This is a genomic window from Sphingomonas sp. CCH21-G11 (genome assembly GCF_001555965.1).
Lineage (GTDB): Bacteria > Pseudomonadota > Alphaproteobacteria > Sphingomonadales > Sphingomonadaceae > Sphingomonas.
On record NZ_LSHX01000052.1, the window covers coordinates 57,672 to 113,832 of the forward strand.

Annotated in this window: 54 protein-coding genes and 4 pseudogenes (2 of these 58 only partly in view); 11 read left to right on the plus strand and 47 right to left on the minus strand. The window is 61.4% G+C overall.

Translation table 11 applies throughout. The annotated features are described in order from the left end of the window. The 6 genes from pglX to AX676_RS13930 form a co-directional block, all read right to left on the minus strand. Positions 1–2,413, minus strand: partial view of a BREX-1 system adenine-specific DNA-methyltransferase PglX gene (gene pglX, locus AX676_RS13905; RefSeq protein WP_066478879.1) — the 5' portion only. 1,118 nt of this gene lie to the left of the window's left edge; 2,413 of the gene's 3,531 nt are visible here — the first part of the coding sequence; its start codon is at positions 2,411–2,413; the stop codon falls past the left edge of the window. Continuing rightward, positions 2,413–5,952, minus strand: coding sequence for a BREX system P-loop protein BrxC (gene brxC, locus AX676_RS13910; protein ID WP_066478880.1), 3,540 nt, complete (start codon positions 5,950–5,952; stop codon positions 2,413–2,415). The genes pglX and brxC overlap by 1 nt, the downstream gene beginning before the upstream one ends. 3 nt (positions 5,953–5,955) lie before the next feature. Beyond that, positions 5,956–6,561, minus strand: coding sequence for a DUF1788 domain-containing protein (locus AX676_RS13915; RefSeq protein ID WP_066478889.1), 606 nt, complete (start codon positions 6,559–6,561; stop codon positions 5,956–5,958). Then, on the minus strand, positions 6,561–7,163 hold the full coding sequence (locus AX676_RS13920; RefSeq protein ID WP_066478891.1) for a DUF1819 family protein: 603 nt from the start codon (positions 7,161–7,163) through the stop codon (positions 6,561–6,563). The genes AX676_RS13915 and AX676_RS13920 overlap by 1 nt, the downstream gene beginning before the upstream one ends. Further along, on the minus strand, positions 7,160–8,062 hold the full coding sequence (locus AX676_RS13925) for a WYL domain-containing protein (RefSeq protein WP_009450526.1): 903 nt from the start codon (positions 8,060–8,062) through the stop codon (positions 7,160–7,162). The genes AX676_RS13920 and AX676_RS13925 overlap by 4 nt, the downstream gene beginning before the upstream one ends. Before the next feature lie 266 nt (positions 8,063–8,328). Further along, the gene (locus tag AX676_RS13930; protein WP_066478893.1) at positions 8,329–9,300 is read right to left on the minus strand and encodes a LysR family transcriptional regulator; all 972 of its coding nucleotides are present in this window, start codon (positions 9,298–9,300) and stop codon (positions 8,329–8,331) included. A gap of 207 nt (positions 9,301–9,507) precedes the next feature. On the opposite strand from AX676_RS13930, the pseudogene AX676_RS17450 reads away from it, so the two are divergent. Further along, positions 9,508–10,002, plus strand: a pseudogene (locus AX676_RS17450) (TetR/AcrR family transcriptional regulator); the annotation flags it as partial. Between the two features lie 93 nt (positions 10,003–10,095). Here AX676_RS17450 and traG read toward each other — a convergent pair. From traG to AX676_RS13995, 14 genes and pseudogenes are all read right to left on the minus strand, one after another. Then, positions 10,096–11,496, minus strand: a pseudogene (gene traG / locus AX676_RS13935) (IncP-type conjugal transfer protein TraG); the annotation flags it as partial. A gap of 175 nt (positions 11,497–11,671) precedes the next feature. Then, on the minus strand, positions 11,672–13,744 hold the full coding sequence (locus AX676_RS18515) for a relaxase/mobilization nuclease domain-containing protein (protein WP_066478896.1): 2,073 nt from the start codon (positions 13,742–13,744) through the stop codon (positions 11,672–11,674). A gap of 313 nt (positions 13,745–14,057) precedes the next feature. Next, on the minus strand, positions 14,058–14,768 hold the full coding sequence (locus tag AX676_RS13945; RefSeq protein ID WP_066478899.1) for a lytic transglycosylase domain-containing protein: 711 nt from the start codon (positions 14,766–14,768) through the stop codon (positions 14,058–14,060). Positions 14,769–14,772: 4 nt separating this feature from the next. Further along, on the minus strand, positions 14,773–15,108 hold the full coding sequence (locus tag AX676_RS13950) for a DUF736 domain-containing protein (RefSeq protein ID WP_066478904.1): 336 nt from the start codon (positions 15,106–15,108) through the stop codon (positions 14,773–14,775). Between the two features lie 35 nt (positions 15,109–15,143). Next, a complete protein-coding gene (locus tag AX676_RS13955) occupies positions 15,144–15,689 on the minus strand; it encodes a S26 family signal peptidase (protein ID WP_066478908.1) in 546 nt (181 codons plus the stop codon). Beyond that, positions 15,686–16,204: a DUF2840 domain-containing protein gene (locus tag AX676_RS13960; protein ID WP_066478910.1), complete on the minus strand. Its 519-nt coding sequence runs from the start codon at positions 16,202–16,204 to the stop codon at positions 15,686–15,688. The genes AX676_RS13955 and AX676_RS13960 overlap by 4 nt, the downstream gene beginning before the upstream one ends. After that, positions 16,201–16,455, minus strand: a complete 255-nt coding sequence (locus AX676_RS13965) for a hypothetical protein (protein WP_066478912.1) — start codon at positions 16,453–16,455, stop codon at positions 16,201–16,203. Before AX676_RS13965 ends, AX676_RS13960 begins: the two co-directional genes overlap by 4 nt. Beyond that, positions 16,452–17,105: a ParA family partition ATPase gene (gene parA / locus AX676_RS13970; RefSeq protein ID WP_066478914.1), complete on the minus strand. Its 654-nt coding sequence runs from the start codon at positions 17,103–17,105 to the stop codon at positions 16,452–16,454. The genes AX676_RS13965 and parA overlap by 4 nt, the downstream gene beginning before the upstream one ends. Next, the gene (locus AX676_RS13975) at positions 17,102–18,151 is read right to left on the minus strand and encodes a replication initiator protein A (RefSeq protein WP_066478916.1); all 1,050 of its coding nucleotides are present in this window, start codon (positions 18,149–18,151) and stop codon (positions 17,102–17,104) included. The genes parA and AX676_RS13975 overlap by 4 nt, the downstream gene beginning before the upstream one ends. Positions 18,152–18,266: 115 nt before the next feature. Beyond that, positions 18,267–18,548: a helix-turn-helix transcriptional regulator gene (locus AX676_RS13980; RefSeq protein WP_010336149.1), complete on the minus strand. Its 282-nt coding sequence runs from the start codon at positions 18,546–18,548 to the stop codon at positions 18,267–18,269. A gap of 136 nt (positions 18,549–18,684) precedes the next feature. After that, positions 18,685–19,188, minus strand: coding sequence for a DUF2285 domain-containing protein (locus tag AX676_RS13985; protein ID WP_066479066.1), 504 nt, complete (start codon positions 19,186–19,188; stop codon positions 18,685–18,687). After that, a complete protein-coding gene (locus tag AX676_RS18570; RefSeq protein WP_293334005.1) occupies positions 19,118–19,450 on the minus strand; it encodes a transcriptional regulator domain-containing protein in 333 nt (110 codons plus the stop codon). Before AX676_RS18570 ends, AX676_RS13985 begins: the two co-directional genes overlap by 71 nt. A 127-nt stretch (positions 19,451–19,577) precedes the next feature. Then, on the minus strand, positions 19,578–19,853 hold the full coding sequence (locus AX676_RS13990) for a DNA -binding domain-containing protein (RefSeq protein ID WP_066479069.1): 276 nt from the start codon (positions 19,851–19,853) through the stop codon (positions 19,578–19,580). Positions 19,854–19,913: 60 nt separating this feature from the next. Then, positions 19,914–20,180 carry a helix-turn-helix domain-containing protein gene (locus AX676_RS13995; RefSeq protein WP_010336146.1) on the minus strand — a complete coding sequence of 89 codons (267 nt, stop codon included), beginning with the start codon at positions 20,178–20,180 and terminating at the stop codon, positions 19,914–19,916. A 319-nt stretch (positions 20,181–20,499) separates the two neighbouring features. Here AX676_RS13995 and AX676_RS14000 point away from each other — a divergent pair, with 319 nt between their 5' ends. Together AX676_RS14000 and AX676_RS14005 are read left to right on the plus strand one after the other, a co-directional pair. Then, positions 20,500–20,820, plus strand: a complete 321-nt coding sequence (locus AX676_RS14000) for a helix-turn-helix domain-containing protein (protein WP_010336145.1) — start codon at positions 20,500–20,502, stop codon at positions 20,818–20,820. Then, complete coding sequence (locus AX676_RS14005; RefSeq protein ID WP_066478917.1) at positions 20,798–22,039, plus strand: type II toxin-antitoxin system HipA family toxin; 1,242 nt, start codon at positions 20,798–20,800, stop codon at positions 22,037–22,039. The genes AX676_RS14000 and AX676_RS14005 overlap by 23 nt, the downstream gene beginning before the upstream one ends. A 94-nt stretch (positions 22,040–22,133) precedes the next feature. Here the strand turns inward: AX676_RS14005 and AX676_RS14010 are convergent, their stop codons facing one another. Beyond that, a complete protein-coding gene (locus AX676_RS14010; RefSeq protein ID WP_066478918.1) occupies positions 22,134–22,460 on the minus strand; it encodes a DUF736 domain-containing protein in 327 nt (108 codons plus the stop codon). A 755-nt stretch (positions 22,461–23,215) separates the two neighbouring features. After that, positions 23,216–23,521, minus strand: coding sequence for an ArsR/SmtB family transcription factor (locus tag AX676_RS17465; RefSeq protein WP_082731411.1), 306 nt, complete (start codon positions 23,519–23,521; stop codon positions 23,216–23,218). Here AX676_RS17465 and AX676_RS17910 point away from each other — a divergent pair. Beyond that, the gene (locus tag AX676_RS17910; protein ID WP_197417202.1) at positions 23,506–23,667 is read left to right on the plus strand and encodes a hypothetical protein; all 162 of its coding nucleotides are present in this window, start codon (positions 23,506–23,508) and stop codon (positions 23,665–23,667) included. The genes AX676_RS17465 and AX676_RS17910 overlap by 16 nt on opposite strands. Positions 23,668–23,966: 299 nt before the next feature. Here AX676_RS17910 and AX676_RS14015 read toward each other — a convergent pair whose 3' ends face one another. Both AX676_RS14015 and AX676_RS14020 read right to left on the minus strand, forming a co-directional pair. Next, a complete protein-coding gene (locus tag AX676_RS14015; protein WP_066478920.1) occupies positions 23,967–25,349 on the minus strand; it encodes an aldehyde dehydrogenase family protein in 1,383 nt (460 codons plus the stop codon). Between the two features lie 22 nt (positions 25,350–25,371). Beyond that, positions 25,372–27,027, minus strand: coding sequence for an acetolactate synthase large subunit (locus AX676_RS14020; protein WP_066478921.1), 1,656 nt, complete (start codon positions 27,025–27,027; stop codon positions 25,372–25,374). A gap of 381 nt (positions 27,028–27,408) precedes the next feature. Between AX676_RS14020 and AX676_RS14025 the strand changes: the two genes are divergently transcribed. Next, positions 27,409–28,020, plus strand: coding sequence for a cation diffusion facilitator family transporter (locus tag AX676_RS14025; protein WP_197417207.1), 612 nt, complete (start codon positions 27,409–27,411; stop codon positions 28,018–28,020). 94 nt (positions 28,021–28,114) lie between these two features. Here the strand turns inward: AX676_RS14025 and AX676_RS14030 are convergent, their stop codons facing one another. From AX676_RS14030 to AX676_RS14085, 12 genes and pseudogenes are all read right to left on the minus strand, one after another. Next, the gene (locus tag AX676_RS14030) at positions 28,115–28,555 is read right to left on the minus strand and encodes a hypothetical protein (RefSeq protein WP_066478923.1); all 441 of its coding nucleotides are present in this window, start codon (positions 28,553–28,555) and stop codon (positions 28,115–28,117) included. Positions 28,556–28,706: 151 nt separating this feature from the next. Next, positions 28,707–29,633 (minus strand): DUF2493 domain-containing protein, encoded by a 927-nt coding sequence (locus tag AX676_RS14035; RefSeq protein WP_066478925.1) that lies wholly within the window; start codon positions 29,631–29,633, stop codon positions 28,707–28,709. Between the two features lie 306 nt (positions 29,634–29,939). Next, complete coding sequence (locus tag AX676_RS14040; protein ID WP_066478928.1) at positions 29,940–30,977, minus strand: DUF7146 domain-containing protein; 1,038 nt, start codon at positions 30,975–30,977, stop codon at positions 29,940–29,942. Further along, the gene (locus tag AX676_RS14045; protein WP_066478930.1) at positions 30,977–35,299 is read right to left on the minus strand and encodes a strawberry notch-like NTP hydrolase domain-containing protein; all 4,323 of its coding nucleotides are present in this window, start codon (positions 35,297–35,299) and stop codon (positions 30,977–30,979) included. The genes AX676_RS14040 and AX676_RS14045 overlap by 1 nt, the downstream gene beginning before the upstream one ends. A 148-nt stretch (positions 35,300–35,447) precedes the next feature. Beyond that, the gene (locus tag AX676_RS14050; RefSeq protein WP_066478931.1) at positions 35,448–36,092 is read right to left on the minus strand and encodes an antitoxin of toxin-antitoxin stability system; all 645 of its coding nucleotides are present in this window, start codon (positions 36,090–36,092) and stop codon (positions 35,448–35,450) included. Next, on the minus strand, positions 36,085–36,501 hold the full coding sequence (locus tag AX676_RS17470; RefSeq protein WP_082731420.1) for a hypothetical protein: 417 nt from the start codon (positions 36,499–36,501) through the stop codon (positions 36,085–36,087). The genes AX676_RS14050 and AX676_RS17470 overlap by 8 nt, the downstream gene beginning before the upstream one ends. 65 nt (positions 36,502–36,566) lie before the next feature. Continuing rightward, a complete protein-coding gene (locus tag AX676_RS14060) occupies positions 36,567–37,115 on the minus strand; it encodes a hypothetical protein (protein ID WP_066478932.1) in 549 nt (182 codons plus the stop codon). A 198-nt stretch (positions 37,116–37,313) separates the two neighbouring features. Beyond that, positions 37,314–37,478 (minus strand): hypothetical protein, encoded by a 165-nt coding sequence (locus AX676_RS14065; RefSeq protein ID WP_015740132.1) that lies wholly within the window; start codon positions 37,476–37,478, stop codon positions 37,314–37,316. Positions 37,479–37,900: 422 nt separating this feature from the next. Then, positions 37,901–38,206, minus strand: coding sequence for a hypothetical protein (locus AX676_RS14070; RefSeq protein ID WP_066478936.1), 306 nt, complete (start codon positions 38,204–38,206; stop codon positions 37,901–37,903). A gap of 97 nt (positions 38,207–38,303) precedes the next feature. Continuing rightward, the gene (locus AX676_RS14075) at positions 38,304–40,442 is read right to left on the minus strand and encodes a Spo0J and enkurin domain-containing protein (RefSeq protein ID WP_066478939.1); all 2,139 of its coding nucleotides are present in this window, start codon (positions 40,440–40,442) and stop codon (positions 38,304–38,306) included. 124 nt (positions 40,443–40,566) lie between these two features. Further along, positions 40,567–40,961 (minus strand): annotated as a pseudogene (locus tag AX676_RS14080) (DUF2958 domain-containing protein). Further along, complete coding sequence (locus tag AX676_RS14085; protein ID WP_231726187.1) at positions 40,858–41,919, minus strand: ArdC family protein; 1,062 nt, start codon at positions 41,917–41,919, stop codon at positions 40,858–40,860. Before AX676_RS14085 ends, AX676_RS14080 begins: the two are co-directional and overlap by 104 nt. A 221-nt stretch (positions 41,920–42,140) precedes the next feature. Between AX676_RS14085 and AX676_RS14090 the strand changes: the two genes are divergently transcribed. From AX676_RS14090 to AX676_RS14100, 3 genes are read left to right on the plus strand one after another with little or no spacing between them, the layout of a single operon-like run. After that, on the plus strand, positions 42,141–42,734 hold the full coding sequence (locus AX676_RS14090) for a DUF6088 family protein (RefSeq protein ID WP_066478941.1): 594 nt from the start codon (positions 42,141–42,143) through the stop codon (positions 42,732–42,734). A gap of 40 nt (positions 42,735–42,774) precedes the next feature. Next, positions 42,775–43,743 (plus strand): nucleotidyl transferase AbiEii/AbiGii toxin family protein, encoded by a 969-nt coding sequence (locus AX676_RS14095; protein ID WP_231726185.1) that lies wholly within the window; start codon positions 42,775–42,777, stop codon positions 43,741–43,743. A gap of 23 nt (positions 43,744–43,766) precedes the next feature. Continuing rightward, entirely contained in the window at positions 43,767–44,777 is a 1,011-nt protein-coding gene (locus tag AX676_RS14100) for an SIR2 family protein (RefSeq protein WP_231726184.1), read from the plus strand. Here AX676_RS14100 and AX676_RS14105 read toward each other — a convergent pair. Continuing rightward, positions 44,758–45,138 (minus strand): annotated as a pseudogene (locus tag AX676_RS14105) (transposase); the annotation flags it as partial. The gene AX676_RS14100 and the pseudogene AX676_RS14105 overlap by 20 nt on opposite strands. A gap of 39 nt (positions 45,139–45,177) precedes the next feature. Here AX676_RS14105 and AX676_RS17475 point away from each other — a divergent pair. After that, a complete protein-coding gene (locus AX676_RS17475) occupies positions 45,178–45,417 on the plus strand; it encodes an SOS response-associated peptidase family protein (protein WP_082731412.1) in 240 nt (79 codons plus the stop codon). A gap of 117 nt (positions 45,418–45,534) precedes the next feature. Here AX676_RS17475 and AX676_RS14110 read toward each other — a convergent pair whose 3' ends face one another. The 8 genes from AX676_RS14110 to AX676_RS14145 form a co-directional block, all read right to left on the minus strand. Then, positions 45,535–46,428 (minus strand): SphA family protein, encoded by an 894-nt coding sequence (locus AX676_RS14110; RefSeq protein WP_066478950.1) that lies wholly within the window; start codon positions 46,426–46,428, stop codon positions 45,535–45,537. 85 nt (positions 46,429–46,513) lie between these two features. Further along, entirely contained in the window at positions 46,514–47,332 is an 819-nt protein-coding gene (pcaD, locus tag AX676_RS14115; RefSeq protein ID WP_066478953.1) for a 3-oxoadipate enol-lactonase, read from the minus strand. Continuing rightward, the gene (pcaF, locus tag AX676_RS14120; protein ID WP_066478955.1) at positions 47,332–48,534 is read right to left on the minus strand and encodes a 3-oxoadipyl-CoA thiolase; all 1,203 of its coding nucleotides are present in this window, start codon (positions 48,532–48,534) and stop codon (positions 47,332–47,334) included. The genes pcaD and pcaF overlap by 1 nt, the downstream gene beginning before the upstream one ends. After that, complete coding sequence (locus tag AX676_RS14125) at positions 48,531–49,178, minus strand: 3-oxoacid CoA-transferase subunit B (RefSeq protein ID WP_066478956.1); 648 nt, start codon at positions 49,176–49,178, stop codon at positions 48,531–48,533. Before AX676_RS14125 ends, pcaF begins: the two co-directional genes overlap by 4 nt. Next, positions 49,178–49,888: a CoA transferase subunit A gene (locus tag AX676_RS14130; protein WP_066478958.1), complete on the minus strand. Its 711-nt coding sequence runs from the start codon at positions 49,886–49,888 to the stop codon at positions 49,178–49,180. Before AX676_RS14130 ends, AX676_RS14125 begins: the two co-directional genes overlap by 1 nt. A 6-nt stretch (positions 49,889–49,894) precedes the next feature. Next, entirely contained in the window at positions 49,895–50,824 is a 930-nt protein-coding gene (gene catA / locus AX676_RS14135) for a catechol 1,2-dioxygenase (RefSeq protein ID WP_066478959.1), read from the minus strand. A 38-nt stretch (positions 50,825–50,862) separates the two neighbouring features. Further along, complete coding sequence (gene catC / locus AX676_RS14140; protein WP_066478961.1) at positions 50,863–51,153, minus strand: muconolactone Delta-isomerase; 291 nt, start codon at positions 51,151–51,153, stop codon at positions 50,863–50,865. A gap of 2 nt (positions 51,154–51,155) precedes the next feature. Then, positions 51,156–52,313, minus strand: a complete 1,158-nt coding sequence (locus tag AX676_RS14145; RefSeq protein ID WP_066478966.1) for a muconate/chloromuconate family cycloisomerase — start codon at positions 52,311–52,313, stop codon at positions 51,156–51,158. Between the two features lie 98 nt (positions 52,314–52,411). Here AX676_RS14145 and AX676_RS14150 point away from each other — a divergent pair, with 98 nt between their 5' ends. Together AX676_RS14150 and AX676_RS14155 are read left to right on the plus strand one after the other, a co-directional pair. Next, positions 52,412–53,296, plus strand: coding sequence for a LysR family transcriptional regulator (locus tag AX676_RS14150; protein ID WP_066479072.1), 885 nt, complete (start codon positions 52,412–52,414; stop codon positions 53,294–53,296). Between the two features lie 226 nt (positions 53,297–53,522). After that, positions 53,523–54,287 (plus strand): IS6-like element IS6100 family transposase, encoded by a 765-nt coding sequence (locus AX676_RS14155; RefSeq protein WP_001389365.1) that lies wholly within the window; start codon positions 53,523–53,525, stop codon positions 54,285–54,287. Between the two features lie 178 nt (positions 54,288–54,465). Here AX676_RS14155 and AX676_RS17480 read toward each other — a convergent pair whose 3' ends face one another. Together AX676_RS17480 and AX676_RS17485 are read right to left on the minus strand one after the other, a co-directional pair. Further along, a complete protein-coding gene (locus tag AX676_RS17480) occupies positions 54,466–55,404 on the minus strand; it encodes a LysR family transcriptional regulator (protein ID WP_082731413.1) in 939 nt (312 codons plus the stop codon). 27 nt (positions 55,405–55,431) lie between these two features. Beyond that, positions 55,432–56,161, minus strand: partial view of a ferredoxin--NADP reductase gene (locus tag AX676_RS17485; RefSeq protein ID WP_082731414.1) — the 3' portion only. Its footprint extends 269 nt past the window's final position; only the last 730 of its 999 coding nucleotides appear in the window; its start codon lies off the right edge, out of view; it ends in the stop codon at positions 55,432–55,434.

Genomic DNA, 56,161 nt, shown 5'->3' on the forward strand with positions numbered 1-56,161 from the left:
CGCCGGGCTGATAATTCAACGTTGGTGAAATCAGAGGGAAAACCTCCGTCATCACACACGAATTAATAAAGGCCATCACAGCGTTAAACGAATACCCATCCTTTGTAAAAAGTGAGGAACCCGCATTATCGAATAGCGAAAATGAACTCCCACGCGCAGACGTTTTTCCGCTCGTTAAAGCATTCCAGGTGACGCCACTCTTAAATATGAAATCTAGATTATAGTTATGCGACCGGACTTTTCCGGTGCTTTCATCCTTGAAATTCTGAATTCGCTGACCATCGCCCTCCCAGTCAACGAAGAAATCACAATTCCCAGCCCACTTTCTGAACTCCCCACCTTTTTGATATGGGAACCAGCGAGCGCCGCTTTGAGCCGCCTCATCACGGTTAGCAGCCACTCGGTATGATTTCTCGAAAGACACTTCCGACCACAGGCGCAAAAACTGATTATTGTCTGCTGTTGCCATTCCCAATCGGGTAAAAGCTGCCTCTCCAAGGAGCCCCTTAACAAAAAGTCCCCTCAAGTTATTGCTAGCCGAATATGCAATGGGGCTGCCCGGTATTTTCTCGAAATCCTCTGCCGAGGCACGATAGAGCCTGCCACAGTTCGGATTCTGAATGGCTTCTTTAAGCTGCGCCTCTTTTTCAGCCTCGGAACTTCCATCTACAAGACGGATGAACGTGCCTTCGTGATTCAAGCTATGGGCATTCTCGATCACGAACGCAGTGGTGGAAACCACCGCCCCGCCGATGCTGTCAAAAGCCCGTTCTCCCAAATGCGCCATGGACAGGATCATGGCATCCGACAGCAACTTCACACGTAGCTTTTCATAGGATGACAGGAACATCCACGACTGCATGTTTATCATCGCCATCAGGCCGTGCTTGGCGCAAAGCCCAAGCGCTCGCTCCATGAACACAGCGAAAAGATCGGATTTGCTGTCTGGATAGCTAGCCTTGACGAAGTCGCCCAGTTTTCCGTTCATACCTTTGCCGCCCATATAAGGTGGGTTGGCGACGGCGACGTGATACTTGGACGACAGCGCCTCGGCCATTCGCAGCACGGCCACAACGCGCTTCTGCACCTCCGTCAACAGCAAGTCAGAGCCAAAATCCCGCACCTCCACCACCCGCAGCGTCTCGGCCGGATCACGCAGTTTCGGCACAATCAGCGAGCCAAAGTTCTTCGCCTGCTCGAACTGCCCCAGCGTCTCGCGCAGCTCATCAGTGAACAGATCCTTGCCCACCACAGCGGCAACATCCTGCATCTCGGCAGGCGTGAAGCGCACATCCTGCAGCACGACGATGTCGGGCTTCGCCTCCATCCGCAGGAACCGCCGCCGCCCCAGCCTTGCCGCCGCCTTCATCGACAGCGCGAAGGCCGCCAGCGCCCCGGCGCGGTCGTCAATCTCGATGCCGGTCAGGTTATGCTTCAGGATCAGGCCGGGGATCTCGGCCGCGTCATGGCCTTCCTCGGCATAGATTTCATAGAGCAGGTCAAACGCATAGGTCAGCATATGGCCCGAGCCACAGGCCGGATCGCAGATGCGGATATCCTCGGGCCGGGTAATCCGCAGAAAATTCGTCTCCGGCTCTTCCGGCGCGATGTAATAGTCCATCTTCGCCGCCAGCTTCGATTGCGGACGGTTCAGTAGCCACAGCCGCCCAAGCGAGTTTTCCACCAGGTAGCGGACAATCCAGTGCGGGGTGAACAGCTGTGTTGCGGCGGGGATATTCTCCGCAGTGATCTTCTGGTTCTTTTTCAGGCCGGCAAAAACCTGATCCTTCTTCTCGCTGATATAGAACTGGTACAGCCAGCCGATGATCTCAACATCCTGACAGGCATCTTCGGTCATCACCTCGCGCAGGCGGGCAAGGATACTGTCCGGCGACAGAAGATCGTCGGGTATCAGTAGTTCGGTATAATCCTCGGCCCGGTCGAGCATATCGGCGCGCTCGAACATATAGGGCATCGCGCCGTGCCATTCGTTGCAGGCATGGATCAGCAGCAGTCGATAGGCCTCCGCCTGCCCATCATGGGCGGGGCGGGTGCCGTTCAGATATTCGGCGATCTCTGGCCGGGCGCGATCCGGCAGGTTACCAGCCATCGCCTCGGCCAGAATCTCGGGCCGGGTAGCGCCGTCTGCGGGCGACACCACGCGCGGGTTGGTCAGGCCCGTGACATCCATGAAGCGCAACGCGGTGAAGCGGTTGAACCATGTATAGGCCGCATGCTCGATCACCTGGGCGCGGTTGCTGTTGGCGGCGACCTCCAGCTTCGCAATCGCTTTGGGATGCTCGCGGCGAGCCGCTGCGCCTTCGGCCAGCACCATGTCCAGCCGGGCAGTGACCTGATCGATCAGCAGGTTGCGCGCGCTTTGCGCAAATTTCTTCAGGGCGTTGGTATCCATCAGACAATCACTTTCTTGCCCGCGCCGATCTCGGCCAGCAGAGTCTTTTTCATCTCGTCGAGGTAGCGGGTCACATCGTCCGCATCTTCGAGATAGGTTTTCGCGAAGGGGACGATGATCGACTGCGCCTTGATGTATTGGGGCTTGGCCGGTGCCGGTGGCACATATGGTTTAGCCGGAGCTTCAGCCACGCCACCGGAAGGTTCGGGCTGGGGCGCGGGCGTCGGTGTTGGTGCAGGTGTCAGCTCCGCAATGCGCGTCAGCGTGTCAGCCAGAAGATTGGAACGCACCTCGGTCACCAGATTGCGCAAGGCCGGGATCAGGCTCTGTGCGGCAAGGCCCGATTTCCGCGCAGCAAGCTCTTCGCGGATGCGCGCCTGCTGTTCGGGCGGCAGTGCGCCAAACTCCGAAGTCTGGGCGACTTTTCCGGCAACCTCGTCAATCGCTGTGATGACAGCGGTGCGCTCAGCCAGAACAGTTTGCTCGATACGCTCCTTCAGGGCGTAGAAATCCGTCTTCAGTTCCTGAATTGCGGTGCCCTTGTAGCACTGCGGATCCTCAAGAACCTGACGCAGTTTGTCGGCGGCAGCACCTTCGGAATAGCCAAGGTTCTGATCCTGCTTGGTCAGGAAAGAACGCACCTCATCGTAGATGCCTTTTTGTGGTCCGCGCATGAAGCTGCGGACTTTGTCGAAGACATCCTCTTTTGCATCAAGAAGCTGGTCTTCCTGCCCGATCGGGCCGGTGATGAACCAGGTCGCCGACTGGTCGCGCATCCCATCCAGCATGGTGCGCAGGGGATCGAGGGCGGCGGCAAAGGGATAGGCTGCAATGGCGCGACTCTCCTGCTCGACATCGCCGAGCAGCTTGCGCAGTTGCGTCTGCCACTCCGCACCCAAACTGCGCGCGTCATTGCCAGAGGCTGGAAGATCGAACAGCTCCTGAAACAGTTCGCGCGATTTGCGGATCTGGGCAGCAGTGAACTCGATCTGCGGGGAAAGCAGAATGTTGCCAAGGGCATGGCTGTTGCGCAGCCCCTGCACCAGCGCATCCCCTTCCAGCAAAGCACTGTCGGCCCGAGCCTCAAGCTTGCCGCGCGCGACAAGGCTCGCGGTCAGGCAGAGAACCGCGATGGCGGGCCAGCCATAAGGTTTTGCTCCGAACTTCTCGACCAAAGCTTTGACCGAGACCCGCGTCCCAAGGCGCATCTGAGCCTGAGCATGATTCAGCACGTCCTGCTCGGCTTCGGTCAGACCGCTGCCTTCGCCGCCAAAAAGCCCGCCATCAACGCGTCCGGCTCGTCCAAGATCTGCTTCGGTGTAAGTGGCGCCGCGCAGGACAGGCAGGCTGGTATAGACCTTGTCCACCAAGACCTGGAAACCTTTGACCAGCCGATCCTGCGGATCTTCGCCACCGATCTCCAGCTCGGCACCGCGCACGAAGAGCCGAGCATCCGCGATAAGGCCGCGTAGCCGCTGCACCAGTTCCTTTTCGCGCCGTGTATTCTGGTCACGCTTTTCCGCAATGATACGATCACGACCGGGTTGGGCATCCCCGCTGGTGACCTGACGCGCAAATTTTACGGTCTGGAGCCAGAGGACGAGATCGCGCGTAAAACGCACATCACGCCCGAGTAGGACAATCATCTCATCGCTTGCCATGCTGTTCGAACGAACCACATCCGGTGCGTCGGAATCGTCGCTGAACGGCGAGATGATATTGACGGAAAGCTCATGTTCCCGGTTCAGGCTGTGGCCGTCAAGCTTGCGGGTGAAAGCGTAATCGACACCCGTGCCGGCATGCTTGATCTTGCCGTGACGGAGGATCGCGCCGAACGCCAGTTCATCTAGCTGCCGTTCTATCTCGGCGGGATCGACGACGATTGCCTTGATCTCGGCCTCGACGTCCTTTTCCTCATTGGTGAGGAATTCATAGACCTCGCCGTTGCGCTGGATCAGCGTCTGACGCTCCAGAAGCGACGAGGCCTCCTCGATATTGCGGCGCTGCTCGGTCTGGTTCGCCTCGAACCGGGACAACAGGAGGATCGATATGTTGCGGGCAGTCGGTTTGAATTCCTTGACGTATTTGACAAGGAACAACACCTTCAGCACCCGCACGGCAAAATCATCGCCAAGGTTCTTTTCAGCCAGTTGGATTGACTGCTGAACCGATGATTTCAGGGCGGTGCGAATCCCCTCAAACATCAGGTCAAAGGTCGCCAGCCCCCCAACCGGCGTGTCGGCCAGCTTTTTGGCCACCTCCTGAAACACCCCCAGCATAGAGCGTTCGCCGACCGAGCTGTGCTTGCCCTCAAACGCGTTATGTTGCGAGAGGCCCATGATCGCGCGCTGGAACAGGTCATACTGGTAGTTCGGGAACGGGTAGCTCGCGACGAACTGGTCTTTTCCGGAGAAGTTCCTGAACTTGAAGGAATTATCTCCAAAATCGAACAGAGTGCGCAGGTTGTTTTCCTCAGCATCATAAAGATTGCCAAGGGTGATCTGACCAGCCTCGGTCTTGGCCAGCAGACGGCGCTGGATGACTTCGGCCACATCCTGAGAGTTCAGCGGCATCCGGTTGGCAAAGCGCGCCTGGATTTTCGAGAAGTCATTCTCCTGCTGCGCCGTCAGATCCCCGATGACCGAACCCATGTCCTGCTGGGCGGTGACAACAATCCAGGCCTGCCCCTTGCATTTCGTGTTCAGGCTTTCGGCAATGGTCTGCAGGTTCGTCATGAGCTTGACGTTGTCGGCGATATACTGCCCCACCTCATCGACGAAGAAATTCAGCCGGAACTTCGGCCCCTGCGCATCGATCCACGACTTCACCATATTGGCGAAATCCTCGATCGAAACCTTCGTATCCTTACGATACTGGCCAAGAATATCCTTGACCTCATCGCCCGTGACCTCGTCAAAGGCGGCGGCAATGTGCTTGCCTTCCATCAGAGCCTGTTCGCGCCCGCGCTCCCAAGGCTTTCCGGAAGACTGCGCAAAGGCCGCCTTGAAGGCATCGAGCTTGCCTCGACTGTCCAGATCACGCTCGAACTGCGCGATATGCGGGAGCTTGCCATAGTAGCCGCACATCTCGTCAAAGACCTTCTGGAAGACGGCGAGAAGCGCATCGACATCCGCCTTCGAGATCACATCCGCCTTCTGGTCGATATTGAACAAGACCGACCGGGATGGAATCGACACTGCCTTGCGCAAAGCCCCCGCCAGCATCGGGTTTCCCGCAAGCTTCCGCTCAAAGATTTCGACGGCACGCTGCCCTTCGACCTCGTCATTCTCCAGCAGAAGGGCGAGCATCTTCAGCAGGTGAGACTTACCTGACCCGAAGAAGCCAGAAATCCACACGCCGTTCGCGGTATCATAATTGTTGTAGGCGTCGAGGAATTGCTCCAGCCGAGCGCCGATCTCATTGGTGATGACATATTCATCGAGCTCGGTCAGGAGGCTGGCCTTGTCGTCAGCCTTGATCACCCCATCGATCGAACGGTCGACCGGCTTGGCAAAGATATCACGCAGAAAAGTAGCCATCGGTCAGACCTCGTAATTCATGATATTGAACGCGCGGTAGTATTTGTCGTCATGGAGTAAGCCGAACAATTCCAGCGATGCTCCTGTCGCCAGCGCGTGCGTGTATTTTCCCGGAAAGAACATGACCGTCGGGCGATCTTTCGCGGTGCTTTGCAGGTTGTTGAGTACGTTGTGCGACCGCAGGTAGGGGTAAACCTCGCCTACGCCTGACAGGAAGATCACGTCGTGCGGGACTTCTTCGATGTGCCGCGCAATCTTTGGAATGAGGTGTGCCTGCGGGTCCAGAACCCCCTGCAACAGTTCCTTGAGCTCCGCCTTTTCCGTTTCGGCTTCAACCTCAAGGATCTGCTCGAAGATACCCCGGTCTTCGAGGATCCTGATCGAAAGGTCATAGAGATCAATATCAAGTACGCGCACACCGGCGTGGCTCAGCCGGGCGATCAGATCCTCGCGATCCTCGCCCAGGCTCAGTCCGTCTTCGGCATCAAAAGCGCAGATAAAAAAGGGAACCTCGTTTCCCAGCCCTTGCTTTTGCAAGAACCGATCGCTGGAAACTACCCTGAATAGGTGCTCGGCGCGGGCGCGCCGATCAGTTTTCGTGCCCACCATTACCCCCCATTTCCGGGAAAGACCTGCAAGTCCGCCGGATTACTCTCCTCAATCAGCCGCTTCATGCGCCCCGATAACCAAATCGGCTGAATTCTACCCTCGACGCTTATCAAACCAACTTCACGTAGTATACGAAACAAGACCTGACGCAATTTTGCGCAGGTTGAAGCTGAAAGAGCGGCGAGGCCGGGATCGCTTTCAGCCTTCTCCGCGAGAAAGCGGTCAAAAACCTCATGGCCCAGGTGGAGCCGCCATGATTGGTAGCGTTCGCTGATCACCTCGACTGCGAATTCGTGGACAAAACGATAGGTCCGGCAGACCGCCAGCCACATCATCGCCTGCTGCTCGGCGCGGTCAGCCTCTACCGACAGGTAATGACGTTCGGCATCAGAGAGATGGCCTATCCGGTCGTACACTTCACGAAGCGCGCGGGTTTGCGAGGCCAGTTTGGGTAAGGATGACGCGCCCTGGGCCAGCAAACGCTCACGAGCAGATGCCCAGTTCTCACCGGGTTGATAAGCTTGAGCAATCACGATGCTCTCATTGAGCATCAGCCCGCCCACGCCAAAGGACATCCGATATTTCGCTGCGGCCACCATCATTTAGGTACCGCCCCGCTTGCTGTGTCAGCCTCATCGAACTCATGCTGCGCACGCTCAAGGGCGGCGGCAACCTCGTCTTCGTCAGCCGCAACGATATGCTGGGTCCGGGGATCACGCAGCCTAGCCCCATCAAGGAGTCCTAGCCGCTTGAGCACATAGAACAGCATGGCGTAGCGAACTGTCAGCACAGCGCGCCCGTCCGCCATGTTGTAATCCTTTGCGACCACCGCCTGCTGACCGACCGACAGATCAGGATGCGGCACAAGGGTGATATCGAAGGTTTCCTGCCACAGCCGGTCCTGTGCCGCAGCAGCACCTGGCTCGCCGAACTCGCCGAATCCAAGGACACGCGAAAGCAGGAAATCCTTGAAGCGCTCCGTCTCATGGCACCAGGCCCGCACATGCCAGCGCAGACCATCAAAGCCGAAGGCATGCGGGGTAATCCGCCGCCATGCCGGATCGGGCCGATCGCGGTTCATGGATTGGTAGTGAAGGTCCAGCGACCTTTCCTCCCGCACTGCCGCCAGAACTGAACGCAGAACTTCGGTATCGACCTTACGGCGCAAAGTCAGAGCGATATCCATGTCAGGCGGGGCAGCGAGCCAGTTCGCCCCCGCGTCGGCGAAACCTTCCGCCATCGATCGGAGCCGCATGAGATAGGCGTCCGGGTCCGGGTCTAGAAACACCGGCTGAAATTCCGGGCCGGCTACGTAGCGGCGAGCGCTTTTGTCATAGACCGCATTCTGCGGCGCACGCTCCTGATAATGGGTCAAGTCCTTTGACGCCTGCGGAACGGAGACGCCAAACGTATCGATCAGGTCAGAGCGATTGACACCCCCCTCCCAGAACAGGCGGAATTCGATGAACTCCAACCGCCTCTCGACACCCCATTTCAGCATTGCTCGTCCCGCCGCACTTGAAAGGATAAAAAGTATATGGGACACCTTGCGATGTCCGTATATTTTCTATTCTAACAAACCTCAAACTGTCAAGCCCGAGGAAGGCCGGATGCGCACCGTGTCACCGTGCACAAACACGGCGGGGCAAAAGCGCTATCGAAGTCGGTCAGCCTGGACGTGGGCAGGGCCACGACATCTTCGATACCGACACGGTCGATGTCGATTGCAGCCAATGCTACGGCGTGATCGTACAGTACCGTCAAACCCTATTTTCGCCGGGCCAGCCCTGTCAGCGATCGTGCCAGGCTCAACAACCGCCGAGACGCCGGATTGTCGTTTTGCGCGGACCAGACCATGCTGAACGGCAGCACCTCGTCCGCAAGTTCCCGGTAGGTGATCCCTGGAAACTGGGCGACGGTCGTTGCTTCGCTCGTCAGAGTGAGGCCGCGACCGAGAGCGACCAGCGATAGGATATTGTCGCGGCCGACCTGCTGAGACTGAATATCGAGGTGGCGGCCGAGACCGGCAAGGTGAGCAACCAAATAGTCGTGGATCTCCTGACCCGGCGCAACGTCACTCACAATGAACCGCTCGGAGACCAAATCGCCCCAGCCAAGTTCCGGCTTGCCCGTCAAAGGGTGGTTATCGGGCAGCACCACGAAAACCTTCTCGCACCATAAATGCTCCGCCTCACAGCCATCCCATGCCGCGGTTCCCGTGATGAATGCGACGTCCAGACAAAGTTTCCGGACAGCCGCGATGTGCTCGGGCGGATTGCCGTCAATAAGGTCGACCTGCACGTTCGGGTGGCGCGTGCCGAAGGCACGCAACAGATCGAACAGAAATCCTGACGCAAGGGACGAAAATATCCCGACCTTGATCAGCCCTTGCTCCGCCCGGCCAACCGCCGCCACCTTGGTCACCCCAATGTCGATCTGACGAAGAGCATGGCGAGCGTTGCGCAGGAATTCCCGCCCGGCAACGGTCAACCGCACCCCGCCAGCATGTCGCAGAAAAAGCGACGCCCCGAGTTCATCTTCGAGATCACGGATTCGTCGGCTGATGGAGGATTCCTGCACAGAAAGCGCAGCAGCAGCCTTACGAAAACTCCCATAGTCGACGGCGGCAACAAAATATCGCAACTGGTTCAGCCGGACCGCAGATGTACCGGGTTTCCCCTCAACGACCTTTGTGAGGCTATCATCAGGCGAGGTCTGATTGTTCCCGATCACAGCCATGGTGCATCATCCGAAACAGCGTTCGGTTTCTGACGGGCATCCCGCCATCATCAACGCGAAAATCGATCTGTGTGCGTTCATCGGCTCTCCGCACGTCCTCAAACTAAACGACGTTCAGTTACCGAATGCTGCTTCTTGACTTCCGGCCCGTCAACGAAAAAAATAAATGTCGTTTAGTTTTCACGACAAGTTGCAACAGGCATCGGAATGGCCCGTCCCCGGAAAGAGCAAGAACTTGATATTGCTCGTCGTGCGATCGACGAAACGATCCGGCTGCTGTCAGAACGTGGCGACCTCGACGTCCCGCTGACTGCGGTCGCGCATGCCATCGGATGCACAGCGCCAGCGCTTTACGGCCATTTCCGCAACAAGAGCGCCTTGCTGCGCGCCGTTCGGGACGAAGGTTTCAACCAGCTCTACAGAGAAAAGCTGGCCGTCTTCCAGCAGATGCGTGGCAATCCATTCGGCTATTTGCGTGACGGCAGCTATGCCTATGTCCGCTTTGCGTTGGAAAACCCCACGCTGTACCGGCTGATGTTCACACCGCCGCCACGGCTCGGAGTCAGCGATGATCCATGGTCGGGCGAAGCTGGAAGACAGATACTAAATCTATTGCTGACGGGACTTCGCTGCTCTCAGGACCAAGGCTTTTTGCCCGGCATGGATCTGAGCCGTTACAGCTTTATGTTCTGGTCAACGGTACATGGTGCGGTAAGCCTCACCCTTCAGAACCGGGAAATGGATCAGCCCGCCAAATGGGACGCGACACGAGAGGCCGTCGATACGTTGATGGAAATCATCGCCGCGACGCGCAATGGCACGCACATGGCAGTTGTCGAGAATGGCGTTGTTCTGCCCATAGGCGCGCTCGATCTGGTTCAGGGATTGGGCGATCAGGAACGCTTTCAGGCCGTAGCCGGCCATGAAGGCCAGCGCGGATTCAAAGAAATCAAGCCGCCCGAGCGCGGGGAACTCGTCCAGCATCAACAGGAGACGGTGGCGTTTTTCGGTGGTTTCCAGTTCCTCGGTCAGCCGCCGCCCGACCTGATTGAGGATGAGGCGGATCAGCGGTTTTGTGCGATTGATGTCCGAGGGCGGTACGACGAGGTAGAGGCTGACGGGTTCTTTTGCTCCGACCAGATCAGCAATGCGCCAGTCGCAGCGGGCCGTCACGCGGGCCACGACCGGATCTCGGTAGAGGCCGAGAAAGGACATCGCCGTGGACAGCACGCCGGAGCGTTCGTTCTCGGATTTGTTCAGCAGCTCGCGTGCCGACGAAGCGATGACGGGATGCACACCGGCTTCGCCCAGATGCGGCGTGTCCATCATGGCGCGCAAGGTTGCCTCGACCGGACGGCGGGGATCGGACAGAAAACTCGCGACGCCGGCGAGCGTCTTTTCCTTCTCGGCGTAAAGGACATGCAGGATCGCGCCGACCAGCAGCGAATGGCTGGTCTTTTCCCAGTGGTTGCGCTTGTCGAGACTGCCCTCGGGATCGACCAGAATATCCGCGATGTTCTGGACATCGCGGACTTCCCATTCCCCCTGACGGACTTCCAGCAGCGGGTTGTAAGCTGCGGAATGCACATTGGTCGGATCGAACAGCAGGACGCGGCCGTGATGGGACCGGAAGCCGGCCGTCAGATTCCAGTTCTCACCCTTGATGTCGTGCACGATGCAACTTCCCGGCCAGGTCAGCAGCGTCGGCACAACGAGACCGACGCCTTTGCCTGATCGAGTGGGCGCGAAACAAAGGACATGCTCGGGGCCGTCGTGCCGGAGATAGTCCTTGCTGTGCCTGCCAAGGACCACGCCATCGGGACCGAGCAGTCCGGCAGCATGGATTTCCTTGTCCTCGGCCCATCGCGCCGAACCGTAGGTGGCGACGTTGCGCGCCTCGCGCGACCGAATGATCGACATGAAAAAAGCGGCGGCGATAGCGAACAACGCCCCGGACGTGGCGATGAACGCGCCCTCGGTGAAAATACCGGGCGCATAGGCGTCATAGGAAAACCACCACCAGAAGAAGGCCGGAGGATAATAGACCGGCCATCCCGCAACATCGAACCATGGATTGCCGAGCTGGGGCTGAAAGCCAAGGCGAAAGGCCACCCATTGTGTCGAAGTCCAGATCATCACCAGGACAATGATGAATACGACAATGATCTGGCCCCAGAGTATTCGGCCACCACGCATACAGGCTCCAATCGGCAAGGGAGATGGAGCCGATCAGAGAATAGACGTTTTCAAAAGCGACAACAGGAAAAGCAGGGGTGCCGTGTTGCCGGATACTATCGGCGGCACATCGGACAGGCCCTTTCAGATGCCGATGTCGACAGAACAATTTGCGAGGTGCCAGATCGGCAAAGGCTCAAATCCCGAGCCCTCGTGTTCGCCCCATTTGCCACGATACCGATCCACCCTGCACGATGCCCGCAACCTCGCGGCCGAGCTGGCGGTCGATCACTGGCCGCCATGGGACAAGAGTGAACTCGTGGTTCTTTTCGACAATGGCAAACTTGCCGCTCGATAGATGTGCGGTCCCGGTGAACTTGCCGCTGATATTTTCGCCATCGGCAGCCGCCCGGAACGGCAAGCCTTTGCTGCTGGCCATTTCCGCACCGACGCGGGCCACTTCCCTTTCTCGCAGATTGGCGAGCAGGTTGCGCCGATAGAGGATGCGTCCATTCTGCTGCCGCGTGGCATCGCCCTGTGCGATATGGTGTTCACGCCGCTGGTCCATAGCCTCGCGCACCTGCTGGCCGAACCCTGCCGGGGTAAGGTCAGAGGCGTCCGGTGTGACCAATCGCCGGTCCAACCAGGTCGCACCATCGGCGCCGATCTGCTTTTCCAGGTCGAAGGTCGAGACGACACGGATGCTGGCTTGCCGGTTGCGACCGGCATCATAGGCGGTGGCGCGGCTCTCGAAGTCTTCGGGGATGCGCCACTGGTCGGCGTCGATCCGCTCGGCAATCCTGGCCCGGCGTAGCGACTCCAATCGCCGGACATGGGCATCGACATAGCCCTCATAGTCGCCACCCGGCACACGTCCCTCGAACTTCGCCTGTTCGAGGTGGCGGCTAGGTCGGTAGATACCATTTTCCGAGATCGCAGCGATGGTGCGATCAGAGGGACGTTGTGCTGTATCGGCGGGACCGACTTCCACGATGCTGCCGATCCGGGCATCTTCGACGCGGGCCGGATCAATGCCGGGAAGATGGTGCGTGCGCCCGTCGATCCCGTCGACCACGAGGGTCAGCTTTTCACCCATCTCATCGGTCAGATATTTGTCGACGATGCGGCCGGTGATGGGTGCCGCGGGTGCGGCATCGTGAAGCTGGAAGGTCATCGGATCACGTTCCTGCCCATCGGCCTTCAGCGCCTCTTGCATGTTACGGATGATGTCACCGCGCTCACCGAGTTCACGCAGCGCTGGTTCCATCTTCGCGCCAAGCTCCCAGACGCCGGGTGCATATTCCGTTGCCAGCCTCATCTTCTCCAGTTTGGCGAGACGGCGCAGGCGAAGCGTGCGGTTGAACTGGCGGCGCGTGTTGTCGGGATCATGGCGCAGATCGAGGATCCGTTCATCGGCCTCTTCGGTCATTGCCCGGTCGATCCGGGTGAAGCGGTCCTGGTCGATTTCGGCAGTCAACTTGCGGCTCTGCTCGATCTCGGTGGCGGGTCCAAGTTCCAGCGTGGTCAGTTCGCTCGCCCGCTCACGAATACCATTGGCGAGATAGTCGCCATTGATGACCAGGTTCTCGCCCAGATCGTCCTTGCCCCGAACAATGACATGGACATGGGGATGGCCGGTATTGTGGTGATTGACAGCCACCCAATCGAGTTTCGTGCCAAGGTCGGCCTCGATGCGGCTCATCAGATCGCGGGTGTGTTCGGTGAGGTCGGAAAGATCGGCGGCATCTTCGGGCGAAACGATGAAGCGGAACTGGTGGCGATCATCCTTGCCGCGATCAAGGAAGGCATCTCCATCGGCGCGATCGTCGGTCGCCGAATAGAGCTGGCCGCGCTCGCCACCACGCGATGTCCCGTCTCGCTGGATGTAGCGCAGATGGGCAGCCCCTTTGCCATTCTTCCCCGCGCTCTGGACGTACCGGGTTTTGACGACGACGCGGCGCACGCCGGTCGCACTGTGCCGCCACCCGCCCGACAGGGTTTGGGCGCGGACAAAGGCCGCGCCACGGCCACGCTTGACGCCCGGACCTTTGCCAGCGCGCGATGCCTTCCCGCTCTTTCCGGCCGAACCAGATGAAGGCGACGAGGAAGTCCGTGATGCGAATGATGATGATCTGCCGGGGCTGTTGCTATGCTGACGCGCCAGCTTCTTTGCCTGCGTCAGAAAGCTCTTCGCCTTGCCCGCCTTCGGCACGTCCGACCTGATGCGGCCAGGCTTCGGGAGAAAGCGGTTCTCGTCGTCGCCACTCATCGTCGCATCCGAAGCCGTGACGGCGGAAAATCGGCCGATATTCGGTTAGAGTGCCGGTCAAAACCCTGCAACGCCAAGGCTTTGCGCCATATCGCGGTACGCGAGGCCCAAAAGCATGGTGCCGTGCGCCGCGTCCCAAAACAGTGTGCAGACAAGGGCTTGCCCAGAAACCGCCCCGACAGGGTGCCGGTTTCCTTTATCTTGCCCTCCGCCTTTCTTTCCCTTTTTGCCCTTCCTGCCGGGAATGCAGCCAGGCGACCCCTTGCCTGACTGCACACCGGAAGCGGACCGAAAGCGGGTGGAGACGCCATGTTCATGGCGCATCTCCATTGCTCACACGGGCCACGAATATGCCGCCGTCCTGCGGCTCCTGATCGACGGAAACGCGCAGAGGAAGGGTTGCGCGGGCGCCGTTCGACGGCTGATTGGCCGCCGCCGAATCGCCGCTGGATTGCGCAACGAAGAGCGGAGCTTCGCGCCAATCCGGCGGTGGCGGCGGCACGATCGTCGGCACATCAGGCGCAGTCGCACGCCCGAGAACCGGCGCGAGCGTGGCGACATAGGCGCGCGTTTCTGCGGGCAAAACGCGGCCCGTCGCCAGATGCTCGTCATAGCGACCGGGACCGGCATTGTAGGCGGCAAGCATGGCCGCAACATTGCCGTAGCGGTTCCACATCTCGCGCAGATACGCCGTGCCTGCGAGGATATTATCGCGCGGATCGTAAGGGTCGCGCCCGAGACCATGGCGGCGGCGCAGGCCCGCCCAGGTATCGGGCATGACCTGCATCAGTCCCATCGCGCCCGCCGATGAGATGGCGCGCACATCGCCCGCACTCTCCACACGCAGCACGGCCCGAATCCAGTGCTCTGGAATGCCGAAGCGCTGTGACGCCTCGGCAATGAAAGCAGCATGGGGATGCACGGTGACAGGCGCGGGTTGCGGCGTGATCTGCGCGATGGCCGGCATCGAGCCGCTGCCAGCCAACAGCAGGGCCGTGAAGAGAAGGAGGGCGCAGGATCGCATGATCTCAGTCCCGATCTTCGCGGGGCTTTGGACGGCTCCAGTGTAGCGACCATGACGAGCCTGCATCGTCATCGCGGAACAGGTTGGCGCGGATCGGCTGCGGCAAGGCGGGATCGTCAAGCAGTACCGAGAGATATTCGCCAGCCTTTTCGCCGGTACGTTTCCATGCAGCACCGACCTCCGGCCCGTCATGTTCAATGAAATGGACGCGATAGTCTGGCGCATTCTCCGCATCGGAATGTTCGGCGGGCACGATGACGAGATCGCGCTTCATGGTGAGCGTGACGAGCTGACCCGCGAAGCCGGATGCGTCACGCGCGAATTGACCGATCTGTGGCATGGTATGTCTCCTGTGTTGGTGGATTTGGCGTGAGTTCAATGCGTGACCGCCCGCCATTCGTAGCGGCCATCGCCTTCCTCATCGGTCCAGAGTGGAAGCGCCCGGCCGATGACGGAACTGGCGGGAACAGGTCCGAAGTAACGGCCGTCGAGGCTGTCCCGGATGTCCCAATTCATGAGGAAGAGTTCACCGTCGCCGATGATGCGGCAGCCCTGCCAGACCGGCAGATCGCGTCCCATGCGGTCGCGCTCCAGCGCGTCCCCCATCTCGACATTATCGACGGCAATGGTCGCACCGTGGCGGCAGACGCGCTGTCCCGGCAGGCCGAGGACACGCTTCAGCAGCGGCACGCCGCGCCCGATATAGCCGCGCTCAACCATGAACCGCTCCAGCGGTTCAGGCGGCATGATGGCGACGAGTTCGGGAATTTCGAGCGCATCGGCGGGAGCAACCGTGTAGAGGCCGATGGGCGCGCTGGCGGTCGCATTCCAGATCAGCCGGGTTGGCAGATCGGCGACAGCCGTGGCGACGAGCGTGCCAACGGCTATCATTGTCACGGCGAGGATATGACGGCGGCTCATGGTGCAATCCTCCGGCGGCTGACCCATGCGGCATGGCGCTCCGGGGTGTAGGGATTGGGTTCCTGGCCGGCACTCAAACGGTTGTGGACGTGCCGCCAATGATCCGGCGCAACATCCGCCGGATCGACGCCAAGCGCGTCCACGGCATCAATCAGGGCCAGCACCCGCTGGACTTGTCGCCAGCCGTCGATACGCAGCAGGATCTCGCCGCCAGGACGAACGAAGGGCACGGTCTGGTACGGTTCGCCACGCCCGACAGCGCGCAGGATGTCGAGCCGCGAAACGATGGTGCCGTAATCGTTGGAGGCCCAACGGACGAAGGCGAAGATGCTTTCGGGCGCAAAACCGATCAGACTGCGGCGGCGGTCGATAACCTGCTCAAAGCTCTTGCGGCCAAAGCGTATCCAGCGCTCGACCTTCTTCTTCTGGAAGGTCAGTTCGACCAATGTGGTGAACGGTGCAGGCCCGTCCGCCTGCGGATGTTCATGCGCAGCGCGCACGGTTTTGCCGGTCATGGCTGATCTCCTTCGATGGGTGGAAACTCGCGGACCAGCAGCTCGCGCAGCATCACGGCGACGGTGACGCCACGCCGGAAAGCGGCAACCTTGATGCGTCCGCGCAGTTCGGGCGCGATGTCGATGGTCAGGCGGGCGGTGAACGCCTCCGTAGCCGTCTTGCCGGTTGCCGGCGCATCGGCGGCTCTGACCCAGCTATCGGGATTGCCCGGACGCGATGCGAAGCCGGATTTGACGGGCGGACGTGTCATGGCGCGATCTTCCTGATACCGAGGCCATCGATCTCGGCCACCAGCGCTGTGACCTCCTGTGCGGCCCGTTGGCCGTCATCGGTCTCGGAGACCAGCCGTCCAGTCTGTGCGGCGTCTGCGAAGGCGACACGCTGGCCGACCGTTGTGGCCAGCAAGGGCGGATCATGGTCAGCCAGAGTCTCGGCCGTTTCGCGGGCGATGATGGTGCGCGCACCGCATCGGTTCAGCAGAAAACGGGCGGACAGCTCCGGGCGATAGATGCGTGCTTCGTTCAGAAGCGCCAGCATTTCGGCTGATGCCCAGCCGTCAAAGGGGGATGGCTGCACCGGGATCAGCACCAGATCGGCTGCAAGCAGCGCAGAGCGCATCAGACCAGCGACACGGGGTGGACCATCAATGACGACATGATCGGCGTCACGCGCCAGCTCCGGCGCATCTCTGTGCATGGTATCGCGGGCAAGGCCGATGACGGTGAACAGCCTTGGCAGCCCTTCATGGCTGCGCCGCTGCGACCAATCGAGTGCGGAGCCTTGCGGATCGGCATCGATCAGGATGACCCGCTTGCCTTGCGCAGCCCAGGCTCCGGCGAGATGCAGCGCCAGCGTCGTCTTGCCCACGCCGCCTTTCTGATTGAGGAGCGCAACAATCATCGCCGTCCTCCCGGTTTGCCGAGAGGAAGTTCAGGCGTGCTTGTTGACGCGGGCGATCCCTGCTTTGGGGGTGTCAGCTTGCCTTTATGGGCACCCGATCTGAGGGCCGCACCAGCCTTCGCGATGAGCTTTTCCACATCGCGCCGCCGCTCTTCAAAGTTAGATTCTGTGTTAGACTCTAAGTTAAGGGCGCAATTTTCGCTTTTGTTACCGAAGGATAGGAGGTGTTTGGGTTCCCGATAGCACGAGCCTCCGGTTCCTGATGGCACGATAGTCCGGGTTCCCGATAGCACGAGGCTATCCACAGGTTTTCCACAGGCCGGGACAGGCTCGAAAGCGAGCAGCATCCGGCCGCCGGTTTCGACCTCGGCGAACAGGGTGTAGCCGGGCAGCGGTTGGCGGCGGATAATGTCGCGCAGCTCGAAGGCGAAGCGCTTGAACGGCGAGAGACTGCCCGATTTCTGGTGCAGGTGACGGAAGTCGAACCGCCAACCGTTTCTTTGCCGCCCACCATGCTTACGCACCAGGCGATAGAGCCAGCGATCCAGCCCGCCGGTCAGATTGAAATAGGCCCGGTCGATGGTGAGGATCAGGGCGTCATCCAGAACCGCACTGTAGAACCAGTCGGGCACGATCATCTCGATGCCGTCCGGGCGGCCGTTGGCATCGGTCCGCTCATGCCATTCGTTGATCCACGAAAAACGATGGCGTCGTCCGTTGGCGCGCTGGCGGATCGAGGTTGCAACCGTGGTCGATTGCAGCCGGTCCAGCGCCGCCTTCAGGCGCTGATAGTCCCTCAGGGAGGTTCCGCGCCCTGTGAATGTCAGGATTTCATAAGGCGTTGCCGCCATCAGGCGCGACGTGCGCAGACCGGCGTCCCGCGCTTCCACGATCTGGCTGGCCGCCCAGATCAGTATATCGGCGTCCCAGATCGTCGCCATACCGTGATCGGGAACAGCTTCGACACGGATCGAGACGTTGCCCAGGGCAAAGTCAATCGGGCGGATACGGTGCGATTTGGAAAGGGAAAAGAAAGGATAGGCCATGAGATCCTGCGCGTCTCTTGGCGCGAATTCACCGGGAAGCGCCCGAAACAGATCGAGTTGTCCGCGTTCCGAGGCGGATGGATGCGGGGGCGCCATCAGGGGCTGACAGCCACGTTCAGCGCGTGATGCGCTTGGGCGAGGTGAACGCGGTCGGCGGCAGAGGTTTCGCCGGGAGAACCTGTCCGCGTGGGTCCGACGTGGAGGTGACCGATCCGCGCGCAACCCAGGCTGCGAGATCCTCGACCGAATAGACAACGCGGCCGCCGAGCTTGTGATAGGCAGGTCCCGTTCCGTAGGTTCTGTGCTTTTCCAGCGTGCGCGCGGACAGGCTGAGGAAATCGGCGGCTTCCTTGGTGCGCAGGTAGCGTGGCGGCAAGGCGGCGAGATCAGGTCGCATGGGGTGGCCTCCGTGGTTGTGCAGGATGCCGCTGACGATCAACGGCATGACATGCGCACGGTGGCGAAGGCGCGGCGGCATGGGGGATGAGGAAGATCGAAGGGGTAAAATCCTCACCCTCGATCAGACGTCAGCGTCAGGGTTTGCGACGATGGCGCAAAAGGTCCAGATAACCGCCGTCGATCAGCGCGGCGGCAGATCGGACAAGGGCGATGACAGAGGCGCGCAAAGCCGATGTCTTCCACGGTTCGGCCCGAACGCGCGCCTCTCCATAGATGGCGATGGCAATCTCACGATAAGTCGCTTGGTTGGCGTTTCCGTCAGCGGCTTGCATCCTCAGGCGGAACCGCCGGCGCTGATACGGCGTCATCCTGGGGTCGCGGCGCGCGGGTTTCCCGGCCAGCATGTGCCAGAGCCTGAGAATGGCGTCGAGCCGATCCGGCAGATTTTGGTCAAGTGGCAGGATGATCGCCGGCTGCGAATTGGCATCGGTGTCGGCGAGGATCAGATATTGAACGCCGTCGCTGGCGTCACAGACACCATATGTCCCCTCTGGTCCGCAGATGGCATCAGCAAGATCGACCGATAAGGCGGACGGAGAAGGCGGAAGAAAATCGGGCGCTGCCCCGAGCATCAGCATGTCCGGATTGGCAACAGGCGACCAGATGACCGGTTGGTCGAGCGCGGAAAAGCCGGGGTCTGCCGGGAAATCGCAACCCCCAGCGATGTTGGACGTCATCCGCAAAGGGAAGATGCCCGGCGCCTTGCGCTACAAGATCATCGAAACTGGCCTGATAGGAGGCGTTACGGCGCAGGCATTCCCAGGCGACGCCCTCAACGGGCAGCACATCGTAGAATTCATACTGGTCCTGGTCTCGCCAGCGGGATGTATCCGGCTTCATGCTCCGCTCCTGGTTGAAACTGCACAGGTGGAGCGTGAAAGAATTGCGGCGCCTCTACCGAGATGGAAGCCGGGACAAAGACATGGGGTGATGCTCTGAGGGCATCACTGGTGCGACGGCGCCGAGGTCAGGTCCGATCTGTCGGACGGCGGAGCAGCTGGCGATAGCCGCTCTGTGTCATCCAGCGCGCGCGGGCCAGATGGCTGTCATGGACCTGCCGGGCGCGCACTGGTTCCAGGGCGGGGTCGATACCGAACAGAATGTTGACGGCTTCGGTCCATTCCGCCCCATCATCGGCCGCATCGAGCAGCCGCATATAGAGCTTGATATGCGCGCGGTCATATTCGGTCAGCTCGTCGCTAACAGGTGCAATATCGTCGAAGGGGGGGAGCGGAGATGTCATGTCGCGGGTCGCCACAGAGCACAGGCCGCTGCAGCGGATCGATGATGCCGCCCGCGCCCGTCAGGCGTCATGGATCTGTCGGTGTCTCTTCTCCTCTTCCCCATGAACCAGCAATACTCCTTGCCCGCGATCCGTGGACAGGAGAACAATCCCTGCTGTTTCAAGCGCCCGGCGCACCTGATCCCGCGTTGTCTCATACACCTCGAGCCGGTTCTCGGACTCAAGGCGTTTCAGGGCAGTCAGCGATATTCGGGCCTTGTCAGCGAGCGTCTCCTGCGTCCAACCCAGCAACGCGCGTGCGGCCCGCGACTGTCGAGCGGTGATCATGCATGATCACCTCCCATCGCGACCGGCGCGCATTCCAGAACTACGGCTATTTTAGTCGCCTTCGCCCGATACGCCATACGAATTCGTCGAATCTGGCCAGGACGTTATCTACACGGCTGAGCATGCAGTCCGTCTGATTCGCCTGCATGCCGCAATTGCAGCACTTGTGCTGGCCGCAGTGCCGACCAGCGCAAGATGATCCCCAGACGCTCCATGGGAAATAATCGTGATATGTTTGGAGATCATTTTCTTTGCATTCTACACTGGATATGATACCTATCCAGATCAATGCAACAGGAATGATCCGTAAAGGCGCCACATGAAGGCGGAAAAAGAAGCACTGGGGCTGATCGGCGACCATTTTCGCCGCGCGCGTCTTGCAGCGGGGCTGACCCAGGAGCAAGTGGCCGATCTTGCCGGCATTTCGCGCCCGCGCTACCGCGACATCGAGACGGGAGCAGCGGCTGCGCGCACCACGACATTGATCAACATTGCCAGGGCGCTTGGGCTGGAAATGATGCTGGTTCCGCAGGCGATGGTGCCCGCCATCGAAGCGCTTTTGCGCCCCGATGCCGAGGACGATCATCCGGCCTTCAGCCCGCAACCGGAGAGCGACGATGACAGCCGCCCGTACCGCTGAGACCATCACCGCGCTGGACGTGTTCCTGAACAGTGCGAAGGTTGGCACGATCGTCAGGACGCCGGGTGATTTCAACGCCTTCAGCCTTGATCCGGCCTATCGCGCGGCCGGCGGCATCCCGGTTCTGAGCCTGTCCCTGCGCGCGGCATCAGGGGGCCTGCGCAAGGATCCGCGACCTGTCGCAGGCAGCCTGCCGCCCTTCTTTGCCAACCTGCTACCCGAAGACCGGCTGCGCGAGGCGATGGAAAAGCACCATGCGGGCAATGTGCGGCCGGGGAATGATTTCGATCTCCTGGCAGCTCTAGGCGCGGATCTGCCGGGTGCCGTTCGGGTGCTGCCCAGTGACGGTCAACCGGGCATCGGGGCGGCCCCATCCCAAGGGCGGCCAAAAGCCCGCTTCTCGCTGGCGGGCGTGCAGATGAAGCTCTCGGTGATGAAGAACACCGGCAAGGGTGGCGGACTGACCTTGCCGCTCGGGGATGACGAGGGCCAGTATATTGCAAAATTCCCCTCGACCGCCTTTCCGGGCGTGTCGGAAAACGAGTTTGCGAACCTCGCGCTTGCCGAAGCAATTGGCATGGACGTGCCCGAGCGGGAACTGGTCAGCCGAGACCAGTTCGAGGGGATACCCGAAGAGTTCGAAACACTTGCCGAGGGGCTGGTTCTGCTCGTGCGGCGTTTTGATCGCGGGACAGACGGGCAGCGCATCCATATCGAGGATTTCGCGCAGGTTTTCGGCCTGTACCCGGCGCGCAAATATGATGGCGCCGCCTCCCACGACATCGCCTCTGTGCTGAATGTTGCGATCTCGCCGTTCACCGCGCTGGAGTTTGTTCGGCGGCTGACCTTCTCGGTGGTCATGGGCAATGGCGACATGCACCTCAAGAACTGGTCGCTGATCTATCCGGGCGACGGCGACACGCCCGCTCTTGCACCGATCTACGACATGCTTTCGACCGTTCCCTATATTCCGGCAGATGGGCTGGCGCTGTCTCTGGGCGGCGAGCGAGCCTTCAAGGGCTTGGCTCCGGCCCGCTGGAAGACGGTTGCCAATCGGGCAAGGCTTCCTGAGCCAGCCGTACTCAAGGCCGTTCTCGAGACGGTGAAACGCATCGATGCGAAATGGTGGACACTGCCGGAACGCGAGGTGGTCCCCCCGCCCGTGCTGGAACGGATCGACGCCCATGTGAAAACCATGATCCCGATCCTGACGGGCTGAGCAATTCCAGCCCGGACAGGTCTCCGGGCCTGGCGGCTTTCCTGCTGGCATGAGAAAGGCCCCGACCTTGCGGCCGGGGCCTTTGTGCCTCGCCTCAGTCGCCGCGGCGGCCGTTGGGGCGGGACCAGATGAGGGAGAAGGTTTCGCCGTCTTCTTCGTCGAAGAGGTTGGCGTAGATCGGAGCGTTGAAGCTCGGATCGTCCAGCTTGAGGCCCAGATAGTCGCGGCCCTCGTTGGAGCGCTTGGACCAGGCGGCGCCGATTTCGGCGCGGCCGACCAGAACGCGGTGGCTGGGGGCGTTCTCGCCGGTGGCGCGCAGGTCGGGGATGATGCGCACGCCCTTGGCCTGGACGCTGAGGGTGACGATTTCGCCGGTGAAGTCGTTCGAGCCGGTCTTCTTGAAGGTGCCGATGGTTGCCATTTTAAGTCTCCGTTTTCCGTTTCCGAGCCCGCACCATTGCGGCCTCTATGGCGATCGACCGGCCGGAGATGAACGCTGGCGCACCCCCTTTGGGGGCTGGACAGCACAGGAGAAACTTTCTTGTTCCGCGCGGAATGGCGGCTCTGCCGTCAGGGGAAGAAAGTTGTGACGACGCTGTTGCGCTAAAGCGGTCGAAGCGCATCGCGCTGTTCTTCGGCCAGATCAGGCCATTGAAGAGGCCGTTTGCAGCGGTCGAGACACGGGGGCTGAACGGAGACGTGGCAATCTTGAGGCCCATCATGATGACTAGACGGGTAATACCGGCCTTGCCTGTCACCCTGCGTCTCAGGCCATGCGCATCTCTCTTCCTGGCCTGTTCCTCCGGCATCGCCCAACCGGATTCTGGTCGGTCCACAAACGCTGGAGCTGACCGTTCTGCGCACTTACGGGCCGCGTCTGTGCCTCAAGCTTGCTGATCCGATGCTTGGTCGCTGTCTGCCACCATTTTCCTGAAGAAGATGGAAGATAATTCGCATCCGCTTCTGGTCGCCACCAACGGATCATTGCGGTTTAAGTGGATGCAAAGTTTCCGTCCACAGGTCCGGTTGCCGTCAAGCCCGCTACGGGTAGGAAAGCAATTATGGTATGACAGAGGCAATGACTGCTCTGCGGACAAAGGGTGCATTCGCTGCGGATGCGCAGATGGCTGCTTCAGGTTTGGCGCACCGATAGGACATTGCAGCAGGTCGCGCCGGTTAGTCCGTATAGCTTTGGCAGGCATCAACTCCGTTGGCTGTCGAGGCAAGTAGCTGATCTGCATCACGGATGAGATCGGCGACCCGCCTGTCCGCCAGACGATACCGAACGAAGCGGCCTTTGCTGCGGCGACTGACCAGCCCGCATTCCAGCAGACAGCGCAGATGGTTCGAGACGTTGGGCTGACCCAAACCCGTATGCCCGACGATTTCCTGCACGTTGCGTTCGTCCGACACCAGCGCATCGAGGATCGTCAGACGGCTGGGATCGCTTAGGCCCCGGAAGAGCTTTGCCCGCAGTTCCAGTGTATCGGGTGCGAGGAAAGAACAAAGCGATCCGCATCACCATTGAGGAAATGGGCGAGACGGTTGCGATGGGATCCGGAACCGAGCCGCGCGCCACCGCTGCCGCCGCACTGAAGGATCTCGAACACATCCTGATTGCGCGCTGATGCTCAACGATATGCTCTCCCTGCCTCGAGCGCGCAGGTGCAGCCATGCTGACGCAGTGGCTTTCGCAACTGAACCGATAAACACCTGGATCCGTTGCGCTCAGGAGCGTCAGTTCGATCCCAAGCGGAAGTCGTGTCGCTCCCGTCACCTGTCCGGCTTTTGCTCGGCGAGCGACGGCCCGGCTTGTCCCGCTCCGACGACTATGACGTCAAATCGCCTAACCAAATCCTGTGCCTCCTTCGTTTCGAGGTGGATGGCGTAGCCGCGTCTTCACGGCTTGAACGACAGCGCCCCGTATTCAGCTTTTGCGCATCAGGATCATCTTCTCCTGCGTCATGTCGCGCATGGTGTAGGGGATTCCGCCGGTGCCGTAGCCGGACTCCCTGCGGCCGGCGAACGGCATCCAGTCCGTACGGAAGGCGGTGGGATCGTTGATCATCACGGCCGAGGCATCGAGCCGATTGGCCGCGCGCATTGCGATGTCGATATCCTGCGCGAAGATGCTGGACTGGAAGGCAGTCGGCAACGCGTTGGCCTGACGGATGGCGTCGTCGAGATCGTCATAGCGATAGACCGCGACCACAGGACCGAAAACCTCATGCGTCGATATCTTCGCTTCGGCCGGGGGATCGAGCAGCACCGCCGGTTGCAACGTCGTCTCGGAAAGGCGCTTGCCGCCGGTCGCCAGCGTGGCGCCGCCGTCGACTGCTTCCTCGATCCATCTCGCGACCCTGTCCACCTCGCGCGGCAGAATTAGAGGCCCGACCTCCGTGTCTTTCAAGATGGGGTCGGCGGTCCGCAGTCTTTCGACGCGGGCGACGAGCTTCTGCGTAAAATCCTCGGCGATGTCGTCGTGGACGAAGATGCGCTGTGTGGACACGCAGACCTGCCCGGCATGGTAGTAGCCGCCCTTGACGATCGGCTCGATCACCTTGCCGAGATCGGCGCTGCGGTCGACGATGGCCGGCGCGGCGCCGCCATGCTCCAGTGCCGAACGCGCGCCATGTGGCAGCTTGGCATGCAGCGACCAGCCGACCCTGGTCGAACCAATGAAGCTCAGGAAGGCGATCCGCCCGTCGGTCGCCAGCTTTTCGGCCAGATCGTTGTCCTGCGTGATGAAGCTCTGGCACCAGGGTTCGGGCAGGCCTGCCTCGTGGGCAAGCGCCACGAAGTCGATGCAGGACAGCGGCGTCGTGATCGCCGGCTTGACGATGACCGGGCAGCCCACCGCGATGGCCGGCGCGACCTGATGGACGATCAGGTTCAGTGGATGATTGAAGGCCGAGATCGCCGCGACGACGCCGATGGGCTCCTTGGTCGTGAAGGCCCAGCGGTTCTCCGCTGCGGCAGAAAGGCCCATGGGTATTTCGCGTCCGGCGAAATTGCGCAGCTCGTCGACAGCGTTGTGGACCCCGTCGATGGCGCGGTTCGTCTCGACGATGGCATCGGGCAGCGGCTTGCCGCCCTCGCGCGCGATCTGCATGGCGAGATGATCGCGTTTTTCTTCCATCAGCGCGGCCAGCTTGCGCAGGACCGCAATGCGCTGGTGCGGTTCGAGCCAGCCGTCGCGATCCTTGAAGACACGCTCGGCGGCTTTCAGCTTGCGCTCCAGTGCGGTGGCGTCGTCGGTCTCGATCTCCGCGATCGGCGCACGATCGAATGCCTGCACGACCTTCAGCATTGCCGGTCTCCTTCCACCTCGATCACGCGCATTCCACATCGGGGGTGCGGTTGCGCAACTCATCGACCAGCACGCGCGTATTCTCGGAATAGTCGATCGGCACATCGACCAGATGGACGCCACCGCCTGCGAAGGCAGCCTCGAGCGTCGGCACGAGGTCCTCCACCGCCGTCACACGCGAACCCTTCGCGCCATAGGCTTCGGCATAGCGCACGAAATCGGGATTGCCGAAGCTCATGCCGAAATCCGGGAAGCCGTCGACGGCCTGTTTCCAGCGGATCATGCCATAGGCGCTGTCGTTGAGGATGACCACGACGAGGTTCAGCCCAAGCCGCACTGCGGTTTCCATCTCCTGCGAGTTCATCATGAAGCCGCCATCGCCGCACACCGCCATAACGCGGCGACCGGGATGGCACATCGCCGCCATCATCGCCGAGGGCAGGCCGGCGCCCATCGTGGCGAGCGCATTGTCGAGAAGCAGCGTGTTGGCGACATGGGTGCGGTAGTTGCGGGCGAACCAGATCTTGTACATTCCGTTGTCGAGGCAGACGATGCCGTCTTCGGGCATTACCTTACGAACGTCATGGACGAGCCGCTGCGGTGTGACCGGGAAGCGGTCTTCCTCGGCGCGGTCATTGATGCGGGCGAGAATTCGCTGACGCAGTTCGAGCATTCCGTCGTCGGACGAAAGTTTCCCTTCGAGCCGGTCGGCAAGCGCCTCGACCGCGGCCCCGATATCGCCGATCACCTCAAAATCCGGATGGTAGACCTGTTCGACTGTAGCGGATTGATAGCCGACATGGACGACCTTCGGTCCGCCCGCGCTTTTCATGAGGAAGGGCGGCTTCTCGACAGTGTCGTGACCGATGGCGACGATCAGGTCAGCACGGTCGACCGCCTCGTGCACGTAGTCGCCCTCCGAGAGCGCCGCGGTTCCCATATAAAGGTTGGAGCCGCCTGTGACGGCTCCTTTGCCCATCTGCGTATTGAAAAAGGGCAGGCGGGTCCGTGCAACGAAGGTCGAGAGCGGCTCAACCAGCGAAGGCCGGTTTCCCGCCGCGCCGATCATGACGAGCGGACGTTTTGCAGTGCGGATCATCTCGGCTGCACTGTCGAGCGCGGCGGGATGGGGCACCGGTCGCTCCAGCGCGTGGAGCGGAATGACGGAGACATTCTCGACCTCCGCGCCCGCGACATCTTCCGGCAGTTCGAGATGCACCGGCCCCGGCCGCTCTTCCATCGCGACCCTGAAAGCGTCGCGCACCGTCGCGGGGATGGCTGCCGGATTGACGATCTGACGCGTCATCTTGGTCAGCGGCTTCATCGACGCAACGATATCGACGATCTGGAAGCGGGCCTGCCTGGCGCTCATCACCGGCTTCTGGCCGGTGATGAGAATCATCGGCATCGCGCCGAGATGCGCATAGGCCGCGCCGGTCGAGAAATTGAGCGCGCCTGGTCCGAGCGTCGCCAGGCAGACGCCGGGCTTGCCCGTAAGCCGCCCATGCGTCGCGGCCATGAAGGCCGCAGCCTGCTCATGACGGGTCAGGACCAACTCGATACTGGAGGTGCGCAGCGACTCCAGGAGGTCGAGGTTCTCCTCGCCCGGCACGCCGAAGATGCGGTCGACGCCCTCGTTCTCCAACGCAGCGACAAACAGGTCCGAGCCCTTCGGCATGATTTCGATCCTTCCAGTGAATGATTCCAACAGGTGTCGATCATACCGAAAGATCGTCTTGAATGTTTGCGCTGTCATATCATTATCCACTGATACGTTAGCAGCGTACCTTTTCGCCCGCCACCACAAAAAGGATCGCACATGAGCCAGCCCGATAACAGCAAGTTGGCGACAGCCTCCTCCCCGATCCGAATGCGGGTGCAAGGCATGGACTGCGCGAAAGATGCCGCCGAGATCGAGCGCGCGGCCCGGTCTGCGGGCGTGGCCGAAGGCGACGTGAAAGTGTCCGCCGCCACCCACATCATGACATTGCGGATCGCGGACGGCGATCTGCCGAAAGTGCGGCCCGCGCTCGACGCGACCGGCTACGGTTTCGAGAAGATCGAGGACGGCGATACATCGTCCGATCCGGCCTACAAGGACCCGAGCTATCGCCGCGCGCTCTGGATCGTGGTCGCGCTCAATCTCGGATACGGCGTGGTCGAAATGTTCGGCGGGTTCTTGTCCGGTTCGCAGGCGCTGAAGGCAGACGCGCTCGATTTTCTGGGCGATGGTGCGATCACGTTTCTGGGCCTGCTCGCCATCGGCTGGAGCCTGACATGGCGGGCGCGGGCGGCGATGATCCAAGGCGTGTTTCTGGGCCTTCTGGGCCTTGGCGTTGTCGGCAGCACGCTCTGGCGTGTCCTCAACCAGACCACGCCAGAAGCCGGGTTGATGGGAGCCTTCGCGGTAGGTGCGCTGATCGTAAACATCCTCGCGGTGCTGCCGCTGCTAAAGCACCGCAAGGGTGATGCCAATATGCGAGCCGTCTGGCTGTTCTCTCGCAACGACGCCATCGGCAACCTCGCCGTGGTCATCGCCGCCGGGCTGGTCGCGTGGCTTGGCAGTGCATGGCCCGACCTGATCGTCGCGTTCGCGATCGCGGGGCTTTTCCTGCATTCGTCGTGGATGATCATCCGCGATGCCCGGAGTGACTTGGTGGAAGCTGACTAACTCCATCATGGTGCGACGCGCCGGACGAAAGCCGACATTCGCGCGCCCCGCAGCATCGGTGAGTCTGGGCTCAAAGTAACCGCCCAAGGCATTTTTACACGCGCGCGACGGCCTCGTTCTCCGGCCCGATCTCCGCCGTGCCTGCAACGCGCAGGAACGCCGTCACGCCCACCGCAATCGCCCCGATCACCGAGAAGATGAGCTGCCATGTCTCAGACGGCATCATGTGCTTGACGATACCAAGCGTGGCATAGAACCCGGCCATCCCCGCCGGAGCCACGAAGGCCAGAGCAATCAGCAGACGCGCCCAGATCGGGCGAATCAGCATGAGCAGGCCCTGACCGACGGCCAGTGTCAAACCGGCGGCGAGAAGACCGACGACGATGCCGCCGAGCCAGCCAGCTCCTGTGCCATAGGCCCAGATGCCTGCGTTCAGACCGATAAAGAACGGCAGGACGAAAACGGCGAGATTGAACAGCAACCAGCACATGGTGCCGATGGCCGCGATGGAAACGAGGATTCCGAGAACGATCATGGTGGTGTCTCCGTGCAAAAAGTTGGACGGTTGCGCCTTCCACCACCACCACAGCGCAGAACGACATATAGCATGAATATGCCTGTCTGGGCGGCACGGAATGATAGACGGGCGCTATCGTCATGCTCATGATGAGGTGGGAAGGCAGCGCTTACGTGCTGCCGGTCCCGAAGCGATAGACCGGGATGCCCATCTTGCGGGCCTTATCGGCCAGGTTGTCCTGAATGCCCGTGCCGGGGAAAATGATGACCCCGATTGGCATAATGCCGAGCATCTGGTCGTTGCGCTTGAAAGGTGCTGCCTTGGCATGTTTTGCCCAGTCGGGTTTGAAGGCGACCTGTGCGACCTTGCGGTTATTGGCCCAGGTGGCCGCGATGCGTTCCGCACCCTTGGGCGATCCGCCGTGCATGAGCACCATGTCCGGGTGCTTGGCGTGGACCTGATCGAGCTTGGCCCAGATCGTCCGGTGATCGGTGGTGTCACCGCCCGAGAAGGCGATTTTCGGTCCGGCGGGCAGCAGCACCTCGTTGTCAGCCCGGCGTTTTGCGGCGATGAAGTCGCGGCTGTCGATCATGGCCGAGGTCATCTGGCGATGGTTGACCCGTGAGCCGGAACGTTGCGACCAGGGCGTGCCGGTGGTGTGCAGATAGATGTCGGCGGCGGCATCGCGGAAGGTTTCCATGCTGTCGCGGCGCTCGATCAGGCTTTGGCCCGCGCCGATCAAGGTTTCGAGCTGGACGGATTTGACCTCGCTGCCGTCCTGTTCGCGCTGGAGGCGCTTTTGTGCCTGCTCGTTATCGTCGAGTTTCGTCTCAATCCGAAGGGCAGCGCGATGGAAGGTGTTGACGGTGGACCATAGGATCTCGTCGAGGTCGAAATCGAGGCTGGTGTCGGCCATGGTGGAAATCAGGGCGTCGAAGATATCGGAGACCGCGCCCTGGATGACATGATCTTCGGGTGTGATCCGGGGATCGGCCTCGTCTTCGGAGGGACGGTAGCCGTAGAGTTCGAGTTCTTCGATGGCATGGCCGGTCGGGGACGTGCTGTGATCGGGTTCGTAATCGTCATGCGCGTACATGGGATGCTTCCGTCAGTTGGACCGCGACCGTCGCGGCCTTCATGGCGAGACACGCCCACGGGCGCTCCGGTCTGGCAGCGCGAGCCTCTGGCGAGGGCCCTGATGGCAAAGCCCGGCTGATTTGTTTCGCGCTGTAAAGGCGGCTCTGCCGCCGACGGAAATCAGTCGGGCGACGCCATTGCCTGACCGGAGCGTTTGTGGGCCGCTCGCCCTCTCAGAAGGCCAAGGCGCGGTCCTCTGCTGATGACAGGATACAGCCTATGCGCATGACAGGATCGGAACGTCCCGATCACGGCCCCGTACCGGCTATGCGCTTGAAGCCATGAAGCGGCTGACGTCCTCGGGAGCGATTTGCACCCGGATCTCTGCCCGAACGGCATCCAGCCCGTGAGTTGTGAGATCTTCATTGAAGTCCCCCATCACGGGCGAGAGCGTGATGGTCTCGATTCCGGCATCAACCGCCCGGTTCACCAGGCGATCGCGTGCGCTGTCGCCTGCCGGATCGTTGTCGCGGACGATATAGAGCCTGCGCAGTTGCGGGGGGAACAGGATGGCGGCGAGGTGTCCGGCCGAGAGTGCGGAAACCATCGGCATAGTGGTCAGAACCTGACGCAGCGACAGAATGGTTTCGATACCTTCCCCCGCTGCCATAACATCCTGCACATCCCCGAAACGAACCGCATGTCCGCGCAGGTCGCCCATTGCCTTCCTCGGCGGATCGACAGGCGCCTTGCCGGAGCCGTCCGGGGCCAGCCATGTGCGGTGGGCGCCGGTGATCCTGCCATCGAGGTCGGTGACGGCGGCGATCATGGCGGGCCATGCTTGCGTCGGGCCATCGTCCTCGGGCCGCCAGTAGCAGTTGGGATGGAAGCGCAGATTTGCGCTCTGGCGTAAATCCGTAATGCCGCGTCCGCGTAAATACGCTTCTGCGGTACTGCCGATCAGCGGCTGCGTCATGCGCCAGAGGCGACGTGCGGCCTCGGATGATCCCGATGGTGCTGGCGTTCGGGACGGACCGGATGGCGGCTGCGGTTCAGGATGCGGCAGGCTGAGGAAACGCCGGGCTTCTTCGGCAACGTCTGCGAAGTCGATCAGACCGAGCGAGTCCCGGATCACGTCCAGCAGATCGCCATATTCCCCCGTGGCCGAGTCCTGCCATTTACCGGCAGCGCCTTTCACGCTGTCGTGCAGCCTGACGAACATGGATCGGCCAGCCGTGTTTCGGACATCGCCAACCTGCCAGTAATTGCCCTGTTTGCGACCATTCGAGAGATAGTGACGGCACACCGCCTCGGCCTGCCGGCCGAGACGCTGCGCCAGTTCGGAAGCGTTGAGACGCGACATTATGCGGCCTCCCGCTCACCGATGCGTTCAACCGGGAAGCGGTCAAGCAGTTTGCCGATGATCTCCGATCCCGTAGAATCGACGGGCACGAAGAAGCGCAGTTTCCACGAGATGATCTCGCTGAAGAGGCCATAGGCCCGCAGCCGGTCGCGCATCACGTCCGTAAAACCGGTCAGTTCGATCCGGTTGGTGCCCATGACCCGGACGCGGCGCAGTTGAAGCCCCTCGGCGAGATCAAGGATCGTGCGACCTTCGATCAGCGCGGCATAGGCGGAATGCGGTGTCAGGCTGCTGGTGACGCCACTGGTCGAGGCATTGGCAGCCCAGGCCGGCGAGACCCGGCGACCGATGACGCGTTCGCCTTCGTCGGTCTGGAGGCGATAGACGCGGGAGGAGTCCTGCGGCAGGCGCTTCCAGATTGGCAGAAGCAGCCCCGTCACCATATGCAGGATGCTGTCGGTGAACTCCGGCACCTCGGCCAGTTCCGTCTTCCAGGCCATCGTGAAGGCCGCACGGTCGGCCTCGATCCAGTGGGTCTCACCCATTGCCCGCACCGGAATGTTCATCGCCTCCATGGGCCGGATCAGCCGCACGCGCCGTTCGATCTCGCCATCATCCAGCATGACGCTGGTGGTCGGGATCTGCACGGCGGCACGACCGGATCGCTCGTTGATGAGCAATCTTGCGCGGGGATCATCCAGTTCAGCCAGGGCTGCATCGAGCGTGACCGGCTGATTGCGCTTGCGCTCTGTAAGCGTCAGGAGCCGGGTTTCCGCCCCTGTGCCCGGATGGGTGTGGATCACCTGCCGGTCGGTGACGATGAAGCTCTCCGCCTTCAGCGTTTCCAGCCCCATGTCATAGGTGCCGGATGCAATCGCCCCGTCGATACGCGCCTGCAGAAGCTGCTCGAAGGCCGAGAACAGGATGCCCTGCAACTCGATGGTCAGCGCCAGCAGGCGGTTGAGGAAGGTGGTGATCGGCGGAAGTTCGTCCTTCACACCGTTGCTGTCCATGAGCTTCAGCCCGGTGGCGGATTCAAACCGTTCGAGAGAGCAACCCTCGACCTTGCCGCGCACGATCAGCAGATAGAGCTGGCGCAACGCATCGCGGGCATAGGCGGATTCCAGATTGTCCTCGGGGCGGAACAGCCCCTGACCGCCGGTCTGGCGCTGGCCGCGCGTGATCGCGCCCAGCGTGTCGAGGCGGCGGGCGATGGTCGAGAGAAAGCGCTTCTCGGCTTTGACATCCGTGGCGATGGGCCGGAACAGCGGCGGCTGCGCCTGATTGGTCCGGTTGGTGCGGCCCAGCCCCTGAATGGCGGCATCGGCCTTCCAGCCCGGTTCCAGCAGGTAATGCACGCGCAGCCGCTGGTTTTTCGCCGAGAGTTCGGCGTGATAGCTGCGTCCCGTGCCACCGGCATCAGAGAAGACCAGAATGCGCTTCTGGTCATCCATGAAGGCCGAAGTCTCGGCAAGGTTGGCAGAGGGTGCACGGTTCTCGACCGCAAGGCGTGCCGATGCACCGTCGCCCTTGCGCACGATCCGGCGCGAACGCCCCGTAACCTCCGCCACCATATCCGTGCCGAAACGCTGCACGATCTGGTCGAGCGCACCGGGGACAGGCGGAAGCGAACCCAGCTGCTCCAGCATCTCGTCGCGCCGCGCTACAGCTTCGCGGCACTCAACCGGCTGACCGTCGCGGAAGACGGGGCGTGACGACAGGTTGCCTTCGCTTGTCGTGAAGGGTTCATAGAGCTGCACCGGAAAGGAATGCTGCAAATACGAGCCGACGTATTCCCTCGGAGTGACATCGACGGAAATATCGTTCCATTCCTCGGTCGGGATCTCGGACAGCCGCCGCTCCATCAGCGCTTCGCCGGTCGAGACAATCTGGATGACAGCGGCATGGCCCGCTTCCAGATCGGCCTCAATGGAGCGGATCAGGGTCGGTGTTTTCATGGAGGTCAGCAGATGGCCGAAGAAGCGCTGCTTGGTGCTTTCAAAGGCCGAACGGGCGGCGGATTTCGCCTGCCGGTTCAGCGTCCCCTCGCTGCCGGTGATGTTGGCGGCTTCCATGGCCGCATCCAGGTTCCCATGAATGACGGCGAAGGCGGCAGCATATGAATCGTAGATGTATCGCTGTTCGTCCATGAGCTGATGCTCGACCAGTTCATATTCGACGCCATCATAGGAGAGTGAGCGGGCGGTATAGAGGCCGAGGGATCGCAGATCGCGGGCCAGCACCTCCATGGCCGCAACGCCACCGGCTTCGATCGCCTCTACAAACTCGGCGCGGGTCTGGAACGGAAAATCCTCACCGCCCCAGAGGCCGAGGCGCTGCGCATAGGCGAGATTGTGGACGGTAGTGGCGCCGGTCGCCGAGACATAGACGACACGGGCATCGGGCAGCGCGTGCTGAAGCCGCAGGCCTGCACGTCCCTGCTGCGAAGCGGCGACATCGCCGCGTTCTCCTTTTCCGCCACCAGCATTCTGCATGGAATGGCTCTCGTCGAATATAATGGCTCCATCGAAATCGGAGCCCAACCATTCGACGATCTGCTTGACGCGGGAAACCTTCTCGCCCCGGTCGTCGGAGCGTAGCGTGGCATAGGTGGTAAAAAGGATGCCTTCCGACAGCGTGATCGGCTTGCCCTGCGGGAAGCGTGACAGAGGCGTGACAAGCAGCCGTTCCATGCCAAGCGCTGCCCAGTCGCGCTGCGCGTCCTCGATCAGCTTGTCGGATTTGGAGATCCAGATCGCCTTGCGCCGACCGCGCAGCCAGTTGTCGAGAATGATGGCGGCGGACTGGCGGCCTTTGCCAGCGCCGGTTCCGTCACCGAGCATGAAGCCCCGGCGAAAGCGGATCGATCCGGCAGCATCCTCGGGTGCAGCGCTCACATTGTCGAAATGCTCGTCCACGGTCCATGCACCCGCGAGATGATCGGCATGGGCTTCACCGGCATAGATCACCGTTTCAAGCTGGGCGTCCGACAGACGCGCGCAGATGTCAGCGGGCAGCATGGGCCGGTAGGAAGGCTTCGGCGGTGCGACCGAGGCCATGGCGGCGGATTGCACGAGTTTGGTCGGATGCGGCTGTGCGCCAGCGATGCGCAGCGATTGCAGCGCATATTCCTCATAGATGGCGTCGGACAGGCGAGCGCCTTCCGGCGGTGCCCAGTCCACGGTGTCATAGGCGAGTTCGACGCCCTCGGGATCGTTGGCCGGAGCAGCGGCAGGCCGCGCATCTGCCGAGCGGGCCAGATAGCCTCGCACGGTTTTCGGCGCGGTGGCCGAAGCGGAAACCACGATCTTCGGCAATGACACTGGCAGGCGCGGCGGAACCTGCGCCTCGATCCAGCCGATCAGCGTGGCAACATCGGGCGCGATCCCTAGCGATACCGGAAAAATGCCCGGATCGTCGGCGGGCAGTTTGTCGATAACGGTCAGCCGCGTGTCGATCGTGGTGCCGTGCTTTGCATAGACCGCGCCGTCGACGGCAGCGCTGAACACCACACGGCCACGCGCCTGCAAGCGGATGAAGGCGTCCCGCCATGCCGGAGCTTCGGGGCCAAAGCCTGCGCCGGTGATCGTCACCAGCCGACCGCCCGGTGCAAGACGGGCCAGCGCCGAGGCAACATGGCGGTAGGCGGCATCGGCGACACGCCCACTGACATTGGCCATGACCGAGAATGGCGGGTTCATCAGCACCACGGACGGGACGGCATCCGGGGCCAGATGATCGTCGATCTGGGCGGCGTCGAACCGGTTGACGGCAAAGGCCGGAAAGAGCTCGGCAAGCAGTTCAGCGCGGGTATCGGCCAGTTCGTTGAGGATCAGCGAGCCGCCGATGGTCTGCGCCAGGATCGCCAGAAGGCCGGTGCCAGCGGACGGTTCCAGCACCCTGTCATCAGGTGTGATCGCGGCGGCTGTCAGAGCGGCAAGGCCGAGGGGGATCGGCGTCGAAAATTGCTGGAAGTTCTGGCTTTCCTCGGAACGCCGGGTCTGCGTGGGCAATAGTCCCGCGATCTTTGCCAACACGGAAACCCGTGTAGCCGGAGACGCGGCTTTACGGAAAAGCGCCTTTCCGTATTTGCGCAGGAAGAGAACGGTAGCGACTTCGCAGGCCTCATAGGCCAGCTTCCAGTCCCAGGCGCCTGTGGCATCGGACGCGCCGAAGGCCGTTTCCATAGCGCCGCGCAATGTGACGGCATCGACGCGCTGACCGCGTTCGAGATAGGGGAGCAGATGATCGGCCGCAGCCAGGATCGCGGGCGCAGCCGCCAGCGGCGTGACCGGATCGGTCACGGGGAAAACCATGTTCATGTCGAGAACCTCAGGAGAGCAGAAATGGAAGAGCCGGGACAGCGCGCTCTCTTGACCGCCCGGACTCAACCCGTTCCGGCCCGCCTCTGACTCTCAAAGCGCAGCATGCAAAAAGCGCCCCGACCGGATGGCGGGGCGCTTGTCGTCATCAGCCGAAGCGGCGACCGGCTTCGGTGAAAGTGTATTCGTTGGCGGCGATGGTTTCATCGACCACTTCGTCCGAAGACAGATAGGCATATTCGCGCTCAAGCTGGCGGTAGAGCCAGCGGGCCAGATCGCGCAGCGCCTCGATGATCGTCTCCTCGGCATCGCCGGTCATGTCCTGGTATGTCGGACTATCGCGCTCGACCGAGATCGACATGCAGTATTCGTGATAATAATGGCCGCGATGGCTGGCATCGGCGCGAAGCTGGTAGAAGTTGCGGCGCTGGATCGCCTGAAGTGTATCGGCGATGCGGTGCAGCTCGGTGTCCTGCGGGGCGTATTCCCGGATCAGGCGCGGTGCATGTTTGCGGTAGGAATACCAGGATTCAAAGCAGGCACCGTCCCCCTGCGAAGAAAAGCCCCGGAACCAGATGCAGGGGTCTTGCCGTGTGCCGCCTCCCATCAACCGGATGGTGCGGGTCTTGAGGTTCAGCCCGAGGATTTCGGCGATACGCTGGAAATCTTCATAGACGGCATCGTACCAGTCATAGTCGAAGCCGCCCTCACGATACCAGGCGCGGGCCTTCTCCTTCGCCGCATCGGCCAATTCGCCCAGGCGATACACGGTGGTTTCGATGATCTCAGGCATAGGGATCTCTCCCTTCCAGAACCGAGGAAAGCCAGCCATCGGTATAGATCCAGTCCACTGTCTCGCCGGTGGCGAGATCAAGGGCATGCGCCCCACCACCAAATCCGTCGACGCGCGGTTTCGAGCAGCTATTTGCGTACTGGAAACCCCACAATCCACTCAGGCCAAATTCGGCAGCGCAGCGTTTGACGAATTGGATGACATGCTCAGGGTCACCCGTGACATCATCGCGCATCCAGAGTTGCGTACCGCCATGCTCTGGCTGGATGGAGAGCAGGAAGCCATCCGAGGGCGGATCTTCGGCGGCATTGTCATCCGCCAGAGCGTTGTAGAGATTGAGCGCGCGGGCAGCGTTTTCGGGGGTGCCTACGTCGAGGAGGCAGGAAAAGTGCGTGTAATAGTCGGCCATGACGGTCTCCGGACATGACATGGCCCGGCGTATGGCCGAGCCGAATGGGATGGAAAGGGTGAAGCTCAGGCGGCCTGCGGCAAGCGGAGCAGATCGGCCGAGGTTTCGCGCCAGAAGGGATCGACCAACCGGGCCTCCAGCGCAGCGGCGCGGTAACGCAGCCGTCTCGCATCACCGGGGTCCGAGGCCCGGAATGCCATACCGCGCAGGCGGCTGGCCTCGGTCACGATCCTGCGTGCCTCGGCATCGGATGCGACTGGCTGTTGCCAAAGGATAATGCCGGCGCGGATTTCACCGGCGAGGACCAGGCGCTGATCTCGGTCCTGAATGAGCATGATGCGCGGCTGAAAATACGGGAAGCTGTCCGGCCCCGTGCAAATATCACCGCGCGCGACGCGCAAGGCTGCGGCCTGGATGGCCTCTTCCGGTGACGGGCATTCCCCAAGCGGGATCACGCGGTCAATGCTGTTCGCCGCGTCTGCGGCGTCATAGCTGGCCACGCCGAGGCAAGAGATGCGCAGCGGCAGCTTTTGCGCTCGATAAAGCGCGGGCAGAACATCGACAGCCAGAATCTGACCGATGGAACGGAAGGTTTCGGAACGGACAAAGGTCATCGGGATCACTCCATGACGGGCGCCGGTGAGCCTCTCTCTCCGACCCTCAACCCGTCACGGCCGAACGGCCCGCACTCTTCCTCTCTGACCGGGGCAGCCCGGTTCCGCCGTCGGCGATGGGCAACCACCGCGACGCGCTGAAGGCCCGGTCGCGAGCTTGTCGCGGCTAGGCCGTCGGGGATGAGGCGCTGTCGCGCCTTACCCCCAAGGATCCAGCTCCAGCTTCACCATGTCGTCGTCGCCGTCGAACTCGGCGGCGGGACAAGCGGCGTGGGTGCCGTCCCCGGCCTGGAACACGACGATCTCGACCATCAGCGTGGCGGCGAGGCTGGCGGCGAAGGCGGTGGCATCTGCATAGGACATGGGTTCCGGCTCCTGTCTTTGGAGGCGGGGGACCATCCCCCGCGCGACAGGCGCCCGAAGTGTCTGACCGGATCTGCAATCACCCTCGGGCGTTCGGACTTTTTCCGAATCCCCGAGGGCGGCACGCTCGCGTAAGCCGACCCTTTACGGGTTGATTGTCAAAGAGACGGATCGGACCAAGGTTTGCGAATGGAAGCGGGGGTGGTGCTTTGCATCTGACAGGATGCCGGATACCCGCCCGCAGATGCTCTGCCGCGCCAGCCTTGCCGCCATGCGGGCATCAGGATCGTGTTCCCATCAGGCTGGAAATGGCCGTCGCTTGACCATGTGCAGGGATGGCCGGGTTTTGTAGTGAAGCTGGAGGTGGATCTGTGGGGTGAACAGCTATCATCCTCACGGCCCGACACCCCGCGATCGGGTCTTCAGGTCCAAAGCCCATCGGCGATCTCACGCGCGATCATAACGCGGGCATTCATCATCAGATCGTCGCCTGATGTGTCGACATGACCGAAGAAACGGGCACGAGCGCCATGAGCCGTCCAGTCGGCGTAGCGGCAATATTCACGCGCACTAAGCCGAAAAACCCGCATGTCTTCGGCCCAATGGGGCTTTGGCTCCACGACAACAGTGATGCCATCGCGGATTTCGGTCCACGGTAAGGTTCGATCCGACGGGGGATGTTCGCGGTCTTCCAGAAAAATCTGATCGATGTCGATGCTGATCGGCATGGCGGCTCTCCAAAGAAAAAGCCCGATCACAAGGACCGGGCGAGTTACGGAAACGGGGCGGTTGGAACGAGGCGACCGAAGCCGCCCCGCATGAGCGCTATTCTGCGGCGACCATATGCTGATCTTCCTCGTCGTCAGCCGGGTCGTCCTCGCCATCGCCGGAAAGGAAATCGGGCAGATCGTCGGCTTCCGCCGCAGCGCCCGATACCGGATCGACTTCGATACCGTCGTCCATCATGCGCAGCGGCTCGGGCAGCCAGCCGGTCTCCGCCAGCAGGCGTTCGGCCTCCTTGGCCATGTCGCCTTTCTTGAGATGCCCGATCAGATTGGCGGCCCGATCACCGGCCCCTTCGCGCACGGCTTCAAGGATACGGGGCTTGGTCACGCGACCGAGATAATTGCCAACCGTCGGCCGCCAGCCCACGGCTACCATGTCAAGGTCGGTCGAACGGGCGAGCCGGTCAGCCTGCGACAGGCGGATGTCCAGCCCGTGCTGACTAACGCCCGCGCCGCTGTAAGGGTTGGGCTTTTCATAGAGCGCGTTGACACCGAAGCTGACGCAATGGGCGAGCAGATCCATGCGCGACCCATCGTCCAGATCGGTCAGCCAATCCCAGAGCGCGGCATCGTCTGCCGGGACATGATCGCCCCAGCGTTCGTGCCGGTCAGCGATGGCCTTGGCCGACGCGCTATCGCGCAGATCCTCGGCCTGTGCGGGCAAAAGGACCTCCCGGACCTGTGCTTCGAGGCATCCCTTGCTGGAATGCGGCATGAAGCAATCCATGACCAGCCGGTGCAGCAGTGCCGTCATGGCGACATGCGGGTTCACCGCCACCGCATCCCGCAGCGCCAGCGTGCGATGGGCGGTCAGCTCGCTGACCAGACGATCGGGCAGCGGCTTGATGGTGTCGGCCTCGTCTTCCTCCTCCGTTTCGACCGGCTGGCCGCCCAGCGTGATAACCGCACGCATGCGGCTTACCTCCGGTTCGGCGCGCTGGATCACCTCGCCGGTTTCCGGGTCAACGATCTCCACCTCCGGCTCCGCAGGCGTTTCATCCTCGGCGCGAACATAGCCGCGTTCGACCATCAGGGAGCCATCAGCGTCGATGCTGATGAAGACACCCGCTATGCCGATCTGTTCCGGCTCGAAGGTCATCGGTCGGCGCTCGAAGGTTTCCAGCGCCTGTTCGATCTCGCCGAGGCGGGCGTCGATCTCGTCCGGCAGTTCGTCGGCCTCACCATACTCCGCTTCAAGCCGGTCATATTCGTCGCGCAATGCCTCGCGGGTGGCGCGCTCCTCTTCGCTCAGATCGACCGTGGTGCCGACAATCTGGCGAAGGCCATGGTCGTGACCATAGGGAAAGGTGATGGCGACCTCGATCCACTTCCAGCCCTCGGCGGCGATGGCTTCGGCCTCGGCCTTCAGCTTTTCGCCCACCAGCCGGTCGAGCAGCACCGGATCTTGCAGCCAGCCACCATCGTCCTGCTGGAAGAGATCGCGCAACACGCAACCGCCAGCCTCCTCATAGGCGGCAATACCGACAAACACTGCCCGCTTGTCGGCGGCGCGGACCGTGGTTTCGGTCAGCAGGCGCCGGATGTGGTAAGGTTCCTTCTGCCAGCCATCCTTGATCGCTTCCCAGACCTGCTCCTGACGGGCATGGTCAGAACTGACGCTGAAGGCCATGAGTTGCTCCAGCGTCATGCCGTCCTCGGCATAGACGTCGAGCAATGCCGGGGAGACGGAAACCAGACGCAGGCGTTGCTTCACCACCTTGGCATCCACGAAGAAGGCGGCGGCGATGGCTTCCTCGGTCATGCCCTTTTCGCGCATGGCCTGGAAGGCGCGGAACTGGTCGAGCGGATGCAACGGTGCGCGCTCGATATTCTCGGCGAGCGATACCTCGTCGATCAGCACATCGGCGCTGGCCTCCGACACCACACACGGAACCGGCGCAATTTTGGCGAGGCGCTTCTGCTTGACCAGCAGTTCCAGCGCCCGGAAGCGGCGACCGCCGGCGGGCACCTCGAACATGCCGGTTTCCTTGCCCTCGGCATCCACGACCGGGCGGACATGCAGGGACTGGATCAGGCCGCGACGGGCGATGGACTCGGCCAGCTCCTCGACCGAGATCCCGGCTTTGACGCGCCGGACGTTGGACTGGCTGAGAACCAGCTTGTTGAAGGGAATGTCGCGCGAGGACGACAGGGTGATCTTCTGAACGGCAGTGGCCATGTCAGTTACTCCATGACGGACGCCGGTGAGCCTCTCTCTCCGGCTATCAGCCCGTCACGAAGCGAAGCGCCGCCCTCTTCCTCTGAAGAGAGCGACGCCAGCCGCAGAACCTGAAACCCGGAAATCAGGCACTCCGGTTTTCTGTATCGGCGGATGTACGGAAAAGCTCGCGCCGACGCGGTAGAGCAGACGTTCGGCGGCGCGGATGCTTCGGGTCTCGCGAGCCGCCTCGGCCCAGACCGAGATCGGGAAATCGCCGGTGAACAGCAGATCGCGCTCGATGCCCATGCCGAAGGGCAGCCGGACTGACTGCATCTCGCCAAGGCTCCATGAACCCAGTTCGGGATGGCCGAGATCCGCCAGGCCGAACATGATGTCGCCATCCTCATCCAGTTCGGTAGCGAGCCAGACGCCTTCACCGAGGGGATTGAAGAACTTCACGACCGGGATGTGATCCTGATCGCGCTGGCGACCATTCACCAGCAGGCGGTCTCGCTGTGCGCCGGTCAGGAGGATCAGCCGCAGCCCTCCGCTCAGTTACGCTCGCATCCGGCTCCCCGGTGTCCTCGGCAGGCAGATGCGACAGCAGCCAGTCCGCCGCCTTGCTGGCCTGCGAGGCCGCGCGGACAATGGCGCGGGAATCCTCGCGCATGACCTCCAACCACGACCCGATATAATCGGCATGGCGGACGGTCGGCACGATCCCGAGCGCGGCGCAACTGAAAGCTGCGGCCTGTTCGGCAATCATCTCCTCGAAAGCGTATTTCTTCGAGCCGAACGAGCCGGTCAGATCGCGGTTGAGGCGGCTATGATGGCCGCTGGCGTGACCCAGCTCGTGCAGGGCTGTGCGGTGCCAGTTGATAGGCTCGAAATAGGCTTGCGGAGGCGGCACCTGCACATAGTCGAACGAGGGCATGTAGAAGGCGCGATCGCCGCCAATGCGGAAGTCGATGCCGGTGGCATGGATCAGCGCCTCGACCCGAGGTTCGATCAGGCCCGGCGGCGGTGGCGGCGCGACTGCCGTGATGTCATCGGGAAGGCCATCGCATTGTGCGGCATTAAAGACCGTGAACCGCTTCAGGAACGGTATGGCATGCGCATCCTCACCCGTCTCGCGGGCACGGCGTATCTCGTCCTCGGGAGTGAAACGGTCGGCATAGACAACGGTGGTGCCACGCTCGCCCTTTCTGACATTGCCGCCAAGCGAAAGGGCTTGGCGGAAAGTCAGCCACGCCTGACCGGGGAAGCCGTGCTGGATGACAGCTCCCCAGAGGATCAGGATATTGATGCCGGAATAGATCCTGCCGGTTGAAGCATTTCTCGGCAGGCCCAGCGGGGCGGTATCGGGCGACGCACCCCAGGGCTGGACCCAGGGTAGCCGGCCTTGCTCCAGCTCGGCGATGATCTTGTTGGTGATGTCGGCGTAAAGGTTGCTGCGTCCGCCACCTTGCGCGGGGCTGCGATCGTGTCTGGCCATCGGGATGATCTCCGCGACGGGCGCCGGAAGTCTCTCCTCCAGCCCTCAACCCGTCACGGAAAATCCGTCCGCACTCTCACTCTGAAGGGGGCGTTGCGGGGATCTCCCCGCAGAAGGGGTAGGCAGAGACCAAGGCTCGGCCGCAGGGGAAGGCGTTCCCCTATCCGGACTTCCTTGAAAACTGTCAGAAACTCGCATATATTTCCGACAGGAGAAAGACGATGACACGGCTGACCGAACAAATTCTGGCCCATGCGACGGGACTGCCCGAAGGCGTCCCCGTGTCCGCCAAGGGCCTGCTCCACCTTGGAAACCGGGCGGCCGTGGATCAGGCATTGTCGCGTCTGTCTGAGCGCGGGCAGCTCATCCGCGCCGGTCGTGGCGTCTATCTGCGCCCCATCACCAGTCGGTTTGGCACGCGCGCACCGTCGGTCGAGCAGGCTGTCGAGGCCCTCGCGACCCAAAAGGGGGAGATCATCGTCTCGAACGGCGCCGCCGCGGCGAACGCGCTTGGCTTGACGACGCAGGTGCCCGTCCGCTCGGTCTATCTGACCTCCGGGCGCAGTCGAAAGATGCACCTCGGCAAGCAGGTCGTCGAATTGCGGCACGCGCCGCGCTGGCAACTGGCCCTGGCCAACCGCCCGGCGGGGGAGGCCGTGCGGGCGCTGGCCTGGCTCGGCCCCGAAAGGGCGGAGGCCGCGCTCACGACATTGAAACGGAAGATGCCGCCCGGCGTGTTCGGCGAACTGGTCGCCGCCGCGCCGCAGTTTCCGACATGGCTCGCACAGAGCGTCGGAAAGGCGGCCTATGGCTGACGTCTTTCTCCAGCTTTCGGCCGAGGATCGGCGTGACGCGTTGGGCGTCGTCGCCGACCGTTCGGGTCGTCCCACCCATCTTCTCGAAAAGGATGTGTGGGTGGTGTGGGCGCTGGCGACCCTCTACGCGGCACCGCTCGGCGAGCATCTGGTGTTCAAGGGCGGCACGTCGCTGTCGAAAGCCTATCAGGTCATTCGCCGGTTTTCGGAGGACGTGGATCTGACCTACGACATTCGGGCGATTGCGCCCGATCTGGTTGGGGACAATGGCGAGGGTCTGCCGAAGACACGAAGCGAGGAAAAGCGCTGGTCCAGCGAGGTCCGTCGGCGGTTACCGGCATGGGTCGCGGAAACCGTGCAGCCTGTGATCGAGACCGGACTGGCCGCCGAAGGTCTGGCGGCGGCCGTCCGCGTCGAGGATGAGAAGCTCTTCATCGACTATGAGGCGACCGCAGCCGGGTCCGGCTATGTGGCTCCAAGCGTCATGCTGGAGTTCGGCGCGCGCTCGACGGGCGAACCCGCGAGCTTGCGCGACGTCGTCTGCGACGCGACCGGCCTGATCGAGGGGCTGCTCTTCCCGACGGCGCGGCCGCGCGTCATGCACGCGGAGCGGACGTTCTGGGAGAAGGCGACCGCCATCCACGTCTTCTGCCTCCAGGAGCGGCTGCGCGGCGACCGCTTCGCGCGACATTGGCACGATGTTGTCCGACTGGACGAAGCCGGCTTCGCGGAAGCCGCTTTTGCCGATCGCGACCTGGCCAACGCTGTCGCTCGGCACAAGTCGATGTTCTTCGCAGAGAAGGCCGCCGACCGCACGCCGATCGACTATGCAGCGGCTGTCAGCGGCGGCTTGCAACTCGTGCCGGTCGGCGATGGCGCGAAGGCGTTGGAGGATGACTATGCCCGCATGGTTGAGGATGGACTGCTCTTCGACGACGAGGAGCCGTTCGAAGCGCTCATGGCGCAGTGCGCTGATATAGCCGCGCGCGCGAACAGAGCAGCCAAGTAAGAAACTGGGAGGACCGGGGGTATATGAGCGAAGTCGAAGAAGAGCGAAAATTCCAGTTTCTGCGAGACGGCGATGCCGAGCCATCTGAACTAGACTGGAACAAGGGGATCGAGAGCGCCCGCAAGGCGATTTCCGAGGCCATGAACGCCAAGAATATCGCATTTCTGCTCGGCGCCGGATGTTCTTCCCTGATGAAGGACAAAAAGGAACTCGGCATTGCGACCATGGCGCCGCTGGCCAAGGAGTTTTGCGGCGAAACCATCGAGGCACGCGCGGCGGGATTCTACAGCGATCCGCCAACAGCCGGCGCTGTACCGGCGCCGTGGCGGCTAACCAAAGACGAACTCGACTATCTCGATGCGCTCGGGGTCGACCTGGCGAAGGACTACAGCCGTAACCTGGAACGCTTGATGGAAGTCCTGTTTGCGCAACGGTTCGTGCTGCGCCAGAGCGAGAATCCCGATCTTCACCCCTATCGCGCTGTTCTCGACGGCATCATCAAGAAGGTCCAGGACTTCCTATGGACCCGTGTCACCCAAGGGGCCTTCGCCACGGAGGGCGACACGACCGTGCGCGACCTCTACGAGCGTTTCTACAAGAAACTGGTCCTACGCGATCGGTCCTTGCCCCGGCCCTGGGTGTTCACGACCAACTACGATCATTTCAGCGAATTGGCGATGGATCGCCTGGGCATTCCCTATGCCAACGGTTTTTCTGGCGTCGTAGAACGCCGCTTCAACCCGGCGATCTTCCGCTATGCTCTGGCCGAGCAGCTCGACGTCGCCAGCCGCAAATGGACCGCCGTCGACGCCTTCGTCTATCTCTGCAAATTGCATGGTTCGGTCACTTGGACCGAGGACGATCATGGCCTGTTCCCGATCAAGGAGGTCTGGCCGCCGGAATCCTCAAACCAGATGCTGATCTATCCGACGCCGGCGAAGCAGAACTCTTCGCTCGGCTCGCCCTACGCAGACCTGTTCCGGGCGTCTCGTCCGTTTCCGGCATCGGTGCGTAGTAATACGACGAGCGGCTGATGCGCAGCAGGCGGCACTGCGCCGCGATCGACAAGCAGTGGTGAGCAGATTCGACCATCGTCCGCCTCCGGTCCACGCTCATCGACCGAAGGCTTTCGCTAAAAAATCCCGCTCGACGACCAATTGCCCGACCTTGGCATGCAGCTTTCCACCTCGCTCTCGCTGACGGCCTTGGCCACATCGCCAGCCCCGGAGAACATGCCTGCCATGCCGTCGGTGGCCTGCCGCTTCCACGACGCGATCATCGTGTGGTGCACACCATGCTTGGCTGCCGGCTCCGCCAGCGTCAGATCGCCCCGGATCGCTTCCAGCGCGACCTTGGCCTTAAATCGGCGCTGTAACGCTTCCTCGTCGTCTTCATTCCCGTACCAATCCATCAGGTCGGGAGTAGCTTAACACCCTGTCCAGAAAACCGGCACCACCTCACTTTGCCTTTGCCGGCATCTGGCGGCTAACCGAGCGGGGCAACGCCTATGGGTTCCTCAGTACCGAGCCGAACGCTGTCGTCGCACCGATACATCCGAAGGCGATGCCCGTCGTTTTGCTTGAAGACGACTTCGATCGATGGCTTTCTGCCTCGTGGGATGAGGCACAGCGCGTTGTTGCTCCGTATCCCTCACAGCTCATGAGAGTTGATTAACGAGCGTGGCGCTCCAACGCGGCCGTGCTGCAATCCACCCGCCCACGAAGTTCGCCGCCCACCGCATGTGACTTCGCCTAAAAAGAATCGCCGTACTAATTTAACTATGGCTATATTTTAGAACCGGAACGCCGCTTTAAGCCAGAAATTGTCTCCCTGCGGACGGTTATGTGCAAACATCTCGTGCTGATATTGGAACGAGATCGGGACCTTACCTGCCTGGTAGCGAACCACCGGACCAAGCGCGAGCGTTTCACCTTTGTATCCGTCGTCGCCGACACTGACGCCGTTCTGCTTATCGTCGGTCGTCTGCTTATAATAATACCCGTTCAGACCGATGGTCACGGGATTGAAGTTGTACGCAACCGCAAAGTCGGTGTGAAACTCCTGTCCCGTGCGGTAGTCGGTAGCTTTGTTCCTCGTGTTGAAGTCGTACATCAGCTTGACAGATACCTCTGGACCGCCGGCCGGATTGAAGTGCGACGCGGTAAGCACGGGCTCGAAAGTCCAGTAGTTGCGACCGATGTTAGCCAGATTATCTCGATTGTAGGAACCAACCGGCACCCATGTGTCTACTGCCGCCACGACATGCCAGTTGTTTTTGAAGTGCCAGCCCAAGATAAACGGATCGACGATGATGTCCCCGACGCCAAAACGCCGATCACGCTGTCCGGCAGCACGAACCGTAAGGTCTACGACGGGTACGAACACCTGCTGGGCCCATGAGGCACCGAGGATATTACGGTCGGTGACATGGATATAGCGGAAGACATTCGCATAGGCGTCGATCGAGAAGTCGGGAACGCTGCTATGCCCATCGCTATCGTTAAGACGATCTGCATTATAATAGTTCGAGTAGTTGATCAGATAGTCGCCGGGTGGGGGAAGCGCGGCGATCGCTAGCGCCTCGGCGCCGTTAGGATAGGCTCCGCCTCCCTTTTCGCTAGCAAACGCGGGGGCGGCTACGGCGACAGCAAGCACGGTGCAGGCAAGGGTCGATATTCGCTTCATACATTCTCTCCCTGGAGAACTGCGGCTGAGGACGCCTGGGCGGTTCGTGCCGCCCGGATCGAGATCGTCGCAGGTGGTGAAAGGGTCAGGTAGGCATCACCGCGCGCAGTTCGACGGGCGACGAGGTCAGGAAGTTTAGAACCGCGAATGCGAACTCTGCCGGCTTTTCCATGTTGCCGAGGTGCGCTGCGGACAGCAGATGCAACGCCGATCCGCGGATCGCGCCCGCCAGCGCTTCGCTGTGAGCCGGAGGAGTTGCGGGATCGGCGCCCCCGCCGATGATAAGGGTTGGAAGGTCGATCAGCCCACCTAGCCGGCGCAAATCCATGTCGCGGATGGCCGCACAGCAGCCGATGTAGCCCTCGACGTTCACCGCCAGCAGCATGGCGCGTACCTTGGCCAGACTTGCGTCGCTCGTTCCAACGAACTCGGCCGTGAACCAGCGCTCGATCGAGGCGTCCGCGACCGCGGCCATGCCCTTCTCGCGCACGACGGCGATGCGTCCGTCCCATGCTGACGGCGGCCCCATAAAAGCACTGGTATGGGCGAGGACAAGGCGGTTGATCCGCTCGGGTGCGCGCAAAGCCAGCCACTGGCCAACCATGCCACCGAGTGAAAGCCCACAGAAATGGACCCGTGGGATGTTGAGCGCATCCAGGAGCTCCACGACATCCCGGCCAAGGCGATCAAGCGAATATGATCCGGGCGGCGCATCTGATCCGCCATGTCCACGGGTATCGTAGCGTAGTACCCGGAACTGGTCCGCGAACGCGGCCAGTTGGGGCTCCCACATGTCCATCGTTGTGCCGAGCGAACTGGAGAGCAGCAATATTGGTTTGTCGGCCGGGCCGTCGAACCGATACGCGATGCGGCATCCGTCGCCCGTTGTGACTGTGTCCGACATCACACCCGCTCCAGCACAAGACCGATGCCTTGGCCCACACCAATGCACATGAAGACGAGCGCATATCTGCCACCACTGCGCTGGAGCTCCTCTACCGCGCTCATCGTGATGCGCGCGCCCGACATGCCCAGCGGATGACCTAGCGCGATGGCGCCCCCATTTCTGTTCACCCTCGGGTCGAAGGGATCGAGCTCCAGATCACGGAGCGTCGCGATCGCCTGACTGGCAAAAGCTTCGTTGAGCTCGATCACGTCAAAATCTTTTGCCGAGAGACCCGTCCGAGCGAACAGCTTGCGTGCTGCCTCGATCGGGCCGACGCCCATGACCCGCGGGGCGACACCAGCGGAAGCCATCGCGATGACCCGCGCTCGCGGAATAAGGCCGTGCTGCCTCGCCGCCGCATTGGAGGCGATCAGCATGGCCGCAGCGCCATCGTTGAGGCCGGATGCATTTCCAGCGGTGACGGTGCCATCATGACGCACAACCGACTTGAGCTTGGCTAAGGCGTCGGCACTCGTCGCGCGCGGATGCTCGTCCCGGTCGAAGACGATGGCATCGCCCTTCTTTTGCGGGATCGCGACCGGCGCGATCTCTGCGGCAAGCCGGCCGTTCGCCTGCGCTTCTGCCGCCTTCTGCTGGCTGGCAAGGGCAAAAGCGTCCTGATCCTCGCGGCTTACCTTCCACTCGGTGGCGACATTCTCCCCGGTCTCGGGCATTGAATCCACGCCATAAGCATGCCGCATTGCCGGATTGACGAAGCGCCAGCCGAGCGTCGTGTCCTCGATTTTTTGCGCCCGATCAAAGGCGGCATTGGCTTTACCGAGCACATAGGGTGCGCGCGTCATGTGTTCGACGCCTCCGGCGATGAACAAGCCGGCATCGCCACTCCGGATCGCTTGGGCGGCCAATCCCACCGCGTTAAGACCGGATCCGCACAGGCGATTGACCGTTCCGCCAGGTACCGTTTCCGGCAATCCCGCTAGCAGCACTGCCATACGGGCAACGTTGCGATTGTCTTCTCCAGCCTGGTTTGCACAGCCGAGCAGGCAGTCGTCTACCGCCGCCCAATCAACCCCAGGATTGCGCTCCATGAGGGCCTTGAGCGGGATCGCGGCTAGGTCGTCGGCGCGGATAGAAGACAGCGCGCCATTGAGCTTGCCGATCGGTGTACGAATGGCGTCGCAAATGAAGGCGTCGGTCATGCGGCCAATGCCTTCTCGGCGGTTACCGACGCGCCTGTCTTCGCGCGCACCTCGTCGATGCTGATGCCCGGTGCGAGCTCGATCAGACGGAATCCCGGCTTATCGCAGGCGATCACGGCGAGATCGGTTATGATAAGATCGACGCAGGCTCTGCCGGTCAGCGGCAAAGTACAACCTTCGAGCAGCTTGGGGTCTCCCGCCTTCGTGACGTGATCGGTGATCACCACGACGCGCTTCACCCCGGCTACGAGATCCATGGCGCCGCCCATGCCTTTCACCATCTTGCCGGGGATGGTCCAATTGGCGAGGTCGCCCGTCGCGGCGACCTCCATCGCTCCGAGCACCGCCATGTCGATATGGCCCCCGCGGATCATGGCGAAGCTGTCAGCAGACGAGAAGAAGCTCGACGTGGGGAGGGTTGTAACTGTCTGCTTGCCGGCGTTGATGAGATCTGGGTCCGCCTCGTCCTCGAACGGGAACGGGCCCATGCCGAGCATGCCGTTTTCGGACTGCAGGGTTACGTCGATTCCGTTCGGGATGTAGTTCGCTACTAGTGTCGGAATGCCGATGCCCAAGTTGACGTAGAACCCGTCGCGCAGCTCCTGCGCAGCACGCGCTGCCATCTGTTCACGCGTCCAACCCATTACGCCGTCTCCCGCGGACGAGTCGTTAGCTTCTCGATCCGCTTCTCATTGATGGTGCTCAGCACGATCCGGTCGACATAGATCCCGGGGGTGTGGATGCAGTCCGGATCGAACGTTCCGGCGGGCACGATCTCCTCCACCTCCACAACCGTCACCTTGCCGGCCGTCGCCATGTTCGGGTTGAAGTTGCGCGCTGTTTTGCGAAACATGAGGTTGCCGGCAGGATCGGCCCGCCATGCCTTGATGATCGATAAGTCTGCACGCAGCCACGTCTCGCGAACGTAATCCTCGCCGTCGAACGTCTCGGTGGGCTTCCCCTCGGCGACGACGGTGCCCACTCCGGTCCTAGTGTAGAAGGCCGGAATGCCAGCTCCGCCGGCGCGGATGCGCTCGGCGAGCGTCCCCTGCGGATTAAGCTCCAGCTCCAGCTCGCCCGAAAGATACTGCTGCTCGAACAACTTGTTCTCACCCACATAGGACGAGATCATCTTCTTCACCTGACGGCTTTCCAGCAGCATCCACAGGCCGAAGCCGTCCGCACCGGCATTGTTCGAGATGACGGTCAGGCCCCTCACCCCACTCGCGCGAATTTCGGGGATCAGGCTTTCGGGATTACCCGAAAGCCCAAACCCGCCCGACATGATCGTCATACCGTCGACTAGCAGGCCGTCCATTGCGGCAGCCGGATTGTCGAAGAGCTTGTTGGGCATCGACTTTCAAGCCGCCAGCGCGACGCGGTTACGCGAGGACGCCTCGGCATCATCGGCTTCCGCAGCGGAGACCATGGTGAAGTTGAACGCGATTTCGCTGAACGGCGTATTCAATCCTTCGGCGTGAATCGCTGCAGAGTCGTCAATCCGCTGGACTGCCGGGATCAAGTCATCTCGCGTTGCGTAGGCGAAGTCATCATGTAGATAAGGGTCACCGTCGATGTTGATCTGTGTCGTCAAATGGCGGTAGCCGGACGCCGATACGAAGAAGTGGATGTGTGCGGGACGGTTGCCATGGCGGCCGATGCGGTCAAGCAGCGCTTCCGTGGTGCCGCCCTTGGGCACCGCATAGCCCGACGGTACGATGCTGCGGAACTTGTAGCGGCCCTCCTCGTCAGTCTCGATCTGCCGGCGAAGGTTGAAATCGCTCTGTGTCTTGTCGAAGTAGCTGTAGTTGCCGAGCGTGTTGGCATGCCAAACATCGACGATCGCACCAGCAACCGGTTTCCCGGCCTTGTCGACGACGCGACCGTGCATAATGAGCACTTCCCCATCATCAGCGCCGTCGTCCAACCGCGCAAAGCCCTTCGAACGCGGTGCACCTTTGACGTAAAGCGGCCCCTCGATCGTACGCGGTGTGCCTCCTTCGATGCCGGCTGCGGCATCCTTGGCATCCATGCGCACGTCGAGAAAATGTTCGAAGCCGAGCCCGGCGGCAAAGAGCCCGAACTCGGGAGCTGCTGACGCCATGAAATTGATCGCATGCCAGAACTCGTCCTCGCTCACGTCGAACTCCTCGATGGTGGCGAATAGATCGCCAACCACCCGGCGGACGATATTCTTGATACGGTCCTCTCCGGCGCCAGGCTGATCCAGCCCGGCAACCTTGTCGAGAAAGGCTTGGATTTCAGGGTTTGCGACCAATGCGGATGCCATTTGAACTCTCCTAGTAGTTTTTAATTGAGCGACTGATGTCAGCGGTCGTCCTCGTGGATCGATGACGGATGACGGCAAAGCGGCGTGACGTTGATGTCCATGAACGGGAACAGCGGCAGGCCCATCAGGATCTCGTGGAGCGCTGCATTGTCGGGCACATCGAAGATCGAGACGTTGCGGTACCGGCCAACGACCCGCCAGATGTGGCGCCAGGCACCTTGCTCCATCAATTCGTGGCAGCGCGCCTTTTCTTCGGCTTTGAGGGCATCGATGGTGGGGCGGTCGGCATCAGCGGGGATGCGTACGTCCATGGTGACATGAAACAGCATGCTTAGCCTCCCGCGACTCTAGTGATTGGAACAACGGTGCGTCGATCGCCGTCGCGGCGGAAGGCGCGAACCTTGTCCTCGTCGAGCATCAGTCCCAGTCCAGGGCCCCTCGGGACCGCCAAGCCGAACTCCGAATAATCGAGCGGCTCTGCAAGCAGATCTTCGGTCAGCAGCAGCGGCCCGAACAATTCGGTGCCGAACGCGAGTCCGGCGAACGTCGCGAACAGGTGAGCCGAGGCGATCGAGCCGATCGGGCCTTCCAGCATGGTCCCGCCGTACAGCCCGATACCTGCCGCCTCGGCAATACTGGCAACGGCATTGGCCGCGCGCAATCCGCCCGACTGGGCGATCTTGAGCGCGAACACGTCGGCCGCGGACTCGCGCGCGTGACGCATGGCGTCGATGGGACCTCGAAGCCCTTCGTCCGCCATAATTGCGGTCCGCCCCATCGCGGTCAGACGTGCCATGCCGGCAACGTTCGAGCCGGAGATCGGTTGTTCGATAAGGTCGACACCGGCGTCCGCCAGAATAGCGACACCTCGCTTGGCGGTCGGCTCGTCCCAAGCCTGATTGACATCGACACGGATACTCGCGCGTCTGCCGAGCGCCTTCTTGATCGCACCGACATGCGCAACGTCGTCGGCCAGATCGCGCTTGCCGATCTTGAGCTTGAAGGCGTTATGGCGGCGCTGGTCGATCATCCCCTCTGCCTCGGCAATGTCGCGCGCAGTGTCCCCGCTTGCGAGCGTCCACAGCACGGGGAGCCGATCGCGTACCCGCCCACCAAGAAGCTCGCTGACGGGCACGCCCGCGCGCTTGCCGGCCGCATCGAGCAGCGCGGTCTCCACTGCATTTTTAGCGAAATGATTGCCGACGATCGACGCGTGCAGCAGCGTCATAGCTCGCGCCGGCGAGGCATCGGTGCCGCGCAAAAGCGGGGTGACGTAAGTATCGATGGTGAGCTTGATGCCCTCGGGACTCTCGTCGCCGTAAGCAAGGCCGCCAATCGTGGTGCCTTCCCCTATCCCCTCGACCTCATCGGAACAGCGAATTCGGACGAACACCATCGCCTGTGTCCGCATGGTCGCCATCGCGAGCACGTGCGGACGGATCGTCGGCACATCGACGATAAAGGTTTCGATGGCTTCGACAGTGACCATTCCGATCCTCTCATTCTTATTTCTTATCCGTGGACATACGGCTTGCGATCACCGAGCGGAAAGATCATCTCGGTCCGGCTTGATACCCTGGAGGTATGATGGATCTGCGACACATTCGTTATTTTGAGGCCGTAGCAGCAGAGCGGAATTTCACTCGCGCTGCTGAACGGCTTGGCGTCGCCCAACCGCCGTTGAGCCGCCAAATCAAAGAACTCGAACTCGAACTGGGCGTCGTGTTGTTCGATCGTGATAGCCGACCGATCCGGTTGACGGAGGCTGGCCGAATCTTTCACGAGCAGGCGACGCGGATCCTTTCGAGTACGGAGCAACTATGCCGCTCGATGCGGCGGCTCTCCGCCAGCGAGAAACGGCGCTTCGTAGTCGGATTCGTGGCGTCTATCGTTTACGGTATGATGCCCGAGGTCATCCGGGAATTTCGGGCACGATCGGAAGGGCTTGAAATTCAGCTTTTGGAAATGACAACCTTGGAGCAGGTCATTGCGCTCAAAGATGGCCGCATCGACGCTGGGCTCGGGCGGATCCGGATCGACGACCCGGCGATCCAGCGAGAGGTACTACAGGAGGAGGCGTTAATCGCGGCGATCGGCAGCGCCGATCCACTGGCGCGAGCTGACTCACTCACGCTTTCGGATTTAATAACTCGCAAATTACTCGTCTACCCTAGCCAGCCACGACCGAGTTATGCAGATCAGGTTTTTACCATCCTTCGTGACCATGGGCTCTCCCATGATAATGTTGAGGAAGTGCGCGACGTACAGGTCGCGCTTGGGTTGGTCGCGTCGGAAGCGGGATTGGCACTTGTCCCTTCCTCCATGCGGCACGTTCAGCGCAACGACATTACATATGTCAGGATCCGCGACGAAGGAGCCACATCACCTATCATTTTAAGCGTTCGGGTCGGAGACACCTCTCGGGAAGTCCGGTTGTTTGAACAAATAGCACGCGACACCTTCCGCTCGTAACGTTCAATCTGACCCGGAATATGACCTTGCGCCGTGCCACCCAAGGTCCCGGCTGATCTGAGTGCACAGCAGACCTAGGGTTTTAGTGTCGGTGTGTTCGGCAAGAACCGGACCGATGAGCGTATCATCAACTTTGAGACAATTATCCCCAACGGCACGCACACCGGCTCTGTTGCAAAAATCGTGAAGCTTGAGCATGCTTGGCGGAGATTGGACGGACGGAACGATGACGGATTTCAAGTGGCGCCATTTCCAGGGTGATGTGATCCTGTGGGCGGTGCGCTGGTATTGTCGCTATCCGATCAGCTATCGCGACCTTGAGGAAATGCTGGCGGAACGCGGCATTTCGGTCGACCATACGACGATCTATCGCTGGGTCCAGTGCTACGCCCCGGAGATGGAGAAGCGGCTGCGCTGGTTCTGGCGGCGTGGCTTTGATCCGAGCTGGCGCCTGGATGAAACCTACGTCAAGGTGCGGGGCAAGTGGACCTACCTGTACCGGGCAGTCGACAAGCGGGGCGACACGATCGATTTCTACCTGTCGCCGACCCGCAGCGCCAAGGCAGCGAAGCGGTTCCTGGGCAAGGCCCTGCGAGGCCTGAAGCACTGGGAAAAGCCTGCCACGCTCAATACCGACAAAGCGCCGAGCTATGGTGCAGCGATCACCGAATTGAAGCGCGAAGGAAAGCTGGACCGGGAGACGGCCCACCGGCAGGTGAAGTATCTCAATAACGTGATCGAGGCCGATCACGGAAAGCTCAAGATACTGATCAAGCCGGTGCGCGGTTTCAAATCGATCCCCACGGCCTATGCCACGATCAAGGGATTCGAAGTCATGCGAGCCCTGCGCAAAGGACAGGCTCGCCCCTGGTGCCTGCAGCCCGGCATCAGGGGCGAGGTGCGCCTTGTGGAGAGAGCTTTTGGCATTGGGCCCTCGGCGCTGACGGAGGCCATGGGCATGCTCAACCACCATTTCGCAGCAGCCGCCTGATCGGCGCAGAGCGACAGCCTACCTCTGACTGCCGCCAATCTTTGCAACAGAGCCGGTCCGAGGGACTTGTTCAGATCTTCCCAAAGTCTGCCAATGCCTGAATGCCTATGTTGAACCGAAAATGCGGCAATTTCAGATAAGTACAGGGGCAGCTGAACCCATTGCGGAATCGAACGGATCATCGTGGTGCGAAGGGTTGCATCCAGCGGTTTAATTCTTGTTGAAGTAAATTGGCCAAATCACGCTGCCAGGGCGCCCGCAAGTCAAATCTGCTGATCATCCAGAGTTCGGTCGTCACGTCAGCTTGGGCAGGATCAACTTTTTGCAGGCCCGGGTAATCTACAGCCATCACCGTGGGCATAATGGCAACACCCAGACCGTTTTCACATAACCGTGCCAACATCGAAAAGCTGTCAGACCACGCCACCACTTTTCCGGAAAGCCCAAACTCGGTTCGGTCCAACGACCCATACGTGAACGTATGGTCGCTGTGCGAAAACCCCAGATTCATTCCCAGAAAATGATGTTGCGCTGTACGGTTGGCACGGGCACCACCCATGCTTTGGAGATAACTTTTGCTGGCATACACATTGATGGGGACATCACCGATTTTTTTGATTTTCAGTGAACTGTTACCCTGCACTGGTCGCGCCAGCCTGATTGCGATATCCACCTGATCTTGCTTGAGGTCAACAAAATGCGTTTCGGTGGTGATGTTCAATACCAGACGGGGGTGGCGTTCTCGGAAATTGGTAAAGGCGTTAGCGAAACGGTGAGCAAACGCATCCAGCAACGAAATTCTGATAACTCCCGCATCGTCCTGAACTGCAAGGGAAAACCGCTTGGCCGCTTCTGCCATGTCCTGTGCAGCGTCAACCAGTTTTTGTAAGTCGGCAGAAACTTCCCAGCCCCTTTGGGTACGAATAAAAACCGTGCGGCCCAGCTGCTGCTCCAGGGCTTGAATCCGGCGCCGAAGCGTTGAATGGTCAATCCCTTCCATTTCGGCAGCAACGGCGTAGTCTCGATGGCGTTCAAGCGCCAGAAAAGTGCGCACTAAATCCCAGGGTACGGCGGCATCTGGTCCGATCTTTCTGGTACTTGAGTGTTTTGTCGGCATTGTGGTTAACCTTGCCGAAAAGACTGCCTACGGAAACCGTATGACAATTTTTTCAGTGCGCGCACGCGACCGGCAAGCAAGAATCCAGCCATCGTCTTCATCATCTTCGTCCAGTACCTCGTTCTCAAGCCGTTCAACGTTGCCCTCTACCAGTCGGCACATGCACGATGCGCACTCACCCACCCGGCAGGCGTACGGCACAGGCAAACCAGCCTTCAGCATCGCCGCCAGCAAGGTTTCATTACCTGTGACGATCACTTCATGTGTAGCTCCGGCAATAGTAACTTCAAGCGTCGCCTGTTTGTCAGAATCGGTACTGTCGCCCTGCTCATCATTGGCGGCAAAACTTTCAAGGTGGATGCGTGTTTCAGGAACCCCAAACCCCTTTGCAGCGGCAACTATGGCCTGCATAAACGGTTCTGGACCGCAAATATAGGCGTCACCATGCGCGGCCAACATTGGGCGGAACGTTTCTGCATCAGGCAGCCCTGTCTCTTCGTCGAACCAGTACTGCACATTGAAGCGGTTAGCATAATGCGCCAATAGTTCGTTTAGTGCGTCCAGAAGCATTACTGTTGCACGATTGCGATTCGCGTAAAACAAGGTTACCCGGACCTGGCTGCGCTCAAGCGCCTGGCGGGCAAGGGAAACAATCGGCGCAATGCCGCTACCCCCTGCAAACAACTGAACGAGCTGTTGCGGTTCTCGAAGTAAAAACCGCCCGGCAGGCGGCATCGCCCTGATGGAATCGCCAGCA

Coding starts and splice junctions, on each gene's coding strand:
- AX676_RS14015 (WP_066478920.1), bottom strand. CDS start 25,349: ATGCTGAAGGTCGTGCAGGCATTCGATCGTGCGCCGATCGCGGAGATC.
- AX676_RS14085 (WP_231726187.1), bottom strand. CDS start 41,919: ATGGCCAGACACGATCGCAGCCCCGCGCAAGGTGGCGGACGCAGCAAC.
- AX676_RS14075 (WP_066478939.1), bottom strand. CDS start 40,442: ATGGCCACTGCCGTTCAGAAGATCACCCTGTCGTCCTCGCGCGACATT.
- AX676_RS14020 (WP_066478921.1), bottom strand. CDS start 27,027: ATGCCGAAGGGCTCGGACCTGTTTGTCGCTGCGTTGGAGAACGAGGGC.
- catC (WP_066478961.1), bottom strand. CDS start 51,153: ATGCTGTTTCATGTCACCATGGACGTACGCATCCCCGCTGATGCCGAC.
- AX676_RS13925 (WP_009450526.1), bottom strand. CDS start 8,062: ATGCTGAAATGGGGTGTCGAGAGGCGGTTGGAGTTCATCGAATTCCGC.
- AX676_RS14000 (WP_010336145.1), top strand. CDS start 20,500: ATGAAGGCGGAAAAAGAAGCACTGGGGCTGATCGGCGACCATTTTCGC.
- AX676_RS14110 (WP_066478950.1), bottom strand. CDS start 46,428: ATGAAGCGAATATCGACCCTTGCCTGCACCGTGCTTGCTGTCGCCGTA.
- AX676_RS14130 (WP_066478958.1), bottom strand. CDS start 49,888: ATGCCCAACAAGCTCTTCGACAATCCGGCTGCCGCAATGGACGGCCTG.
- AX676_RS13980 (WP_010336149.1), bottom strand. CDS start 18,548: ATGCGACCTGATCTCGCCGCCTTGCCGCCACGCTACCTGCGCACCAAG.
- AX676_RS14005 (WP_066478917.1), top strand. CDS start 20,798: ATGACAGCCGCCCGTACCGCTGAGACCATCACCGCGCTGGACGTGTTC.
- AX676_RS13965 (WP_066478912.1), bottom strand. CDS start 16,455: ATGACACGTCCGCCCGTCAAATCCGGCTTCGCATCGCGTCCGGGCAAT.
- AX676_RS14145 (WP_066478966.1), bottom strand. CDS start 52,313: ATGGTCACTGTCGAAGCCATCGAAACCTTTATCGTCGATGTGCCGACG.
- AX676_RS13950 (WP_066478904.1), bottom strand. CDS start 15,108: ATGCCACAGATCGGTCAATTCGCGCGTGACGCATCCGGCTTCGCGGGT.
- AX676_RS13985 (WP_066479066.1), bottom strand. CDS start 19,188: ATGCTGATGCTCGGGGCAGCGCCCGATTTTCTTCCGCCTTCTCCGTCC.
- AX676_RS17480 (WP_082731413.1), bottom strand. CDS start 55,404: ATGCCGACAAAACACTCAAGTACCAGAAAGATCGGACCAGATGCCGCC.
- AX676_RS13975 (WP_066478916.1), bottom strand. CDS start 18,151: ATGGCCTATCCTTTCTTTTCCCTTTCCAAATCGCACCGTATCCGCCCG.
- AX676_RS14035 (WP_066478925.1), bottom strand. CDS start 29,633: ATGTACGCGCATGACGATTACGAACCCGATCACAGCACGTCCCCGACC.
- AX676_RS14150 (WP_066479072.1), top strand. CDS start 52,412: ATGGATCTGCGACACATTCGTTATTTTGAGGCCGTAGCAGCAGAGCGG.
- AX676_RS14060 (WP_066478932.1), bottom strand. CDS start 37,115: ATGACCTTTGTCCGTTCCGAAACCTTCCGTTCCATCGGTCAGATTCTG.
- AX676_RS13915 (WP_066478889.1), bottom strand. CDS start 6,561: ATGGTGGGCACGAAAACTGATCGGCGCGCCCGCGCCGAGCACCTATTC.
- AX676_RS14050 (WP_066478931.1), bottom strand. CDS start 36,092: ATGCCTGAGATCATCGAAACCACCGTGTATCGCCTGGGCGAATTGGCC.
- AX676_RS14070 (WP_066478936.1), bottom strand. CDS start 38,206: ATGCCGATCAGCATCGACATCGATCAGATTTTTCTGGAAGACCGCGAA.
- AX676_RS13995 (WP_010336146.1), bottom strand. CDS start 20,180: ATGATCACCGCTCGACAGTCGCGGGCCGCACGCGCGTTGCTGGGTTGG.
- parA (WP_066478914.1), bottom strand. CDS start 17,105: ATGATTGTTGCGCTCCTCAATCAGAAAGGCGGCGTGGGCAAGACGACG.
- AX676_RS14100 (WP_231726184.1), top strand. CDS start 43,767: ATGAGCGAAGTCGAAGAAGAGCGAAAATTCCAGTTTCTGCGAGACGGC.
- AX676_RS14010 (WP_066478918.1), bottom strand. CDS start 22,460: ATGGCAACCATCGGCACCTTCAAGAAGACCGGCTCGAACGACTTCACC.
- AX676_RS13955 (WP_066478908.1), bottom strand. CDS start 15,689: ATGAGCCGCCGTCATATCCTCGCCGTGACAATGATAGCCGTTGGCACG.
- AX676_RS14045 (WP_066478930.1), bottom strand. CDS start 35,299: ATGAACATGGTTTTCCCCGTGACCGATCCGGTCACGCCGCTGGCGGCT.
- AX676_RS13920 (WP_066478891.1), bottom strand. CDS start 7,163: ATGATGGTGGCCGCAGCGAAATATCGGATGTCCTTTGGCGTGGGCGGG.
- AX676_RS14065 (WP_015740132.1), bottom strand. CDS start 37,478: ATGTCCTATGCAGATGCCACCGCCTTCGCCGCCAGCCTCGCCGCCACG.
- AX676_RS14040 (WP_066478928.1), bottom strand. CDS start 30,977: ATGTCGCGTCTCAACGCTTCCGAACTGGCGCAGCGTCTCGGCCGGCAG.
- AX676_RS13930 (WP_066478893.1), bottom strand. CDS start 9,300: ATGGCTGTGATCGGGAACAATCAGACCTCGCCTGATGATAGCCTCACA.
- AX676_RS14155 (WP_001389365.1), top strand. CDS start 53,523: ATGACGGATTTCAAGTGGCGCCATTTCCAGGGTGATGTGATCCTGTGG.
- AX676_RS18515 (WP_066478896.1), bottom strand. CDS start 13,744: ATGAGTGGCGACGACGAGAACCGCTTTCTCCCGAAGCCTGGCCGCATC.
- AX676_RS17470 (WP_082731420.1), bottom strand. CDS start 36,501: ATGGCCGACTATTACACGCACTTTTCCTGCCTCCTCGACGTAGGCACC.
- catA (WP_066478959.1), bottom strand. CDS start 50,824: ATGGCATCCGCATTGGTCGCAAACCCTGAAATCCAAGCCTTTCTCGAC.
- AX676_RS13990 (WP_066479069.1), bottom strand. CDS start 19,853: ATGACATCTCCGCTCCCCCCCTTCGACGATATTGCACCTGTTAGCGAC.
- brxC (WP_066478880.1), bottom strand. CDS start 5,952: ATGGCTACTTTTCTGCGTGATATCTTTGCCAAGCCGGTCGACCGTTCG.
- pcaF (WP_066478955.1), bottom strand. CDS start 48,534: ATGACCGACGCCTTCATTTGCGACGCCATTCGTACACCGATCGGCAAG.
- AX676_RS13960 (WP_066478910.1), bottom strand. CDS start 16,204: ATGACCGGCAAAACCGTGCGCGCTGCGCATGAACATCCGCAGGCGGAC.
- AX676_RS18570 (WP_293334005.1), bottom strand. CDS start 19,450: ATGAAGCCGGATACATCCCGCTGGCGAGACCAGGACCAGTATGAATTC.
- AX676_RS14125 (WP_066478956.1), bottom strand. CDS start 49,178: ATGGGTTGGACGCGTGAACAGATGGCAGCGCGTGCTGCGCAGGAGCTG.
- AX676_RS14090 (WP_066478941.1), top strand. CDS start 42,141: ATGACACGGCTGACCGAACAAATTCTGGCCCATGCGACGGGACTGCCC.
- AX676_RS13945 (WP_066478899.1), bottom strand. CDS start 14,768: ATGCGATCCTGCGCCCTCCTTCTCTTCACGGCCCTGCTGTTGGCTGGC.
- pcaD (WP_066478953.1), bottom strand. CDS start 47,332: ATGTCGGACACAGTCACAACGGGCGACGGATGCCGCATCGCGTATCGG.
- AX676_RS14030 (WP_066478923.1), bottom strand. CDS start 28,555: ATGATCGTTCTCGGAATCCTCGTTTCCATCGCGGCCATCGGCACCATG.